Genomic DNA, 55,909 nt, shown 5'->3' on the forward strand with positions numbered 1-55,909 from the left:
GGTGATCTCGCCGAAGCCGGCCGCGGCGTTCGCCTCCAGCGTCCGGCGCAGCTCCGGCTCCAGGAAGCGGCTCTTCAGCGAGCCGCGCCACTCGGTCGGCGGGCCGGCCGCAAGGGGCCTGGTCAGCCGCTCGCCGTTGCACCAGGCGCCGGAGCCGAGCTCGGCGGTGTAACAGGTGGCGGTGGCCGGCTGCCAGATCCAGGAGGCGACGGTCTGCCCGGACCGGACCAGCGAGGCCATCACGGCGTAGTCGGGGCGGCCGGCGATGAAGTTCGAGGTGCCGTCGACCGGGTCGACCAGCCAGGCGGCGGGCTCCGTGTGGAGGGCCAGCGCGAGCGACGGATCGGCGGACACGGCCTCCTCGCCGACCACCGGGACGGGCAGCAGCTCGCGCAGTCGCCGTTCGATGATCACCTCGGCCTCGCGGTCGGCGATCGTCACGACCTCGCCGGGGGCCTTCTCCATGACCTCGCCGGCTGCCAGCGCGCGGAACCGCGGCTCCACCACCTCGGCGCACGCCTCGGCGAGAATCTCCGCCACCCTGTCCATCAGCACGTTGCGCGCTCCCTTCGCTGGCTACCACTTTCGCACGTCAGTGCGGTGTTGACCTTCGCCAGCCCCCGGAGCGCCCGTCGCGGGCGCCGGGCGGCGGGCCGGGGGACGCGCTCCCGGTCCGCCGCCCGGCCGCCGTCAGCCGTCCTCGCCCAGGTAGTGGAAGCCCGGGCGGGGGTGCATCAGGAACTCGTGGTGCGAGATGTTCCACGCGTAGGCGCCGGCCATCGCGAAGAGCACCCGGTCCGCGGTCCGCAGGCCCCGCGCCGCCGGGGCGGCGTGCGCGAGGACGTCCTTCGGGGTGCAGAGCTGCCCGGCCAGGGTGGCCCGGCCGGTGGTGACGGCCGGGCGCGGCCACGGGTGCGGCCAGGCGTCGACCGGCAGCACGGCGAACGGCTGGTCGTGCCCCCGGGTGGCCGGGGTGCGCAGGTGGTGGGTGCCGCCGCGGACCACCGCGAAGTCCTCGCCGTGGCTCTGCTTCACGTCCAGCACCTCGGTGGCGTACCAGCCGCAGTACGCGGTCAGCGCGCGGCCCGGCTCGATCCGCAGGGTCGGCCCCGGGTGGCGCTCCAGCAGCTTCGCCAGGCCCTCGCCGAAGGCCGTCCAGTCGAAGCGGGCCCGGGGGTCCGCGTAGTCGACGGCCATGCCGCCGCCCACGTTGACCTCCGCCAGCGCGAAGCCGTGCCGCCGGGCCGTGCGGGCCGACCACTCGACGATCTGCCCGGCGACGGCGAGCTGCTCCGCCGCCGCCAGCCCGCTCGCCAGGTGGGCGTGCACGCCGCGCAGCCTCAGCCGGGGGAGCAGCGGGCCGAAGGGCCCGAGCGGGTCGGTCAGCAGCCGGGCGCAGGCCTCGGCGCGGTCCGGGTCCAGCCCGAACGGGGTCGGGCGGCCGCCCATCGCGAGCGCCACCGTGTCCAGCGCGCCCGCGCCCACCGGCAGGTTGACCCGCAGCAGGACGTCCACCGCGGCGTCCGGCCGGTCGGTCAGGGCGGCGGCGAGCCGGTACAGCTCCTGCTCGCTCTCGACGTGCCAGCGGTGCACCCCGGCGTCCAGGGCGGCCACGATCTCGGCGGGCGTCTTGCCCGGTCCGCCGAAGGCCAGCGGCGCGTCCGGGACGGCCTGCCGCACGTGGGCCAGCTCGCCGCCGCTGGAGACCTCGTAGCCGTCGACGGCGGCCCGCAGCGCGGCCAGCACGGGCGCCTCCGGGTTGGCCTTGGCGGCGTAGTACAGCTCGACGCGGGCGGGCAGCGCGGCCCGGACGGCGGCGGCGTGCGCACGCAGCGCCGCCAGGTCGTAGACGTAGGCGGGCAGCGCCTCCGGGGCGAGCGCGGCGACGTGCCGGCGGACGGCGTCGGTCATCGGTGACTCCAGGTGGGGACGGCGGCGGCGGGCGGGCCTGCGCCGCACCCGGTCGGCGGTCGGGCGGCGGGCGGGGCTCACCGGCTGCTCCAGGCCGGCGTGCGGGCGGCCGGCAGGCGCAGCCGCGCGGCCTCCGCCAGGACGGAGCCGGCCAGCGGCGAGGGCAGCCGGACGTAGCCCGCCTCGCGGTCGGGCCGGCGCTCCCAGCGGGTGAGCAGATTCGCCTTGGCGGGCAGCGGCACCCCGGCCAGCAGGGCACGCAGCCGGGGCGGGCGGCCGTGCGCGTCGGCGTACTCCTGCAGGGTGTCCCGGACGGCCTCCCACAGGGCGCCCTCCGCCTCCGGGTGGCGGTCGGCGAGCGCGGCCAGCAGCTCGGCGACGTGGTTGACCAGCAGGCAGTAGACCACCCGGTCCCAGCCGCGCTCGGCGTCGTAGGCCATCGGGCCGGCCACCTCCGGCGGCAGCGCGGCGAGCAGCGCGGCGTTGCGGTCGGGGACGAGCTTGGTGCCCTCCAGGTCGCGGAAGAGCACCTGGGCGGGCCGCCCGGCGGCGTCGACGCCGATCAGCACGTTCTGCAGGTGCGGTTCCAGCACCACGCCGTGGTCGAAGTAGGCGGCGAGCACCGGCGGGACGAGCAGCCGCAGGTAGTCCGTCCACCAGGCGAGCGCCTCGCCGGCCTCGGCGTCCTCGCCGAGCAGCCGCGAGATGTGCGCGGAGCTGGTCGGGTGCTCGTCGGCGACGGCGGCGGCCAGCAGCGGGGTGACGCCGGGCCGCAGCACCCCGGCGAAGCCCTCGCGGACGATCAGGCCGAAGCCCTCGTACAGGGTGCGGTCGGGGAGGCCGTCCGCGCCCGGCAGGGCCAGCGTGCGGAAGGCCGGTTCGCGCAGCATCGCGGCATTCGGGTACCGCTCGGCGAGGTCGCCCAGCGCGGGGGCCAACAGCCGGGTCAGCGCGACGGCGCCGGTCAGCTCGTACGCCGCGTTCTTGCGCAGGCAGTTGGTGATCCGCACGTTGAGGCTGAACTTCAGGAACGCGCCCGCGCCGTGCAGCGTGCGCACCGAGGCGGTCGCGGCGAAGGGCTCACCGCCGGGCCCGAGGTCCACGACGTCCCCGCGCTCCAGGGCGCCGCGCAGCAGCGGGTGGTCGGCGAGGAGTTCGTACTGCCAGGGGTGGACGGGCAGCAGCCGGTAGCCGACCGGGGCCCGGCCCAGGCCGTCCAGCAGCGCCGTCGCCGAGGCGTCCAGCGAGGACTCCGCGATCAGCTCCCGCCGCACGGCGAGGTGCCGCAGCCGGAACGCGGCGCGCGACTCGGGGGCGTAGGCGCGCCAGTCGCCGCGCTCGGCCGAGCGGGACTTGGGCGCGGGGTGGAAGCGGTGGCCGAACAGCAGGGCCTGCTCGGACTCCAGGTAGCGGTCCGGGCCCGGGGCCGGCCGGTTCTCCAGCCCGGCACGTACGCCCGCGTGACTGGACGTCAGCTGGTCGAGGAACTCCTCGTTCACCGTGCCGGTGCGCAGCTCCAGCTCGTCCTGGACGTGTCCGGCGAGCTCCCGCCAGGCCAACGGGACCCAGCCCGCGGCCCGTTCCTCCTCGACCGGGCCGGTGAAGCGGTGCGCGCCGAGCAGCGAGGTGCGGCGCAGCGCGACCCGGAGCAGGACGCCCCGGCGGGGCAGGCGCAGCAGCAGCCGACCGTCGGTGACCGCGGTCTGGTGTTCCGGTCCCGAGACTTCCCGCAGCAGGCAGTTGAGCAGGGTGTGGGCGACCGCGTCGTCGGGGGTGGGCAGTTCGTGGTCGGTCAGGTCGTGTGTCATCGGCGACTACTCCAGCGGATGCGGGTCGGGAAGACGAGTGTGGCGGCCGCGGTGGCGGCCAGCAGTGCGGCGGCGGTGCCGACCAGCACGGGGGCGGCGGCGCCGAAGCGGCCGTTGGCCAGCGCGGCGACGGCGCCGGCGGCCACCGCGCCGCCCTTGGAGACGAATTCGAGGGTGCCGAACATCCGCCCCGGTGCCCGGCCGCGGGCGGCCTCGGCGGCCAGCACGGAGAGGCAGACCAGGCCGAGGGTGAGCCCGGCCCCGAGCAGCAGCCGGACGGCGACGAACGCCACCAGCGAGTGCGCGGCGGCGTGCCCGGCGAGGCCGAGCGCGACGAAGCCGAAGCCCAGCGCGATGCCGGCGTGCGGGCGGGCGAGGAAGGCGGTGTGCGTACGGGCGGCGAACGCCAGGTAGCACAGGTGCGGCAGGGCGAACAGGATGCCGGTCGTCGTGCCCGAGACCCCGGGCAGCCGCTCCTGCGCCAGGGATATCAGATAGGGGAACGAGATGATGGTGGCGAAGACGAACACGAACTCGAAGGTGTAGAGCAGGCCGATCGGGGCGGGTCGGGCGGTCGCGGCGCTGGGGGCCCGGTCGCTGCCGGGGCCGCTGCCGGTGTCAGTGGCCGGGCCGCCGCCCCGGGCGGCCGGGTCGGGCTCCGGCAGGAGCGACAGGAACAGGGCCGCGGTCAGCGGCAGGACGGCCATCAGCAGGTACTGCCGGTGCGGGTCGATCCACGGGGAGAGCGCGCCGACCAGGATCGGCGCGGCGACCAGCGCGGCCCGGGCGCTGCCCTGCATCAGGGTCAGCGCGAGGGAGAGCTTCGAGCCGTCCAGGGCGGCCGCCAGGTAGCCGTTGGTGGCGGCGAAGGTGCCGCCGAGGAAGCCCTGGAGGACGAGCGCGAGCGTGAACGCGGGCAGGCTGTCGGCGGCTCCGGCCAGCAGGAACGAGACGGTGAGGCCGAGTTGGGCGCGCAGCAGCAGCCGTTTGCGGCCGAACCGGTCGGCGAGCCGGCCCCAGAGCGGGGCACCGAGGGCGCTGAACACGGTCGGGACGATGTAGAGCACGCCCGCCCAGCGTCCCTGCGGGTCGCCGAGGGCCGGGAGGATGGCCGTCAGGTAGGGCGGCAGGCCGAGGGCGGCGAAGGAGGCGACGAAGTAGCAGGCGGCCACCGCGTGCACCTGGCGCCGGCCGAGCCCCTCGGGGCGGGCGGTGCTGCCGGGGTGCTGTGGCAGGGTGTCGACGCTCATCGGGTGGCCCCGGCGCCGCCCGCCGGTGCTGCCGCGACGGCGTCCGGACGGAGGTAGTTGGGCCCGTCGGTGTAGTGCTTGTTGATGTCGGCGGCGCCCGAGCGCTGCTTGGTGAGCAGGGTCCCGGCGGTCACCATCGCCTTGACCGGCAGTCGCTCGGCGTCCAGCAGGGCGGCGCGCAGCGGTGCGCCGGCCGGCCCGATCCGTTCGGTGGCCTCCGCCAGCCGTCTGCGCAACAGGTCGAGCAGGTCGCCCAGTTCGGCGCGGCCGTGGGCGGCGAGGCCGAACGCCAGGGAGCCGGCGCAGAGGTGGCCGGTGATGGTGGCGAAGAGGTCGGTCAGCGGTCGGTCGCCGTCGCCGAAGATCCGGGCGTCGTCGAACTCCGCCCGGCCGGGGCCGTGTTCGCCCAGCGTGGCGGCGAGCCGGCCGGTGTGGATCCGCGGCCCGTCGTCGTCCTTGTAGAGCAGCCGCAGGCCGCCGTCCTCGTCGAACACCACCGAGGTGTTCTGCTGGTGGGACTCCAGCGCGATGCCGTAGCCGAAGAGCGTGGCCTGCCAGTCGAGCAGCAGGTCCAGCAGGGTGTCGTAGAGGGCGACCGGGTCGCCGCCGTGGAAGCGGTCGGCCAGGTGGTCGATCACCAGGCGTCCGCCGGGGGCGGGGGCCAGCAGGGCGGCCAGCGGGACGGTCACGGCGCGGTCCAGGCCGGCGTCGGCGGGGTAGCGGCGGAGCAGGACGGCGAGCAGTTCGTGGCCGGCGTGGGCCCAGCTCTGCTCGTCGGCGTGCAGGATCCGGTCGGCGAAGCGGGGTTCGCGGGCCAGCACGGCCTCGATCAGCCGCTGCCCGGCGGCGCCGTCGACCAGCGTCCCCGGCTTGATGGTGCGGCGGTTGAGCCGGCCCAGGGTGGCGGTGGCGAGAGGGAGTTTGAGGTGGTGGCCGGGGTCGTCGGCGACGGCCACGGTACGCATGGAGAGGGTGGGCACGACGGTCAGGTAGGGCCGGTCGGCGAGGACCGCGCGGCCGTCGAGGCCGGCCGCCCGCAGTGCCCCGGCGAGCGGCTCGCCCACCGTGAGCGGGTGCACGGGCAGGGTGGTCCAGGCGTCGTCACCGCCCGCCAGGTCGAGGCCGAGCCAGCTCGGGGTGGGCCACCAGCTGGGCAGCGGCCGGTCGCCGTGCACGGTGAGGGCACCGGCCGGGACGGCGAGCCAGCGCAGTTCGAAGGCCGGGTGGAACTCCGGTGCGTAGGCGCGCAGCTCGGGCTCGGTGAGACCGGAGCGGCCGCGGGCGGTGGGGTAGACCGGGTGGTCGAGGTGGGCGGCCAGGGCGTCGTGCCCCAGGGCGGCGGCGGGGCCGCTCCAGCGGGCCGGGTCCGCGCCGTAGAGGTCGGTGAGGGTGCTGTGCACCTCGGCCCGGGTGCGCTCGTGCAGCTCCATGGTGGCGAGGGTCTGCCGGCACTCCTCGGTGAACGCCGCCCAGCCGGGCCGGTCCGCCGCCTCGGCGAGGCCGGTCAGGGCCGCCAGGACGGCTTCCAGCCCGGTCAGCGGGGTGCCGTCCAGCTCCAGTAGCGGGAGCCGGGCCGCGTACTCGCTCTGGAAGCCCTCGGCGACCACCGGCAGGGCGAGGCCGGCCGGGGCCAGCAGCAGCCAGCGGCCGTCCGCGCGGTCCTGCGGAGTGCTGCGGGTCCGCAGCCCGAGCACGTCCTCGCGCAGCAGCGCGGAGAGTACCCGCAGCGCCAACTGCTCGGCGGCGGTGGGGGCGCCGGGCCCGGCGTCGCGCGGCGGGGCGGGGCGGGTGGCGGCGCTCACGGGGTGATCTCCCAGCGGTTGGCCGCGACGAAGCGGGCGACGGCGGCGTCCACGGCCTGCTGGTCGGTGCCGACGGCCCAGATCACGCCGAGGTAGTCCCGGTTGGTGTGGTGGAGCTCGTGGCGCTCACCGAGCGGGCGGACCGGCTGGTAGCTGAGCCGGACGCCGTCGCGCTCCTCGTGGTGCGGGCCGGGCGCGGCGGTGAGGGTGCCGGCCCGGTCCGCGCAGACCGCCTCGTTGCGGGCCCGCTTCGCGGTGGCCGCGCAGTGCTCCGTGAGGCCTTCGGGCAGCTCACGGCCGAGGTGCGCGGCGAGGATGTGCTCGAACAGCGGGATGTCGAGGATCTCGGCGAGCATCAGGTCGCACTGGTCGCCGATGGCACGGTAGTTGACCTCGATGATGCGCGCCCGGCCGTCCGGCTGCACGACGAACTCGGTGTGGCAGGCGCCGAGTCCGACGCCGACGGCGTCCAGCTGCGCGAGGATCTGCTCGACCACCGGCCGCGGGTGGTCGGGGACGAACTCCAGCATCTCCTCGATGAAGTGCGGGGGAGCGGAGAGTCTGGTCCGCAGCCCGCCGAGGACGTGCCGCCGCTTCCCGTCGCCGAGCGTCTCCAGGGTGCACAACTGCCCGTCCAGGAACTCCTCGACGACCAGCGCCGCGCCGGGCCGCCGCCGCTGGATCTCGGCGCAGCGCAGCTCCAGCTCCGCGCGGTCGCCGACCAGCGAGACGTCCTCGCTGGCGACGCCCTCGCGCGGTTTCACCACGACCGGGAAGGGGACGTCGAACTCCCGCAGCGCGGAGGGGTCCTGGCCGGGGTCGAGCTCGAAGGAGCGGACGGCGTCCAGGCCGGCGGCGGTCAGGTGGCGGCGCAGCTCGCCCTTGTTCTTGGCCCGCAGGGCCGCCTTCCAGTCCTTGGCCGGCAGCCCGAAGTACTCGGCGGCCAGGGCGGTCTGGGTCTGCAGGTGGTCGCTGTTGCTGAACACCGCGTCGGGGGCCTCCCGCCGGGAGATCAGCCCGATCACCTCGCGGAAGTCCCGGACGTCGCACTCCACCACCTCCGGCGCGGACGCCAGCGCGGCGTAGGCGTCCCGGTGCGGCTCGGCGTGGTCGGTGAGCACCGTGACGTCGAGCCCCAGCCGTGCGGCGGCCGGGAGGAAGCCCTGGGTGACCGAGTCGGTGGGGTTGAGGGCGAGCAGGTAGAGCCGCATGTCGGGTCTCTCCGTGACGGGGGCGAGGGGCGAGGGGCGAGGGCTGGGGCCGGCCGGGCGGGTGGCCACGCGGGGCGGGGCGGTGGGCCCCCGCCCCGCGCACCCGGGGCGGGCGGCTACTTGGGCGCGTCGACGCCGGCGGCCTTGGCGATGTCACCGAGCATGGCCTCGGCGGCCTGGACGCCGATGCCGGACATCCAGGTCTCGTCCGGCACGTTGAACACCTTGGCGTTCTTGACGGCGTTCAGGCCCTGCCAGACCGGCGTGCCCTGGACCTCGCTCTGCTTGGTCTTGGTCGGGTCGTCGGCGACGGTGACGAAGACCAGGTCGGCGTCGGCCTGGTTGATCTGCTCGGCGCTCACCTCGATGATGTTCTGGTCCACGTCCTGGGCGGCCGGGCGGCTCAGGCCGACGTCCTTGAGCACCACGCCGCTGTAGGAGGCCTTGGCGTAGAGGCGGGTCGGGCCGGCCACGAAGCGGACCACCGAGGCGGTCGGCTCGGTGCCGCCGTTCTTGGCCTTGATCGCCTCGCCGAGCCTGGCCGCGCGGGCCTCGTAGTCGGTCAGCGCCTTCTTGGCCTCGGCCTCCTTGCCGAGGGCCTGGGCGTAGAGGGCGAGGTTCTCCTTCCAGGGGAAGCCGGTGGTCTCGGCGAGCACGGTCGGCGCGATGGCGTTGAGCTTGTCGTAGACCTTGGCGTGCCGGACCTTCGAGGAGAGGATCAGGTCGGGCTTGAGGGAGGCGATCAGCTCCAGGTTCGGCTCGGCCATCGGGCCGACGTCCTTGGTGTCCTTGATCTTGTCCTTGAGGTAGTTCGGGAAGCCGCCCTCGGTCTTCATGTGCGGGGACACCGCGCCGACCGGGGTGATGCCGAGCAGGGTGACGTCGTCCAGCTCGCCGCTGTCCAGCACCACGACGCGCTTGGGCCGGGCCTTGATCTCGGCCGTCCCGGCGGCGTGCGTGACGCTGCGCGGGAAGCCCACCGCGGCGGGGGCGGAGGCGGCGTCCCCGGCGGGCTCGGCGCTGTCGCCGCCGGTGCTGCCGCAGGCGGCGAGCAGCGTGGTGGAGAGCGCGGCGGCGAGGAGCGCGGCGGGGACTCTGCGGGCGCGGGCGGAGCGGGTCATGACGGGTCCTTGTCTCTGGTGCGGGGGCGGGGGTGCCGGAAGGCTGCGGGCAGCGGACGGCTGGGCGGGTCGGGGGCGGCGGGGCCCACGGGTGAGCGGGGCCGGCCGCGGGGTGGTCGGGCGGGTCAGCGGGCGGCGGCCCGCCCGGTCCGGGCCCGCGGGACGACCAGCGGGGTGCCGGTCTCCGGGTCGGGCACGACCTGGCACGGCACCTGGAAGACGGCCTCCACCAGGTCGGCGGTCAGCACCTCGGCGGGCGGTCCGGCGGCGGCCAGCCGGCCGTCCTTGAGGACGACCAGGTGGTCCGCGTAGCGGGCGGCCTGCCCGAGGTCGTGCAGCACCATGACGACGGTGCGGCCGGCCTCGGCGTGCAGGTCGGCGACCAGGTCGAGGACGTCCAGCTGGTGCCGGAGGTCCAGGAAGGTGGTGGGCTCGTCGAGCAGCAGCAGGTCGGTGTCCTGGGCGAGCGCGAGCGCGATCCAGGCGCGCTGGCGCTGGCCGCCGGAGAGCCGGTCCACCTGCTGGTCGCGCAGGTCGGTGGTGCCGGTGCGGGCCAGCGCGTCCTCGACGGCGGCCTGGTCGGCCTTGGACCAGGGGGTGAGCAGCCGCTGGTGCGGGAAGCGGCCGAGCCGGACCAGCGCCTCGACGGTGATCGCCTCGGGGGTGACGGGCTGCTGCGGGAGCAGGCCCATCCGCTTGGCGAGCGCCCGGGCGGACATCCGGTGGATGTCCGAGCCGTCCAGGGTGACGGTGCCGGCGGCCGGGCCGAGCAGCCGGACCAGGCCGCGCAGCAGGGTCGACTTGCCGCAGGCGTTCGGGCCCACGATCGCGGTGACGGCGCCGCCGGGCAGCTCCAGGTCGAGGCCGTCGACGATCACCCGGTTGCCGTAGCGCAGGTGCAGGCCGTGGGCGGCGAGGCGGTTGCCCGCCGGGTCGGGGGCCGTGAAGGGGGTCGCCACGTCGGGGGTCATCGGTCGCTCCTCTGGGGAAGCCGGCCCTGGCGGATCATCAGCGCCAGGAGCCAGGGCGCGCCGAGGGTGGCGGTGACGGCACCGACCGGCAGGCCGTGGACGGGGATCACATGGAGCACCAGGAGGTCGGCGGAGAGCAGCAGCACGGCGCCGGCGAGCGCGGTGAGGCCGAGCGTGCCGAGGGTGGGCGGTCCGGCCAGCAGGCGGACCAGGTGCGGGACGGCGAGCGCCACGAAGGCGACCGGTCCGGTGAGCGCGGCGGCCAGCGAGGCCAGCGCGATGGAGAGCAGCAGCAGGACGAGCCGGTCGCGGTTCGGGTTCAGGCCGAGGCCGCCGGCCGAGTCGTCGCCGAGGTCGAGCACGGCGACCCGTCGCTGGCTGAGCACCACGGCGACGACGGTGAGCGCGATGGCGGTGCCGCCGATCCAGACCTCGGTCCAGTCCCGTCCGTAGAGCGAGCCGGTGGTCCACTGCATCGCCGAGGAGGCCAGCTCGGCGGGGAACCGGACGATCATCAGGTTCACCGCCGCGGCCAGGCCCTGCTGGACCGCCAGGCCGACCAGCACCAGCCGGGTGACGGCCATCCGCGACCGCCAGGCGAAGCCGCCGAGCAGCAGGGCGGCGAGCAGCCCGCCGCCGAGCGCGGCGAGCGGGATCAGCTCCTGCGAGGCGCCGGTGGCGAGCATCAGCACCGCGCCGAACGACGCGCCGCCGGTGACGCCGATGGTGTCGGGAGAGGCCAGGGGGTTGCGGAAGAGCCGTTGCAGCATCGAGCCGGCCACCGCGAGCGCGGCTCCCGCGATCAGGGCGGAGACCACCCGGGGTGCCCGGAACTCCTGCACCACCAGCACGTTCCCGGCGTCGCCGAGCCCGACCAGGGCGCGCAGCGCCTCCCAGACCGACATCTCGACCTGGCCGGTGCCGAGCGCGATCCCGGTCAGCAGGACCAGCAGGGCGGCGGCGAGCAGCGACCAGGCGGCGGTGTGGGCCCGGCGACGGGCCGCCGTGCCGACAGCGGTGGCGGGCACCGCCGGGGTCAGGACGCTCATCGGGCCACCTTCCGGGCCAGCACCGCGAGCAGCGGCGCGCCGAGGAAGGCCGTCACGATGCCGACCTCGATCTCGGACGGCCGGGCTACCAGCCGGCCCAGCACGTCGGCCGCGAGCAGCAGCAGCGGACCGGTGATCAGGCAGCCCGGCAGCAGCCAGCGGTGGTCGTTTCCGAGCAGCGGCCGGACCAGGTGCGGCGCCGCCAGCCCGACGAAGGCGATCGGTCCGGCGACGGCGACGGCGCTGCCGGCCAGCAGGACGACGGTCAGACCGCCGAGCACCCGGATCCTGGCCACCGGCACGCCGAGCGCCTGGGCGCTCTCGTCGCCGAGGGCGAGCGCGTTGAGCGAGGGCGCCACGGCGAACGCGCCGACCAGCCCGAGCGCCAGGAACGGCAGCAGGGGCGTCAGGGTGTCCAGGTGGCGCCCGGCGATGGAGCCGGCCAGCCAGAACCGCGCCTCGTCCAGCGTGCGGTGACTGGCCAGCATCAGTGCCGAGGTCCAGGAGGTGAGCACCACGGTGAGCACGGTGCCGCCGAGGGCCAGCCGGACGGGGTCGAGGTCGCCGCCCCGGCGGGACATCGCGTAGGCGGCCACCGCGGCGACGGCCGCGCCGGCGAAGGCGAACCAGAGGTACTCGACCGGCCGGGTGAGGCCGAGGGCGTAGATCGCGGCGACCACGGCGAAGCCCGCGCCCGCGTTGATCCCCAGCGTGACGGGTGAGGCGAGCGGGTTGCGGGTGACGCCCTGGGCGACCGCGCCGGCGGCGCCGAGCGCCGCCCCGATCGTCAGCCCGATCACCGTCCGGGGGACCCGAAGGCCCGTCACCACGTCGGCGTCGCCGCCGTGCCCGGCGCCGGTCAGAGCGTCGATCACGGTGGAGAGCGGGATGGAGCGGGAGCCGAGAGCGAGGCTCAGCGCGGCGCACAGCACGAGCGCGCAGACGCCGGCGGCCAGCAGGAGCGGCCGCCGTAGCGTCGGGTGTCGGGGGACCGCCGAGGCCGTGGCGGCCGGCGGGTCGGTTCTCAGCACAGGGCGAGATCTTAGGTTAGGCAATCCTTATCTCGTCAAGTCCTGGCGACTTGGTACGGACCAGGCCGAGTTCGACCCCCATGGCGTGCGTACCGCGTATAAGGTGAGGCTCACCTTAGCCGATCTCGGGGAGTGCCGATGATCTTGGGGGCCACACCCGTGCCCGCCACCCCATGCGTCCCTTGTCCTCTCTACGCGGACTACCGGCGGCTGCTGGACCTCGCCCCGGCCCTGCGGGTCGACGTGCTCGGCGCGGGCGAGGCCGCGCCCACACGTGCTCAGGGCTGGTACTCCGCCGTCGAACTGGCGGCGGATCCGACCGCGCTGGCCGACGCGCTGGCCGGCGAGGAGTCCCGGATCGCCGCCGAGCACGGCAAGGCCCCGCGCCCCCACGTCACCGCCTCCCGGCTGCTGCACCACTACCTCTGGTCGGTCTGCGTCCTGATCGCCGGCCCCTGGCACCTCGCCCGCCGGGTCCCCGTCATCGACGGCGCGGACCTCTGGATGCACGCCCCCACGGGTGACTTCGCACTCCGTCCACGCGCCCACAGCACGCTCGCGGGCGACGACGAACTGCGCGCCGAACTGCGCGCCTCCGTCGTCACCCACGTCGAGCCGCTGCTCACCGCCTTCTCGGGCGCCACCCGGCGCGGCACCCGCGCCCTGTGGGGCATGGTGACGGACGATCTGGCCTCCGCCGTCTGGTACCTCGGCCGGATGCTCGGCGAGGAGTCCGCCGCCGTCGCGGCCGCCGGAGCGGTGCTGCCCGGCGGCACCCAGCCGCTGCTCGGCGCCGCCGACTTCCGCCTCCTGCGCGGCGAGGACGGGCGCGGCCACCCGACCCGCACCCGGCTCGGCTGCTGCCTCTACTACGCGATCCGGCCGGACTCCGCCTGTATCACCTGCCCACGGACGCCGGACGAGGAGCGGCTGCGGCGGCTCTGAGGCGGGCGCCCCCGGCCCCCGGGCTGAGGGGATGTCAGGTGCCCGGATAGGCTCGCCCGATGATCGATTCGACGATGCGGGTGCGGGTCGCCCGCCCCTCCCGGGACCTCGCCGCCGCCGAGCGGTTCTACGTCGACGGCCTGGGGCTCGACGTCCTCTGGCGCACCACCGAGCGGGTGTCCGGCGAGCACGACCTGATCATGGTCGGCCCGGCCGGCGGCAGCTGGCACTTCGAGCTCACCCGCGACCCGGAGCACCCGCTGGAGCCGACGCCGACCGTGGACGACCTCTTCGTCGTCTACCTGGGCGCGCCGGTCGACGAGGCCGCCGTGGCCAGGCTGGAGGCCGCCGGCGGCACCCGGGTAGCCGCGCACAACCCGTACTGGGACGAGTACGGCGTGACCGTCGCGGACCCGGACGGGTACCGGCTGGTGCTCTGCAGCCGGACCTGGGGTGCCTGACCCCGCCTGCCGGGTCCGGGCGTCGCCGCCGGGGTGGGAAGTCGGCCCGGCCGACTTCCCACCCCATGAGCGCCGTTGCTCCCGACTCGCCCCGGCCTCGGCGGCCCGGCCGGTCTCCCCGGGCCCCGGCGGCGGTCAGCCGACGGTGACCCGGACGTCCTTGACCGCCAGCACCTTGCAGGAGGCGGCGTCGCCCGGCTCGCGGCAGGTGGCGCGGTCGACGTAGTGCCAGGTGAGCGTGGTGCTGCCGGCGGCGGTCGCGGTCCAGGTCTGGCGGACGGTGTGGCCGCAGCCCGCGGAGTCGGGCGGGCAGCTGCTCAACTTGGCGTCCGCGTCCCGGTGCAGGACGGCCCGGTCGCCCTCGCCGGTCAGCTGCCAGCCGTGCGGCAGCGGGGCGGAGGTCAGGCTGACGCCGACCGAGCGGCCGACGGCCAGGTGGACGTCGGCCGGTTCGAAGGCCGGCTTGCCGCCGGCCACGGCCTCGGCCTCCAGGTCGGCGGGCAGGGCGAGGACGGTGTCCGGCCGCTCGTCCGACGACGGCCCGCCGGAGGACGAACAGCCGGCCACCGGCGCCAGGGCCAGCAGGGCGGCGGCCGCGAGGGCGAGCGGGCGGCGCGGGGATCGGGCGGTCACCGGGCGTCCGCCTCCCGGGCGTTGCGCCGCAGCTCGATCAGCGCCGCGACCTCCGCCAGCCAGCGCGCGAACAGGTGCTCGCGCCCGAGGTCGGCGCCGCTCGCGGCGGCGGCCTGCAGCCACTCGCGGACGACGGTCCGGCCCGGCTCGCCGATGACCGGCTCGGGCAGCGCGAGGGCCGCCGCGAAGCCGCCGGCGCGGACGTGCTGGGCCAGGAAGCCCAGCGGGTACGCGCCGATGCCCGCCGCCTCGGCGCGGTGGGCGGCCGCGATGGCGGCCTCGGTGAACAGGGCCTGGCGCGGGCCACCGGTGAGCAGCAGGCCCCGGGTGATGGCGGCGGCGACGTCGAGGTCCGCCAGTTCGGCGTCGGGGCGGACGTTCGTCATTTCGGCAGCTCCAGCGCGGTCGACTTGTTGAGGGGGTGTTCACCGGGGGTCAGTCCGCCGAGCTGGCTGTTGACGAACTGCTCCTCGGTCACCCAGGAGGTGAAGCCCCAGGGGTTGTAGACCTGCAGCTTGTCACCGTCCCGCCCGATGATCATCATCTGGTGACCCGAGTCGTCGTTCCGCACGGTGATCGGGACGGGCAGGCCCTCGTCGACGGACTTCTCGATCCGCGCCAGCGCCGCCCGCCGGTCCTCGTCGCTCTCCAGCTCGACGTGCTCGTAGTCGGCGCCGGTGGCCTTGCCGAGGTCCTTGTCGGCCAGGTAGGTCTGGGCCTTCGGCCCGAGCCCGCTGTCCACCTGCGGGTAGACCTTCTTGTTCCCGTCGACCCGCTGGCCGTCCTTGTACTCGTTGAGGTACGTGTCCTGCAGCCGCTTCTCGAAGTTCTCCGGGGAGTCGGCGCCGGGAGCGTCCGGGGTGCCGCCGGTGGTCAGCTGGAACATCATCAGCGGGTCCAGCTTGGCCTGGGCGATCACGGTGGAGGCCGCCACGCAGTCGCTGACGTTGCGCTGCGAATAGAGGCCGTAGCCGTCGATGTTGACGTTCTGGCCGCCGTAGGTGACGTCGAGGTTGTCCGAGGACTCCCGGCCGGTGTCGCCGGTGCTGGTGGCCGGCACGAGGTGCTTGGCGAGCCAGGCCGGGTCGTCGCCGTGCGGGTGGATCTGGGCGTCGAACCGCTGGATGTCGGACACCGAGTGCCCGGCCGCCAGCGCCTTCCAGAGGTAGGCCGCCTCCTCGGGGGACTTCGCGCCGGACAGCAGCGCGCGGAACGCCGCCTGGTCGGCGCCGGTCATCACACCGAGGGTCTGGTTGGCCCGGTCGAGCTGGTTGGGCGTGAGGATGTAGCCGCCGTCCTCGCCCGCGCCGGGGTTCTTCTCGGTGGCCAGGACCACCGCGGCCAGCGGGTCGATCGAGCCCATCCCGGCGCGCGAGGCGCGCGCCGCGGAGGCCAGCTGGTTCAGCTTGCTGGCGGTGCTGGTGCCGGTGCTCTCCACCCGCCGGGCCGCCGCGAGCCGGGCGTCGACGCCGGCCAGCGCGGTCGCCATCGCGTCCTGGTCGAAGCCGCCCGGGTCCTGGCGGGCCCGCTCCCCGGCGGACCGCAGCTGTTCGCGGCCCTGGGTGTCGGTCTTCTTCGCCCAGTCCAGCTCGCTCGCCCAGGTGTCCAGCAGGACGGCGGCCTGGGCGAGGGTCTGCTGGGAGGTGGTGGTCTCCTCCGACATCGCGTGGATCGCCTGCGTCGCGTGCTCGGCCACCGAGCCGCTCCAGACCGCGGGCAGCTGGTTGGTGGCGATCCCGGAGAGGTCCTGCGAGGCCTGGCCGAAGGAGGCCGCCGCCTGTCCGTAGTCCTTGGCGCGGGCCTGCACGGCGCTCACGTCGCCGACCGGCTCCGGCACGGCCAGCGCCTGGTCGATCCCCTCCAGCAGGTGGAGGTTGGCGAACATGAAGTTCACCTTCTCGATGGTGTGCCGCGCCTTCTCCAGATCCTTGACCTTGCTCACCGGCCGCCGCCCGCCGGCACCAGCGAGGCCGTGATGGCCTTCTCCGCGTTGCGGTAGTTGGCCGTGGTGGTCGACATCTTCTGGGACAGCTCGTCCAGCGCGCGCTGGGTGACGGTGATCTCCTTCGACCAGGCGCTGTCGAAGGAGGACCACGCGCTGTCCATGCCGAACTCGCCGAAGGCGGTGGCCGCGTAGCAGACCGAGCCCGCGTAGGCGGTCTTGGCCGCGGCGATGTCCGTCGCCGTCTTGTTCAGTTGGTCCGTGACGCCGCTCAGACCGGCCACGCTGACGCCGTATCCGTCCCCGCCGCCGCCCGGCGCTGCTCCGTCGCTCATGCTTCCCCGTTCCCCCGTCTTCCGGTCCGTCGGTCCACCTGCCACCGGTGCCCGCGCGACGGTACGGCGCGGACACCGGGGAGAGAGCCTAACCTGTGGTGGGGGATAGGGTATTACGCCCGGGAGGGCCGGATCGGCTCCTCGCTTCCTTCACGGCCGGCCCGCAACGGCCGCACATTCGGGGCGTTCTGTGCGGTCTTCACCCCACGGACCGGGACCGGCTCGACCGCCGGGTCCAGGGTGTCCGTCTTCACCGGTACCGGTGCCGGCAGTGGTACCGGCAGCGCCGAACGGCGCGGGTAGCGGCGGTCGGTGGCCGTCGCGGCGGCGAGCAGCAGGGCGGCCGCCGCGGCGACGACGGTGATCCGGAAGGGCGCTTCGGGCGCGAGGTGGTCGGCCGCCCAGCCGCCGAGGAACGTCCCCGCCGACTGGGCCAGGATGATCGCGCTGACCAGCGCCGCCATCGCCTCGCCGAGCCGCGCCGTCGGCACGGTCCGCTCCACCAGGCCGAACATGGTGATCATCTGAGGTGCGACGGCCATGCCCAGGCACCCGACGGCTCCGGCCAGGGCGAGTACGCCGCCACCGGAGAAGAGCAGCAGGACGGAGGTGGCGAACAGCAGGACCGTCCCGGCCCGCAACCGGGCCGCCAGCTCCCAACGGGCCGGCAGCGCGGCGGTGGCGATGCCCGCGAAGGCACTGGTGAATCCCATGAAGCCGTAGATCAACCCAGCCGCACCGGGCCGGCCCAGCGCGTCCGTGGTGGCGGTGACCCCGACCTGCACCGAGCCGAAGCAGGCGCCCAGCAGCGCCATCCCGGCGAGCAGCAGCACGTACGGAGGGCTCATCAGGGGCTCGGCGGAGCGCCGCCGGGCGTCCGGCCCGGTACCGGGCGGCGCGGTCGGGTGCAGCGCGAACAGGGTGGCGCCGACGCCGACCAGCGCCGCCGCGGTGAGCAGCCCGGCGGCCGGGGAGACCAGGGTGGCGAGCAGACCGACCAGGGCCGGCCCGGTGGTGAAGCTGACCTCGTCCACGATGCCGTCCAGCGAGAGCATCGAGGACGTCAACTCCGCGTCCCCGCCCGCCAGCCGGACCCAGCGGCTGCGTGACAGCGGCCCGACCAGCGGGACCGAGAGGCCGATCAGCGCGGCCGGCGCGATCTGTGCGGCGAGCGGCAGACCGCCCTCGGACGCGGCCACCAGGGCGAGCACCGCGACCGTGTTGACGAGCGCGGTGACCAGGCCGACGGTGCGCTGCCCGCGCCGGTCCGCGAGCCGGCCGACCAGCGGCCCGCCGACCGCCTGACCGAGGGCCAGCGCCCCGGCCACCACCGAGCCGCGCCAGACGCTGCCGGTGTTCCGGGTGACCAGCAGCAGGGTGCCGATCGGGCACATCGCGTTCGGCAACCGGCCGAGCAGCGACCAGAGCAGCACCCCACCACCCGTCAGCTGCGCCGCCGAACGGAACCTCGTGACCACGGACATCGTGCTGCACCCCCACGCGGAGCCGGGGTGGGCGCCCGCCTCCCACCACCGGCCCGAGCCGGTACCGGCGGCCCGCGGGTGAGCTCCGACCGTACGACCTGGATGATCACCCGGGTAACCGTACGATCACCCAGTGCAGTCGATTCGGAGCGTTCGGTCACCTTGGAGGACCGCCCAAGGGCGGCCGGAGGTCGCCCGGAGCGGCGCGACCCGCCCGGTTCGGTGCGCCGGGTCCGAGGGCGGTCCGGGGGTGGCCGGACCGTGGTGCGGCCGGACCGGCTCAGCCGACCAGCGCGGCGCGGATCCGGTCCAGGATCTGCCCCGCGCCCGTGTAGCCGATGCCGAGCATCCAGAGGCCGTCGTCCACCTGGTAGACCCGCCCGGCGCGTACCGCGTCCAGGTTCTTCCAGAGCGAGCCGTCGACGATCCTCGCCCGGTCCGACTTGGCCGCGTCGCCGTACACCGAGTAGAAGATGACGTCGGCGGCCGCCTGGTCGACCTGCTCGGGGCTGATCTCGATCGAGAAGCCGGGCTTGTCCTGGTTGGCCGGGCGGCCCAGGCCGAGGTCCTTGAAGAGCGAGCCGACGAAGGTGTCGTTGAGGTAGAGCCGGGTGGGCGCGCCGGCCAGGAAGCGGGCCATCTCCACCCGGGTGGCCGCGACGCTCGCCGGGCCGCCGAGGGCGGTGACCAGCTCGGTCACCTTGGCCCGGTACGCCGCCTCGGCCGCCTCGGCCTCGGCCCGGCGGCCGAGCGCCTCGGCGTGCAGCCGGGCGTTCTCCTTCCAGGCGGGCCCGGTGGTCTCGGTCAGGACGGTCGGCGCGATCCTCGACAGTTCGTCGTACCGCTTGTCGTCGCGGACCTGGTTGCTCAGGATGAGGTCCGGTCTGAGCGCCGCGATGCTCTCCAGGCTGGGCTGGCCGATGGTGCCGACGGCCTTCGTCCCGGCCAGCCGGTCCGCCGGCAGGTAGCCGGAGAACGGCGTGCCCTCGGCGGTGGTGGTGGCGCCGACCGGGGTGAGGCCGAGGGTGACGACGGAGTCCAGGGCGTCGGTGTCCAGGACGACCACCCGGGCGGCGCGCTGCGGCACGGTGCTCTCGCCGCGCGCGTGCCGCACGACCCGGGTGGCGGCCGCCGTGGCCCCGGAGCCGCCGCCGGTCGAGCCGCCGCCGCCCGAGCCGCAGGCGGCGAGTGCGAGCCCGGAGGCGAGGGTGAGCACGGTGCGGCGGGTGAGCGCGGGGAGCATCGAGCGACTCCGATCCGGAAGGCGGCGCGGCGCCCGGATCCCTGCCCGCGGGAGGGTGCGGCTACGCCTGCGCGCAGGGCGTGCCGGGGTCGCCCCGGCCGTCCGCGTCCCGCCGCTCGTCCGCTCCGCCGTCCCGCCGGTCGTCCGTACCGCCGTCCTCCCGCTGCTCCCGGCGCTGGCGCAGCAGCCCGTCGTACTCGGCGTGCACCCGCCGGTCCATGGCCAGGGCGAACTGGGCGTCCGTGACCGTCCGGGCCAGTGGCCGCACCCGGAGGATCTGCTCGGTGAGGCGGGCCGCCTCACCGGGGGGCAGCGGGGTGTCGGCGGCGAGCGGGCCCAGGAGCTGGTCGCGGGCCAGCGCGGTGAAGATCTCGGCGATCGCGTCCACGTGCTCCTGGGCGCGGCGGCTGGCCTCCAGCACGACCGCGAGCGGCACGCCTTCGGCGACCAGGGCCGTGGTGGCGTCCATCAGCCGCCGGCTGACGTGGGTGATCCCGTCCTCCTCGACCGAGATGTAGCCCTGGGCGACGGACTCGGCGGTGTTCTCCTCGGTGAGCTGGTCACCGAAGGCGGTCTTCAGCTCGTCCCAGTCGAGGTGGACGGGCGTCTCGTCCGACCAGGGCGCGATGATCGCGGCCTCCAGGCCGATCAGCTCGGCGACGTCCCGGCCGCTCTCCCCGGCGCCGATCAGCTCGGCGATGCCGCCCAGGGTGTGGCCGCGCTCCAGCAGTTCGGCGATCACCCCCAGCCGGTGCAGATGGGCCTCGCCGTACCAGGCGATCCGGCCCTCCTTGCGCGGCGGCTGGAGCAGCTTGCGCTCGCGGTAGAAACGCAGCGTCCGGGTGGTGATGCCGGCCGCCTCGGCCAGCTCCTCCACCCGGTACTCGCGTCGTCCGTCGCCCGCACCCGCTCTGACCTTGTCCACGGCGCTCAGCATAGGACCGGCGATCGCCGAAGTGACGTGGCCGGGCTTCTTCCCCCCGTCGGCGACAGGGGCTACTCTGCCAATCGTGCCAGTGATTGCTGGCATGGTTATCGCGACGGCATGACGGCACGATGGCAGGACGCACGACGGCACGTCGCGGCAGTGCGCACCTCACGGCCCCCACCCTCAGGAGGACGCCGCATGGCATCCAGCACGAAGCGCCCCCGCCCCGACGCGTCCGACCGGGCCCCGCTCGACGCCTCGTCCGGCCCGGCCGACACCGCCCCGGACACCACCCCGGCCCCGGAAGCCACCCCGGCCGCACCCGACGCCCCGCACGTCCGGGTGGCCGTCATCGGCTCCGGCTTCGGCGGCATCGGCGCCGGCGTCCGGCTGCGCCGCGCCGGGATCACCGACTTCGTCATCCTGGAGCGCGCCGACTCGGTCGGCGGCACCTGGCGGGACAACAGCTACCCCGGTTGCGCCTGCGACGTCCCCTCCCACCTGTACTCCTTCTCCTTCGCACCCAACCCCGACTGGCCGCGCAGCTTCTCCGGCCAGCCCGACATCCGCGCCTACCTGGAGAAGGTCACCGACGTCTTCGGCATCCGCCCGCACCTGCGGTTCAACGCCGAGGTCACCGAGGCCCGCTGGGAGGCCGACCGGACCCGCTGGCGGATCACCACCACGGCCGGCCAGTGGACGGCCGACGCCGTGGTCTCCGCCGCCGGGCCGCTCGCCGACCCGCAGATCCCCGACCTGCCGGGCCTGGACTCCTTCACCGGCAAGGTGTTCCACTCCTCCCGCTGGGACCACGACTTCGACCTCGCCGGCAAGCGGGTCGCGATGGTCGGCACCGGAGCCTCCGCCGCCCAGATCATTCCCAACATCCAGCCCGAGGTGGGCCGGCTGACGGTCTTCCAGCGCACCCCGGCCTGGGTCCTGCCGCGCCGCGACCGCGCGATCACCGACGCCGAGAAGTGGCTGCACACCCGGCTGCCCCTCACCGCCAAGCTCCGCCGGGGCACCCTCTTCGCGCTCCGCGAGCTCCAGGTGGACGCGTTCGTCCGCCGGCCCGGCCTGCTGAAGCTCGTCCAGCAGCTCGCCGAGCGGCACATCGCCCAGAGCGTCACCGATCCGGCGCTGCGCGCCAAGCTCACGCCGGACTACCGGATCGGCTGCAAGCGCATCCTGCTCAGCAACACCTACTACCCGGCGCTGGCCGCCGCCAACACCGAGGTGGTCGCCGCCGGCCTGCGCGAGGTGCGCGGCTCGACCCTGGTCGCCTCCGACGGCAGCGAGCACGAGGTGGACGCGATCGTCTTCGGCACCGGCTTCCACGTCACCGACATGCCCATCGGCGCCCGGGTGTTCGGGGCCAACGGCACCAGCCTGGCGGAGGAGTGGAAGGACGGCATGGAGGCGCTGCGCGGCTCCACCGTGCACGGCTTCCCGAACCTGTTCTTCGTGATCGGCCCCAACACCGGCCTCGGCAACAGTTCGATGATCCTGATGATCGAGTCCCAGCTCAACTACCTGGTCGACGCCCTCACCACGCTCGGCTCGGTCGGCGCCACCGCGATGCAGCCGACCGCCCGCGCCCAGCGGCACTGGAACCTCGAACTCCAGCACCGGATGGACCGGACGGTCTGGACCACCGGCGGCTGCCGCAGCTGGTACCTGGACAGCAGCGGCAAGAACACCGTGCTCTGGCCCGGCTCCACCACCTCCTTCCGCCGGGCCACCCGCAAGGTCGACCTCGCCGAGTACGAGCTGATCATGCGGACCGTGCCGGCCGACCGGAGCGCCGGGACGCCCGAGGAGGCGCTGGCATGAGCCCCGCGATCCCCGCCGACTGCGTCCCGCCCGCCCCCGCCGAGGAGTTGGTGATCCGCTCGGCCGACGGGAGCCGGCTGCACGCCGAGATCCACGGGCAGCCCGGCGCCCCGACCGTGGTGCTCGCCCACGGCTGGACCTGCTCGACCGTCTTCTGGGCGCCGGTGATCCACCGGCTCGCCGACCGCTACCGGGTGGTGGCCTACGACCAGCGCGGCCACGGCCGCAGCGAGGTCCCGCCCAGCCGGCTCCGCTACTCCACCCGGGCGCTCGCCGAGGACCTCTCCGCCGTGCTCACCCGGACCGTCCCGGCGGGGGAGCGGGCCGTCCTGGTCGGCCACAGCATGGGCGGTATGACCGTGATGGCCGCCGCCGGCCGCCCCGAGGTCGCCGAGCGGACCGCCGCCGCGGTGCTGGTCTCCACCGGCCCGGCCGACCTGGTGACCGAGCTGCTCGTACTGCCGGAGGCGGTGCGCCCGGCACGGCTGCGGCGCTTCCTGCACCGGCAGGGCCTGCGCTCCCGGCTGCCGCTCGGTCCGGTCGGCCCGGTCAGCCGTGCGGCGCTCAAGTACGTCACCATGGGGGCGGGTTCGCCCGCCGACCGGGTCGAGGCGACGGCCCGGGTGGTGCACGCCTGTCCGACCGCCGTCCGGGCCCGCTGGGCCGGCGTCCTGGACTCGCTCGACGTCCGCGCCGGGCTGGCCCGGCTCACCGTGCCGACCGCCGTCGTGGTCGGCACCGACGACCGGCTGACCCCGCCGGCGCACGCGCACCGCATCGTCGCCGCGCTGCCCGACCCGCAGGGGCTGCTCCTGCTGCCCGGGGCCGGCCACATGGTGCCGATCGAGCGGCCCGCCGAGGTCGCCGCCGAGATCGAGCGGCTCGCGACCGCCCACCTGCCCGCCGTCCACCGTCCTTCCCCCCAGAGGAGCCTGACCGCATGAGTGCCACGTTGCCGCTGTCCGCACAGGTCGTCGTCGTCACGGGTGCCGCGCGCGGGGTCGGCGCCGCCCTGGCCCGCAAGCTCACCCTGCAGGGCGCCAAGGTGGCGCTGCTCGGGCTGGAACCGGCCGAGCTCAAGGAGGTCGCCGCACTCTGCGGCCCGGGCGCCACCGCCTGGGAGGCCGACGTCACCGACATCGACGCGCTCACCGAGACCGCCCGCCGGATCAAGGAGCACTACGGCCGGATCGACGTGGTGGTCGCCAACGCTGGCATCGCCATCGGCGGCCCGCTGCTGGACAGCGACCACCGGGCGTTCAGCCGGGTGATCGAGGTGAACCTGCTCGGCAGCGTGGCCACCGCGCGGGCCTTCCTGCCGGCCCTCGCCGAGAGCCGCGGCTACCTGCTCCAGATCGCCTCGCTCGCCGCGCTCACGCCCGCCCCGCTGATGAGCGCGTACTGCGCCAGCAAGTCCGGCGTCGAGGCCTTCGCCCACTCGATCCGCGCCGAGGTCGCCCATCAGGGCGTCAAGGTCGGTGTCGGCTACCTGAGTTGGACCGACACCGACATGGTCCGCGGCGCCGACCAGGACGCCGTCCTCAAGCAGATGCGCGACCGCCTGCCCTGGCCGGCCAACAAGACGTACCCGCTCGGCCCGGCCGTGGACCGCCTGGTCGCCGGCATCGCCCGCCGCTCCGCCCACGTCTACGCCCAGCCCTGGCTGCGCGGCATGCAGCCGGTCCGCTGGATCCTGCCCTCGCTGATCGCCGCCGTCGGCTCCCGCGACATCGCCCGGCTCGCCCCGCAGCTGGCCGCCACCGCGGCCTCCCGACTCCGCCCGGTCGGCGCCGGCGGCGCCGCGGACAGCGCCGCGCACCCCGAGAAGCCCTGACCGCCGGGCCCGGCCGGCCCCGTCCCGCCGGGCCGGCCGGGCCGGGGCGCCGCTCAGTTCGCCGGCTTCGCGAGCTGTTTCAGAGTGTCGTACGCCGACTGCACGAAGCGCCCGTCGAGCGCCGGACCGGTGTTGGTGAGGGCGGCGACCGCCGTCGCGGTCTGCGGGCAGAAGCCGACGACGACGGTGAACCCGCGGGTGGCGCCGGAGTGGAAGTAGAGATCGCGGCCGTCCGGCGTCCTGCGCAGGTTCCAGACCAGGCCGATCCGGTCGCCCGATCGGGACAGCCGAAGCCGTGGGCGCTGGACGTCGCGCAGCGCGTGCCCCAACTCGCCTTCGTCCGGCGACAGGTGGGCGCGGAGGAAGCGCAGCACATCGGCGCCGCCGGCCCGGACGGCGCCGGCGCCCGGCAGCCCGGGGATGAGCCACGGCGGGATCGGGCGACCGCGCCGGTGACCGGTGGCGCGGTGCGGGGCGTCGGGGGAGCAGGTGGCGGTGCGCAGGCCGAGGGGGCGGCAGAGGCGGTCGGCGAGCAGCTCGGCGTAGCCGGTGCCGCCCGCCTCGGCGAGCAGCCGGCCGAGCAGGCCGACCCCGTAGTTGGAGTACCCGTAGCGCGTACCGGGCGCGTGGCGCACGCTGGTTCGGGCCACGCCGGCGCGCAGCCGTCGGTCGTCGAAGCCCGCGTACGGATTGCGGGCCCAGCTGGGGAGGGCGGTCGCGAGCAGTCCGGGCGGGAGCTTGGGCAGGCCCGAGGTGTGGGTGGCCAGGTGGAGCAGCCGGATCGGGCCGCCGTGCCGGACGTCCGGCGGGCACCAGTCCGCTGGGAGGTGCCGCTGCAGCGGGTCGTCCAGGGCGACTTCGCCCCGTGCGGTCATGACGGCGAGCAGCAGGGCGGTGAACGTCTTGGTGACGGAGCCGAGTTCGTAGACGGTCTCGGGCGTGCAGGGCTCCCCGTCGAGGTCGGTCCGGCCGTGGCAGTGGACGGCGGTCCGGTCCCCGCGGGCCACGGCCAGCGTCACGGCGGTGGCGTACGGCGCGGCGGCCCGGACGAGGGCGGGGACCTGGTCCGCACCCGGGCCGCTGAAGCCGTGCAGGCCGCCCTCCCCCGCCCGGCGGGCGGCGGAGGGCGGGCCGGTCATCGTGTCCGGGTCGGTCATCGCGTTCAGGCCGCGACCGCGGCGCCGCCGAGTGCCCGCGACAGGGTGACGGTGCCAGCCACCACGGCGACGACGGCGGTGTGCTCGTGGTCGCGGAAGGCCTGCTCGGGGTCGTCCGAGACCGGCTCGGCGCTCTCGCGCGGGATCAGCCCGTCCTCGCGCTGGATCGCGGCCAGCGCCTCCCAGCCCTGCGTGCCGGTGACGGGCTCCCCGATGCACGAGTCGACCACCAGGAGTTCGCCGACGAGGTCCCACTGGCCGACCTCCAGCCAGGTGTCGACCCAGACCGGCAGCCAGTTGCGGACGTAGTCGCGCATCGGTTCGGGCATGCCCTCGGGCCGGGCACCCCAGTCGGTGAGGTGGAAGACGGCGTGGGTGATGTGGTAACCGGTCAGCCAGTCGATGGCCCAGGGTTCCGGTGTCGCGCCGAGCCAGGTCCGGGAGGTGAGGGCGTCCCAGTCGTCGGGCTGATTGCGCAGTCCGATCACCCGGCGCGCGTTGGCGAGGGCGAGCCGCCGGTTGGGCATCATCTCGATGGCCTGGATCCCGCGGACCTTCGTCAGGGACTCCAGGAGCTCCTCCAGCGGGGCGTGCCGGTAGCCGGACCGGGCGAAGTGGACGTACGTCTCCAGCGGGTCGGTCATCACGGGGTAGCGCAGCAGCCGCTCGTACAGGAGGTTCCCCTCCCGCAGTTGGGACCAGCCGAAGTCCAGGAGTTCGCGGGCGATGCGGGCGTCGTGGGGGCCGGTGACGCCGTCCCGCAGGACGAGTGACGCGGCGAGGGCGGACTCGGCGAGCGGCTTGTAGGCGTTGTTCGGATCGGCCAGGTCGATGGTGACGTCGTCGGGGAGCCGGCCGAAGCCGCGCTCGTGGCAGTCGTGCAGCCAGGCCATCGCACGCGATCCCAACTGCTGTGCGGAGGACAGGAGCTGGTTATCGGTCATGAAGCCGCTCCGCTCAGCAGGTGTTCGGCCACAGCGAGTTCGAGGGCGGTGCGCGCACTGCCGTCACCCACGGCCCGGATCCGGTCCAGCATGGGTTCGACCTCCAGGGGCAGCGGCCGTCCGTCGGCGGCGAGCCAGGCGAGCCATCTGGTCAGCCGGGCGGCGACCCGGTAGTCGCAGCGCAGCAGCGAACGGACGGCGCCGCGGGCCAGGGCGAGACCGTGCTCGCGGGCCGCGTCGTGCACGGGGCCGTCGAGGCCGGGGAGGGCGAGGGCGGACAGCTGGGCCATCCGGACCGACCAGGCCTGCCAGGCGTGGGGCTCCGGCCGCGGGGCGTGACCGGGGTGGGGCACGCCGCGGTCGTGCGCCGTGTCGCCGACCGGTTCGGGGAACAGGAGGTCGGCGGCGGGTCCGGGCGCCCGGGCGAGCAGCACGGTGGTGGCCCAGTCCCGCCACGCGGCGACGAGGACGGCACCGGCCGCCCGGTCGTCGTCGGCGGACCGGGCGGGGACGGGGAACCCCGGTTCGGTGGGCGCCGGAAAGCCGGCGAGGGGGAAGGCCCGGTGGGCTTCGGTCAGCAGCAGGACGGCCTGTTCGTCGGCCCCGGCCACGCCCAGCACCTGCGGTGCGAGCACGTCCGGCCCGAGCACCCGGGCGGCGGCGAGGACCGGACGCGGCGCGGGGCCGGTGTCGGGCGCGGCGGGCGCGACCGCGCCCTCGACGCCACGGAGGGCGTCGAGGGTGCGGCCTGCCAGCCGCTCCACCGCTGCGGCGTATTCGTCGCGGAGCGAGAGATCGACGGTTGGCATGGTGCGTACTTCTCCTTGAAGAGGGCTTCGCGGTGTCACGGGCCCGCTGTGCGCCCGCGGACTCCGCGCGGTGCCGGGTGCCGTCGGTCCCGAATTACCGGGTCTTCTCCTTCGGCGGCTTCGGCGACAGCAGCAGCGCTCCTGCCAGGAGCAGCAGGGCGGCGGCTTCGGGGCGGTACGTGGGCGCGTCGCTGACGGTCGCCTCGTCCTCCGTGATCAACATGCCTAGTGCGTCGAGCTCGGCCTGGGTGGCGAGCGTCGTCCGCGTGGTCTGAGTAAGCATCTGAGTGCCTCCTCATCGAAGTTCCATCGCCTGGTCCGGCGATGCCCCCTTCATCGACGATAGGAGCACGAACCATCCGGCGCCACCGCAGTACGCTCCGTGACCACCGTCACCGAGAGGTACCTCACCGGCGCGCAGTGAGAGCGCCCGGGGTGTCGCGGATACCCGCGAGTAGATACGGTCGCTGCATGACCACTGCCTTGATCACCGGCGCGACCGCCGGCATCGGAGCCGCGTTCGCCCGCCGGCTCGCCCGGAGCGGCTACCGGCTCGTCCTGGTGGCCCGGGACACCGAGCGGCTGGAGCGTGCGGCCGCCGACCTGCGGGCGAAGTTCGGCATCGACACCGAGGTGCTCACCGCGGACCTGGCCACCGAGGCCGGTATCGCGGCCGTCGAGACCCGGCTGGCCGACCCGGCCCACCCGGTGGACCTGCTCGTGAACAACGCCGGTTTCGGCAACAAGGGCGCCTTCCTGACCGTCCCGCTCCAGGACGAGCTGGACATGCTGAAGGTGCACGTCGAGGCGATCCTGCGGCTCACCACGGCGGCGCTGCCCGGCATGCGCGAGCGCGGCCGCGGCGCGATCGTCAACGTCGCCTCGGTGGCGGCGTTCCTGCCGCGCGGCACGTACGGGGCCAGCAAGGCGTGGGTGGTGAGCTTCACCCAGGGCGTGATGCGCGACCTCGGCGGCACCGGCGTGCGGCTGATGGCGCTCTGCCCGGGCTTCACCCACACCGAGTTCCACGAGCGGGCCGGCATGGGCACCGGCAACATCCCCTCCTGGGGCTGGCTGTCCGCCGAGCGGGTGGTCGCCGAGGCCATGCGGGACCTGGCGCGCGGCCGCTCGCTGTCCGTGCCGAGCAAGCGCTACAAGCTCGCGGTCGCGATCGCCCGGGTGCTGCCGTCGGGCAAGCTCGGCGGGGTCTCCTCGAAGGCGGCGCGGACGTACCGGACCGACTGACGTACCGGTTCGGCGGGCGGGGTCGGGCGGCGCCGGTCCCCCAGGGGCGGCCATGGAATAGGAACAGTCTCACTATTAGCTTAGCTAACTATGAGCTATCCTCGCTATGCCGGTGGCCGCCCGACCGCCGTGTCCACCACGCCCGCCACGCCCGCCGCAGCCCCCTGCGGCGCCGTGCCCGCCGCGCGCCCGCGCGTCCGACCCCAGGAGGCCCGCCCTTGAGGCCCGACGGCATCAGCTGGACCCCGCCCGCCCAGGCCGAGGGAGAGCCCCGCCCGCCGGCCCAGTGGCGCCGCATCCTCGCGCTGTTCCGCCCGTACTCCGGCCGGCTCACCGTGGTCGGTGTGCTGGTGGCGGCCTCCGCGGTCGTCTCGGTGGTCACGCCGTTCCTGCTGAAGGCCGTGCTGGACACCGCCATCCCGCAGGGCCGGACCGGCCTGCTCAGCCTGCTCGCGCTTGGCATGATCGCCGCCGCCGTGGTCAACAGCATCTTCAACGTGCTGCAGACGCTGATCTCCACCACCGTCGGCCAGCGCGTGATGCACGACCTGCGCACCGCCGTCTACGGCCACCTCCAGCGGATGTCGCTGGCGTTCTTCACCCGCACCCGCACCGGCGAGGTGCAGTCCAGGATCGCCAACGACATCGGCGGCATGCAGTCCACCGTGACCTCCACCGCCACCTCGCTGGTCTCCAACTTCACCAGCGTGATCGCCTCGGTGGTCGCGATGGTCGCGCTGGACTGGCGGCTCACCGTCGTCTCGCTGCTGCTCCTGCCGGTCTTCGTCTGGATCAGCCGCCGGGTCGGCAACGAGCGCAAGAAGATCACCGGTGAGCGGCAGAAGCAGCTCGCCGCGATGAGCTCGGCCGTGCAGGAGTCCCTCTCGGTCAGCGGCATCCTGCTCGGCCGCACCATGGGCCGCTCCGACTCGCTCGCCGCGGACTTCACCGGGCAGTCCGACCGGCTGGCCGAGCTGGAGGTGCGCTCCAGCATGGCCGGGCGCTGGCGGATGAACACCATCCAGATCGTGATGGCCGCGATGCCCGCGGTGATCTACTGGGCGGCCGGACTGGCCTCGGCCGGCGGTTCGCCGATCGTCTCGGTCGGCACCCTGGTCGCCTTCGTCTCGCTCCAGCAGGGCCTGTTCCGCCCGACCATCAGCCTGCTCTCCACCGGTGTCCAGGTGCAGACCTCGCTGGCGCTGTTCCAGCGGATCTTCGAGTACCTCGACCTCCCGGTGGAGATCGCCGAGCCCGAGCGGCCGACCGTCCTGGAGAAGATCCGCGGCGAGGTCCGCTTCGAGGGCGTCGAGTTCCGCTACGACCCCGAGCAGGAGCGGCCCACGCTCGCCGGGGTGGAGCTCAAGGTCCCGGCCGGCAGCTCGCTCGCCGTGGTCGGCGAGACCGGCTCCGGCAAGACCACGCTCAGCTACCTCGTCCCCCGCCTCTACGACGTCACCGGCGGCCGGGTGACGATCGACGGGGTGGACGTCCGCGAGCTCTCCTTCGACTCGCTGTCACGGGCGGTCGGCGTGGTCTCCCAGGAGACGTACCTCTTCCACGCCTCGGTCGCCGACAACCTGCGCTTCGCCAAGCCGGACGCCACCGACGAGGAACTCGTCGCCGCCGCCCGGGCCGCGCAGATCCACGACACCATCGCCGGACTCCCGGACGGCTACGCGACCCTGGTCGGGGAGCGCGGCTACCGCTTCTCGGGAGGGGAGAAGCAGCGTCTCGCGCTGGCCCGGACCGTTCTGCGCAACCCGCCCGTGCTGATCCTGGACGAGGCCACCAGCGCGCTGGACAACCGCACCGAGCAGGCCGTCCAGCAGGCCATCGACACCCTAGCGGCCGACCGCACCACCATCACCATCGCCCACCGGCTCTCCACCGTCCGGGCCGCCGACCGGATCGTCGTGCTGGACCGGGGCGAGGTCGTCGAACAGGGCACCCACGACGAACTGGTCGAGGCCGACGGCCGGTACGCGGCCCTGCTGCGCCGTGAGGCGCCGGTCCCGGTGCTCGAAAAGCGGTAGCCGTCGGGGCGGCCGGTCCGCGGCGCGGGCTCGGGTGACGGTCAGGCGGCCTTGGGGATCTCGTTGTAGGTCTCCGCGATCTCCTGGCCGGAGAGCTGCTGGATCGCCCGCATCACCTCGTCGGTGACCTGCCGGCGGGCCTTGAGCGACCGGGCCTGCCCGTGCAGTTCGTCGAAGTGCAGCGGCTCGCCGAAGCGGACCGTCACCTTGCGCAGGCGCGGGACGCGCTTGCCGATCGGCAGGATCTGGTCGGGCCCTTCCAGCGCCACCGGTACCACCGGGACGCCGGCGGTGAGGGCCAGCCAGGCCACGCCGGTCTTGCCGCGGTAGAGGCGACCGTCGAGCGAGCGGGTGCCCTCGGGGTAGATGCCGAAGGCCTTGCCGTCCTCCAGGATCTCCAGGGCCGACTCCAGCGAGGCCTGCGCGGAGCGGTAGGTGCCGCGCTCGACGGGCACCGCGCCGATCGCCTCGAAGAAGCCCTTGGAGAGCGCGCCCTTTATCCCGGTACCGGTGAAGTACTCGGCCTTGGCCAGGAAGTGCACCCGGCGCGGCGCGGTCAGCGGGATCACCACGCTGTCGATGAAGGAGAGGTGATTGCTGGCCAGGATCACGCCGCCCTTGCGCGGCACGTTCTCCAGGCCCTCGATGGTCGGCCGCCAGATCCCCCGCGCGAGCGGTTTCAGCACCAGCTTGGTGACGAGATCGAGCATGGTCCCTCCCAGGACGAGCACGCCCGAGACGAGCCCGGGCCTGAACAGACGACGATCGGCGTTCGTTCCCCGGCCGGGCCGGGATCAGACCCGCAGACTACGACACCCACCCCCGAGCCCGTCCACTCCCGGCAACCGTGGCGCTCACCACGGCCGGGTAGGGTACGGCCGTCGGAAACGCACATCAGCAGTCATGCGGATCATCGCAGGCATGCAGTTCCTCAGGAGGGGCCACCCATGGCAGACGTCGACACCATCCGCGCGGCGTTCGACAAGTACGACGTGAACGGCAACGGCCGGATCACCGCCGTCGAGTACGCGAAGGTCGCCCGCGAGCTCGGCGACCTGACCACGTCGATCTCGATGGCCGAGGCCATCATCAAGCAGATGGACACCAACCACGACGGCGAGCTGACCTTCGACGAGTTCCTCGCCGCGCGTCAGGGCTGAGCCGGCTTCGGGCCGAAGCCGGTACCGGACCGAAGCCCGTTCAGGGCCGAGTCCGTACCGGGCCGAGCCCGCATCGGGCGGGGCTCCGGTATTCCCGGGGTCCCGCCCGCCGCGTTCCCGGGCCGGTCGGTCCGGCCCGCCGCGTTCCCGGGCCGGTCGGTCCGGCCCGCCGCGTTCCCGGGCCGGTCGGTCCGGCCCGCCGCGTTCCCGGGCCGGTCGGTCCGGCCCGCCGCGTTCCCGGGCCGGTCGGTCCGGCCCTCCGGGCGGCCCGGCCGGCGCCTGCTCAGGCCCGGGTCGGGAACACCCGGCGGACCACCCGCTCACTCGCCCCGCCGTCGTCCCACGGGCAGAACCGTTCGCGGAACTTCGCCCGCGCCGCCGGCTCCGGGTCGCCGGCCAGCAGCGCCGAGGCCAGCCCGTCGGCATCCACCGTCACCGCGCCCGGCGGCTCCGCGAAGAGGTCGAAGTAGACGCCGCGCACCCGCCGGTACTCCTCCCAGTCCGGCGCGAAGACCACGATCGGCCGGTCCAGCACGGCGTAGTCGAACATCATCGAGGAGTAGTCGGTGACGAGGACGTCCGCCGCCAGGTAGAGGTCCTCCACGGTCGGGTGCGCCGAGACGTCCACGATCGCGGCCGCGTCCTCACCCGCCGCCAAGTCGCCCGGGCCCCCGGTGTGGAAGTAGTGCGTGCGCACCAGCAGCGTGAAGCCGGGGCCCAGCCGCCGGGCCAGCTCGCGGACGTCCAGCAGCGGGACGTACCCGCCCCGACCCTCGCGGTGCGTCGGCGCGTACAGCACCGCCGTGGTGTCCGGTGCCAGCCCGAACCGTTCGCGCATCGCCGCGACTTCGGCCGGCGTGCTGACGGCCAGCCGGTCGTTGCGCGGGTAGCCGGTGTCCAGCATCTCGTAGCGGCCGGGGAAGGCCCGGGCGAAGTGCTCGCTGGTGTGCGGGTTGGAGGAGACCAGGAAGTCCCAGCGGTCGACGGCCTCCAGCAGCCGGTCGAAGTCCATCCCGTCGGCGGCCACCGGGTGGTCCCGGAGGTCCATCCCCATCGCCTTCAGCGGCGTGCCGTGCTGCGTCTGGACGTGCACCGTCCCCGGCCGCTTCACCATCGTGCGCGGGAAGTTGACGTTGTTCACGAAGTACTTGGCGGTCGCCATCGCCTTCAGGTAGGCCGGTGTGTTGACGATCACGTAGGGCACCCCGGTCGGCAGCGTGGCCGCCTGCTTCCGGTTCTCCACCACCCACACGCCCCGTACGTCCGGGGCGAGTTCCCTGGCCTTCTCGTAGATCGCCGCCGGGCTGCACGCGTAACCCCGGTGCCAGTACGCCGCGTAGACCGCCAGGTGCTCGTCCAGCGGGAGCCGGCGGAACGCGTTGTACGCGGTGAAGCGGGCGCCGCTGCGCACCCCCTTCTTCACCGCCGGGGCGACGGCCCGCGCCCCCCGCTTGAGTTCGCGCGGCAGCCGGCCGGTGCGGCGCAGTTCCGCGTAGGCGACCCGGGCACCGCGCGCCGCCAGGCGGTACTGCACGCCGCGCAGGCCGCCGGGGAACTGGTAGCCGGCCGGGCGGTGGCGGGCGAAGTGCTCGGCGATCCGCCGGAAGAAGTCCTTGCGCAGCCCGGCCGGGACCAGCCCGGGGGTGTCGTGGACGGTCAGCGCCTGCTGGACGGTCCGCTCGAAGACGAGGGTGCGCAGGGTGTCCGGCACCGGGCGGCCGGGCCGGTCCGGGCGGTCCAGGAACGCGAAGATCGCGTCGTACTGGGCGAAGGCGTCGGCGTGCTTGGGGGAGGCGGTGCTGGTGATCGCGCCGGGGCGGCCGCGCCGGTAGAAGTAGCAGACCCGGTCGAGGTAGCGCAGCCGTCCGGCGGCCAGCAGGGCCGGGTAGGTGACCGAGATGTCCTCGTAGAAGCCGCGCCCGAAGGAGACGTCGAGGCCGAGCAGGAAGTCGCGGCGGAAGACCTTGTTCCACACCGACATCACGGTCCGGAACAGCGCGGGGTGGTCGGCGAGGGCGCAGCCGTCGGCCAGCGGCGAGCCGACCAGGACGTGGCGCCAGGGGTTCGGCTCGGTCCCGCCGTCGGGGTAGACGTGGGTGAAGTCGGTGACCAGGACGTCGGCCGGGGTCTCGCGGGCGCGTTCCTGCGCGAGCTCGTCGAGGAGCGCGGAGACGGTGCCGTCCGGCAGCCAGTCGTCGCTGTCGACGAACCAGACGTACTCGCCGCGCACCTCGGGGAGGGCGGCGGTCCGGGCGCCACCGAGACCCTGGTTCTCGGTGAGGTGCAGCACGCGCAACCGCGGGTCGTGGGCGGCGTACTCGTCCAGGATCGCGCCGCAGCGATCGGGGGAGAGGTCGTCGACCGCGATCACCTCGAAGCGCGACTCCCCGAGGGGAGTGGCTTCCAGGATCGAGTCGAGGCAGCGGGGCAGGTAGCGCTCGACTCCGTGGACCGGGAGCACGATGCTGAGGAGGACTGGCACGCTGGCCGAGTCTACCGAGCGCCGCCGGGGAGCGGATTCGCGCGGGGTCGGGGCACGGGGTGGGGGTGCGGTGCGCGGTGCCGGGCGGGGGCGCGGTGCGGGGGTGTGAGATGCGTCGCGGGAGCGTGGGGGCGGGCTTCGGTCCGGTGCCTCGCTACCGGGCCGTACCGGAGACCGTCCGCGGGCCCGGAACCGCCGGTGCCGGGCCCCGTACGGGGCGGCACCGGCAGCCTGGTGGCGGCCCGGCCGACCCTCACGGCCGGCCGCCCGTCCCAGCGCCTCCCGGGCCTGGCCACCGCAGCGTCGAGGTGGCCGGGCAGTGGCTCGGGGGAGCCGGAATTCTTCATCAGTCGAACGCACGATTGAGCGGTTCTTGAGCGGGATCCGTGTTCGCGCGGTCGATGAAGATATTGCTTGGAGGTTTCCCCCACGTCAATCCCTCGATTGTGTTCACTTTCTGAACTGTCTCTTCCGAGTGGTCGGTGGCGCTCCGGTGGCGTGCGGGGCGACCGCCGGTCGCGTCCGGGCCCCGCCGGTCGTGATCGACGGTGATCCCGCACGCCCGGCGCGTACCTCCCCGGCAAGCGCCGGGCGCGTACCCCCGAGGCACCCGTGACGCGCGGCCGGTCGTGCACCATCATTGATGCTCAGTCGTAACCGCTCCGGGCGGCCCCTGGTGCGGCGTCAGTTGACGCCGCACGATACGGTGGCAGCACACCAGGACGGTTGCGCGAAGGCCGTCTGTCACGGATAGTCTTCGCCTCACGGCCCTGGCGCCTCGTAGGGGTGGGAAAAACTGATGGAACACATGCAAGTGCGGTCCCGGCCCCGCGTGCCGGCGATCCAGTGCGGCGTCGGCGCGACCGGCCGTCGGATCGAGCGTCACCTGGCAGTGCTCGGCGCGCCCGCACTCCCGGCGGTGGACACCGCCGAGGCACTCGGGTTGATAAGGGAACTGACGCCGCGCGGCTCCAGTGCCCCGACCGAGCCGCGTCGCCATGCGCGGGTGTCGCTGCTGGCGCCGCTGCGCCGGCTGCGGCGGAGCCTGTTCGGCGGTCGCGGCTAGGGCCTCAAGCCCTCGCGCCCACCGGCATCCGACCCGGCGGACCTCAGGGACCGTCGGGTCTTCGGCGTACCCGGGGTCCTTCGGCCGACCTCGGGCTCCTTGGGTCCAAGCCCTTGGGCCCAAACCGGGCCCGTGGCCGGCCGCCCGGTCGGGAGCAGCCCGAAGTCCACCCTGCGGCCCCCTGCCCCCACCAGCACGGCGAGTCGGCGAGGCGGGCCCCGGTGCCCCCGGCGGTACGTGAGGATGGCGTTCATGGCGGACAACATCCACTCCACGCCCTTCCACACCACCACCTTCGAGATCACCACGGGCAGCCACGAGGTCGCCCTCGACATCACCGACCGCTGCGCCGAGTTCCTGAACGACCGGGCAGCCGGCCGTGACGGCCTGCTCAACGTCTTCGTGCCGCACGCCACGGCCGGAATCGCCGTGCTGGAGACCGGCTCGGGCAGCGACGACGACCTCCTCACGACGCTGCGCGAACTGCTTCCCGCCGACGACCGCTGGCGTCACCGGCACGGCAGCCCGGGTCACGGCCGCGACCACGTCGTCCCGGGCCTGGTCGCCCCGCACGCCACCCTGCCCGTGATCGGCGGCCAACTGGCGCTCGGCGTCTGGCAGTCCGTCGTCCTGATCGACACCAACCGAGACAACCCGCGCCGGACGGTCCGGCTCTCCTTCCTGGGCTGACCGGCCCGCACCCCGGCCCGGCCGTCCCGCCGGGGGCCTGTGGCGTGGCCTCCGGTGGGGTGGCCGGCTGCGGTCGTGGTCGGCGGGTCGGCGGGTCGGCTATCGGGTGGCTGCGCGGCCGTCGGTCCGGCCGGGGGCGGGGAGGATCGGTGCGGCCGTCGGCCCGGCCGTCCTGCCGGGGGCCTGTGGCGTGGCTTCCGGTGGGGTGGCCGCCCCGGTGGGGGAGGCCGCCGTGGCGACGGCGGCGAGGTAGCGCTCGATGGCCAGGTACTGGCAGAGCACCGCCACCGGGCGGCCGAGCCGCGCGTACCAGGAGGCGAGCCGGGCGAACGCGGTCACCTCGAACCAGACCTCGCCCGCGGTGTCCATGGTCACCAGGAACGCCTCCTCGCCGCACTCCGGGTGCCCGGGGAGGGTGCCGTAGGCGAAGCCGATCCGGTCCGGCTCGTCCACCGTCCACACCACCCGGCAGGGGATCACCAGCCGGGGCCGCCGCAGCCCGGGCAGGCTCAGCCGCAGCAGGATGGTCGCGCCCTCCTCGGCCGGCGCGTACGGATGGACGGCGAAGCCGCTGCCCAGCTGGCTGCCCCAGCCGAGTACGTACCGCCCGGCCCGCTCCAGGACGTCGGGACCGTGCCCGAGGTGGATCCGCCGCCGGAGCTGGGCGTAGCCCTCGGGGAGCCGGGCCTCGCGGGTGGCGCCCACCTCCGGGTAGGTCGGGGCGGCAGCGCGAGCGGCGAGCAACCGCCGGTGGAGCGAGGCGGGGGAGGCGGAGGAGGCGGGCATGCGCCTCACGGTAACCGGACCCGGCCGTCGGGACGGGGGGTGGGGGTGGCGGACGGGTCGCCCGTCCTGGCACTCGCGGCGCCTCGGGTCCGTCCGGCCGGGCCCGGGCGTCGCGGGTACCGGTTCGGTAGCTCCGCCCGCCCGGCCGCCGGTGCCTCGGCCTCGCCGGCGGGGCCGTCCGCCCAGCGCTCCGGGCCCGTCCGGCCGGGGCCGGCCTTGCCGAGGGGTGGGGGCGCGGAGTATCAAGGCCGCATGAGCGAAGCGGTGAAGAACGAAACGGACCCGGTCTGCGCACTCGCCCCCGGTGGCACCGGGCCGGAGGCCGCCCTGGCGCACGACCCGGAGCTGACCGGGCCGCGCGCGGACTGCGTGCTGTGCGGGGAGCCGACCGAACTGCCCGCCGACCACCCCGGTGTCACGCTCTGCCCGGTCTGCACCTGGCAGCAGGCGCAGCGGATCGCCTGCTCCGGCTGACGGAGCGCACCCGACCGGGCCCGGAGCGGCCGTGGCGCCCGGGCCCCGCGGTCCCCGGGCCTCCCCTCAGGCGTCCTCCCGCCCGGCGAGGGCGAGGGTGGAGCCCCGGCGGCCCTTGCGGACCATCAGCTGCGCCGGGATCCGGCTCCTCAGATCGGCGACGTGACTGACGATGCCGACCGCGCGGTCCCGCTCGCGCAGGCCGTCGAGGACGTCCATCACCTCTTCCAGTGCCTGCTCGTCCAGCGTGCCGAAACCCTCGTCGATGAAGAGCGTGTCCAGCGGCATGCCACCGGCCTCGTCGGTGACCACGTCGGCGAGACCGAGCGCCAGGGCGAGCGAGGCGAAGAAGCTCTCGCCGCCGGAGAGCGTCGAGGTGTCCCGCTCGGTGCCGGTCCAGGCGTCCACCACCCGCAGCGCGAGGCCCGAGCGCTTGTTGCCGGTGCCCCGGCCGTCGCTGTGGACCAGGGTGTACCGGCCGCCCGACATCCGTACCAGGCGGGCGCTCGCCGCCGCCGCCACCTGCTCCAGCCGGGCCGCCAGGACGTACGACTCCAGCCGCATCCGCAGCCGGTTCTCGGTGGAGGTGCCGGCGGCGACGGAGGCCAGCCGGTTGATCCGGGCGTACCGGTCCAGGGCCGGGGCCAGTGACGCGGCCAGCTCCGCCAGCTGCCGACCGATCCCGGCCAGTGCCGTGCAGCGCGCCTGCGCCGCCTCGTGGCCGGCGTGCGCCCGGCGGAGCCGGTCGGTGGCCGCCAGGAGGTCGGCCTGGGTGCCGGGCAGATCGGCCGGCGGGCGGCCGGCGGCCTCGGCCAGCTCGGGCCGGGCCAGCTCCCGCTCCGCCGCGGCCAGTGCCGAGCGGTGCCGGGTCAGCCGGGCCTCCAGCCGCTCGCGTTCCTCCCGGGGTAGCAGGACGGCCGTCGCCTCCTCCGGGCTCGGGAACCCGGCCGCGACGGCTGCCCCGGCCAGCTCGTCCTCGGCCTTCTTCCGTTGCAGCGCCGCGTCCGTGCAGGCCCGGGCCGCTCCGGCGAGTGCCGCCACGCTCCCGGCGAGGCCGGCCAGCGCCGAGGCCCGGGCGGACACCGACGCCGCGTCGCCCCGGGCCGCGGTCACCCGGCGGGTCAGCTCCTCCTGCTCGCTGCCGAGGGTCTGGATCCGGGCGGTCAGGGCGGCGGTGCGCTCACCGGCGTCGCGCAGTGCGGCGAGCTGGCGGGCCTGGTCCTGGGCCAGGCGTTCCAGCTCCCGGGTGACCGGGTCGAGGCCCTCCGCGGCCCGCAGCGCCTCGCGGTGCTCGCGCTCCAGCGCGCCCAGCGCCTCGGCCAGGGCCGCGACGCTCTCCGGCCCGGCCGCCCCGGCGGCGGTCGCCTCGCTCACCCGCAGGCCCGCCAGCTCCCGCTCGGCGGTGTCGGCCGCCTGCTCGGCCCGCGCCTGGGCGGTCCGGGCGGCGTCCTCCTCCTCCGCGCCGACCTGGCCGCTCGCCGGGAGGGCCGGCTCCGGGTGCTCGGGCGATCCGCAGACCCGGCAGGCCTCGCCCGACCGCAGCTGCGCCGCCAGCTCGGCGGCCATGCCGGTCAGTCGGCGCTCGCGGACGTTCTGGCTGTGCTCGCGGGCGTCGAGCGCCTCGGTGCGCAGGGTGAGCGCCCGGGGCTCGGCCACGGCGATCGATGCCCGCAGCTCGTCCCGGCGGCGGGCGGCGGCCAGCCGCCCGGCCAGCTCGGCCTGCCGGACGTCCAGCTGCTCGACCCGGGCACCCGCGGCCCGGGCGGCGGACTGCTCCTCCTGGAGCGTGGCGAGCCGGCCGTCGAAGTCGGCCAGCCAGTCGGCGGCCTCCTCGGCCAGCTCCTCGGCGCGCCGCCGGTCGGCCTCCAGCGACGCCTGCTCGCGGCGGAACTCCGCACAGCGCCGCTCCTCGGCCCGGGCCGTCTCCAGCCGGACCACCTCGGCCCGCAGCCGGTGCTCGGCCGCCGCCAGCTCCTCGGCCTCCGCGCGGGCCAGCGCCGGGCCCTCGCCGTCCGGGGCGCCGGCCAGCGCGGCGCGCTGGCGGCGCTCCTCCTCGTGGGCCGCCCGGTGGGCGGCCTCGGCGGCTTCGCGCAGGTGCAGCAGCGACTCCACCCCGACGGCCGCCCGGGCGGCCGTCAGCCTGGCGGAGTCACGCTCCATCGCCGGTGCGCCCTCGGCGAGGCGGGCCGCCTCCAGGGCGGCCTCGCGGTGGCGGCGCTGCCGACCGGCCAGCTCCTCCGCGTTCCCCCGGTCCGCCTGGGCCCGGCGATGGCCGGCCTCGGCGCCGGCCAGCGCGGCCTCGGCGACGGCGAGCTGCTCGGCGGCGCCGCCGCGCAGGATCGCGGCCCAGCCGAGCACCCCGGCGGTGAGGTCCGCGGCGGCGTGCGCCGACTCCTCCTCGGCGGGCACCCAGCCGGCGGCGGGCTCGGCCTGCGGACCGGCCGCCTGCTCGGCCTTGCTGGCCAAGTCCCGCAGGCGCCGGCGGCCGGACTGGACGGCGGCCTCCTGGGAACGCCGCTGCTCGGCCAGCCAGGCCTCGACGTGCTGGAACCGCTCGGTGTCGAACAGTCGCCTGAGCAGCTTGCCGCGCTCCTCGGAGTCGCCGCGCAGGAAGCGGGCGAAGTCCCCCTGCGGGAGCAGCACCACCTGGCAGAACTGCTCCCGGCTCATCCCGATCTGCCGGTGGATCTCCTCCCCGGCCTCCTGGTGCGACTTGCTGACCGCCCGCCAGCCCGGCGTGCCGTCGCCGCTGTCGGCGGCCCACTCGCGCAGCAGCGTCTGGGCGCGTTCGACGGTCGTCCCCCGGCCGACCTTCTTGGGGCGCAGTTGCTCGGGCAGCCGGGTGATCTCCAACCGCCGCCCGCCGAGCGTCAGCTCCAGCCGGACCTGGGTGAGCCGCAGCGGTTCGGCGTGGTCGCTGCGCAGCCGGCTGGCCCGCCTGGCGCCGGGCACCTCGCCGTAGAGGGCGAAGCAGACGGCGTCCAGCACACTGCTCTTGCCCGCGCCGGTGGCCCCGCGCAGCAGGAAGAGACCGCCGGAGGCGAGCGCGTCGAAGTCCACCGTCTCGGTGCCGGCGAACGGTCCGAAGGCGGTGACGGTGAGGCTGTGGAGTCTCATCGGGGCAGCTCCGCCTTGCGGTCGTCGCTCTCCCGGACGGTCTCGAAGCCCTCGCGCAGCCAGCCGAGCTCGTCCGCGTCCGGCTCGGCGCCGGGGCGCACGTGCCGCAGGAAGCCCTCGGCGATCTCCAGGTCCGCCCGGCCGCTGACCCGGGCCGCGTACGAGGGGGAGGCGGTGGCCTCGCTCTCCTCGGGATCGAAGAGCAGCTGCAGGGTGTGCGGGAAGCGCCGGCGCAGCTGCTCCATCGGCTCGGCCGGTCGGCCGGGGTCGGTCAGGGTGGCCTGGACCCAGGACCGCTCGTGCTCGGCGTGCTCCGGGGCGGTCAGCAGCTGGTCGAGGCGGCCGCGCAGGCGGGCCAGCGGTCGCGGCCGCGGGCAGTCGATCCGCTCGGCGGCGACCGAGCCGTCCGCCGCGAGGTCGACCAGCCACATGGTCTTGCGGTGGGTGGCCTCGGAGAAGGAGTAGGCGAGCGGCGAGCCGCTGTAGCGAAGGTGCGGGGCGAGCGTCTGGCAGCCGTGCAGGTGGCCCAGCGCGGCGTAGTCCACCCCGTCGAAGACGGACGCTGGGACGGAGGCGACTCCGCCGACCGCGATGTCCCGCTCGCTGTCGCTGGGTGCGCCGCCGGTGACGAAGGCGTGTGCCAGCACCACCGACCTGGTGCCCGCGGGGCGGCTCGCGAGGTCGGCCCGGACGGCGTCCATCGCCGCGCCGAGCACCGCCGCGTGGCCGCCGCGCGCCAGCCCGAAGCGCTCCCGGACCAGCGTCGGCTCCAGGTAGGGCAGTCCGTAGACGGCGACCGGCCCGTGCTCGTCGGCCAGCAGGACCGGCACCGCGCACTCGCCCGGGTCGGTCCGCAGGTGGACGCCGGCCCGGCCGATCAGGCCCGCGCCCACCCCGAGCCGGCGGGCCGAGTCGTGGTTGCCGCTGATGAACACCGTCGGCACGCCCAGGTCGGCCAGCCGGTGCAGCACGTCGTCGAACAGGGCGACCGCCTCCAGACCGGGCAGCGCGCGGTCGTACACGTCGCCGGCGACGAGCACGGCGTCGACGCGCTCGGCCCGGACCACCGCCACGAGGTGGTCCAGGAAGGCGCGCTGGGCGTCGTGCAGGCTCTCCCGGTGGAAGGAGCGCCCGAGATGCCAGTCGGAGGTATGCAGCAGTCGCATGGTCCCCGACCATAACGTCCGGCACTGACAACGCGGGCCGGATCGGCCGTCACACCCGTCCTCGGGGGCTCCGGCCGATCGCTCAGGGTGCGTTGTCAGTGACGGTGTGTATGTTCTCGATCGCCGGCCGCTCCGAGCCCGGGGCGGCGGCACGAGCCCCTGGGAGGACCCATGTCCGTGCTGTCCCCGTATGACGACGGCCGCCGCGCGGTCGGGTCCATCCTGCCCGGATCCGTGCCCGTGCCTGTCCTGTCGGCGTCCGCCGTGCCTGAGCCGGTCGGGCGGGACCGGCCCGGGCGCCCGGCGGCCGGTGGGCGCGCCCGGCGCGCGATGCGGCGCGTGGCAGCTGCGGGAGCGCCGCCGCCGGCGCGTGTTCGGTCCGGGCCGGGGCCGGGCGGCCCGTTCGCTGCGGCGGCCCGCCCGGTGGTCCCTCCGGCGGTCCGCCGGGTGGCCCCTCGTCGGGCGGCCGGGGCGGTGGCCGCGGCCCGGGGGGTCGGGCGGCCGGTGGGGGAGGCGGGGTCGGGCCGGGCGGCCCCGGCGTCCGGGCGCGGCAGCGGGGCGGCTCGCGCGGTGTGCCGCCGCAGCCGGTGGCGCTGGCGCTGGCCGTCCACGCCGCCGACTTCGCCGAGCTGGCCCGGCTCGGGCTGTTCGGCCCGCTCGGCTTCCGGGACTACCTGTGGCGGACGCAGGCCCGGCTCCGGGCCCTGCGCGGGCAGGGCATCGAGGTGCACCTGAGGGTGTTCGAGCCGGCCGACTACCGGGACTACTGCGAGGCCTTCGGCCTCGACCCCGGATCGGCGGCGGCACGCGTCGCCTACGCGGCCGACCCCGAGCTGGCCGGCGAGCCCTTCGTCTACGGCGGGGAGCAGCTGACCGAGCTGCTCCCGGTCCTGGTCGACGACCACCTGGCCCGGGTGCGGATCTCGATCGCCTGCGCCGCGCTGCTGGACGCGGTCGGCGACGGCCCGTCCGGGCAGTCGCGGCTGGTGGCGGTGATGCACCACGTCACCGGGGTGTACCTGGCGCTGGCCGAGGGCGCCGGGGAGGGCGGCCACCTGCTGACCCTGCGCTGCCACGGCCCGGAGGACGGCGAGCACCTCACCGCCGCGGCGGACGTGCGCGGCGACGGCGGGCGGGTCCTCCTCGGCGGCCGGGACGCCGAGGCGTTCTGCGCCACCCTGGCGGCGGGGGTGGCACTCGGCGGCGCGGGCGCCCTCCTGCTGCACGGGGACCCTGCGGCGCCCGGTGGTCCGGTGGTGCGCGGCTGGGCCCTGGCGGCCGGCCGGCTGAGGCCGATGACCGCCCGGGAGGTGGTCGACGCGCTCGCCGACGATGCCGCGCTGGGGGTGCCGTTCCCGCCCGGAGCCGTACCGCTGCCCGGCTTCCCGCTGCCCGCCGCGCCGCCGCCGGGGGCCGCGCCGCCCTCCGGCGCGCCGCCGTGGCCCGGCGGGGCGTCGGACCCCGGCGACCGGGGTCCGGAGGGGGGTGGGCCGCTGGGCTGACCACCCGGGTGAGGCCTCCGTGTCCACCAAGCGGCGCTGGGGACTGTTCATCGACCGCCTGTTCGGGGAAGATTTCGGGGAAGATCAACAGGAGAAGCGCGCGGTGCCCCACACCGCCGCCTCCGCCGCTCCGCCCTGTACCGCGCACGCAGGTCCTCCCCGCGCACCGTCGGTCCGGCGAGCCCGACACCGAAAGGGGGACGCATGAGCCGGATCGAGTACAGCGCGGAGATCGCCGAGCTGCTGGGCAAGGTGCGGCGGCGTCCCACGGCGGGCTGGCCGTGGCGGCCGGGCGAGCGGGTGCCGGCCGGGCTCTCGGTGAAGCAGTCGTGGGGCTGGCTCTTCGCGCCCGACGGCCGGGTGCTGACCCTGGTCAACCCCAAGGACGGCATCGTCTCGCTCCCCGGCGGTTCGCTGGAGCCCGAGGACGACGGCGACCCGGGCTCCGCCCTGGCCCGCGAGGCGGCCGAGGAGGCCCAGGCGGTGATCGGCACGCCCCACTACCTCGGCTACCTGTACGACCGGGTCGGCTCGGCGAACGGTGGCCACGAGTGCGCCCGGGTCCGGATGGCGGCCGCTTTGCGGGCCGTCGGTCCCAGCGCGGCGGACCCGGCGTCGGGGCGGCACTACCGGCGGCTGCTCGTGGCGCCCGGTCTCGCGGTCGAGCTGCTCGGCTGGGGTGAACCGGGGCTGCGCCAGGCGCGGGCGGCGGTCGCGGCGGGCGTCCGGTGGCTCGGGGTTCCCTCGGCCGCCAACGAGGCGATCGAGGAGCTGCCGGCCGAGGGCTGCGAGGTCTTCCCCGGCGCCGCCCACCCGGGCCCGGCGCCCCTCCGGCTGAGCGCCGCCACGGGTGACCCGGGCCCGGGCTCGGGGTTCGGCGCGGGCCCCGGCGCGGGCCCACGCCCCGGTCCGGGTGCCGGAGCCGCCCCCGCCGACGCCCCCGGCCCCGACGCCCCCCGCCCCGCCTCTCCCGCCCCCGGCCGTCGTGCGAGCGGGGGGTGACCGAGTGACGGTGCCGCATCCGGCAGGGCTCTTCCACCACGTCGAGCTCTGGGTGGACGACCTCGCCGCCGCCGAGGCGCAATGGTCCCCGGTGCTGCTCGCCCTCGGCTGCGAGCCGTTCCAGCAGTGGCCCCGGGGCCGCAGCTGGCGTCTGGGAACCGCCTACCTGGTGATCGAGCAGTCGACCGCGCTGCTCCCCGGCGGTCATCAGCGCCTGCGCGCCGGGCTCAACCACCTCGCCGTGCACGGCTCGCGCGCGGCGGCGGCCGCCGCCCTCGCGGCCGGGTGGACGGTCCGGGTGGACACCGGCGAGGCGGTGCACCTGATCAATGGTCAGGGCTTCGAGCTGGAGATCGTCTGCGCCTAGCGGCAGGCCTCGGTGTCCGCTCCCGCGCGGCGTCCGGCGGCCGTCCGCCCCGGATTCCCGGCCCCGGCACCGGCGGGTGAGTGCGCGACGGCCTCGTGACCGTCCCTCGATCGGGGCACCCCGACACCGGCGCCGCCGACGGCGCCGCCGGGGCCTGACCAGCGCACTTGCCGTATCCCGCCGCCGAGTTCACTCCACCGTCGTCAGACTGCCCGTCAATTGTCTTGGCATGACCACTTACCGAGCACCCTACTGCCTGGTATCACAGATGTGACTCACGTCACTCCCTGGAGGTGTCATGCTACGCCCCACCCGTGCCATGTCCATGGCCGCCCTCGCGGCTCTCCTCACGATGACCACCCTCTTCACCGCCTCGTCCGCCCACGCGGCCGGCGTGAACTACGCCGCCCTCGGCGACTCCTACGCCTCCGGCCTCGGCTCCGGCAGCTACACGAGCGAGAGCGGCAGCTGCAAGCGCAGCACCAACGCCTACGCCTACCTCTGGAAGAACGCGCACGCGCCGTCGTCCTTCTCCTTCGTCGCCTGCTCCGGTGCCAGAACCGGTGACGTCCTCAACAACCAGCTCTCGGTCCTGAACTCCGGCACGACGCTCGTCAGCATCAGCGTCGGCGGCAACGACGCGGGCTTCGCCAGCACCATGCAGACCTGCGTGCTGGACTCGGAGAGCGCCTGCCTCAACGCCGTCGCCGCCGCGAAGACCTACGCCAACAACACCCTGCCCGGCCAGCTCGACCAGGTCTACGCGGCCATCCACGCCAAGGCGCCCAACGCCCGCGTGGTGGTGCTGGGCTACCCGCACCTCTACAAGGTCGGCGGCAGCTGCATCTTCGGCATCGGCGACACCAAGCGGGCCGCCATCAACAGCGCGGCGGACGTCCTCGACGGTGTCATCGCCAAGCGGGCGGCCGACGCCGGCTTCGCTTTCGGTGACGTCCGGAGCGCCTTCACCGGGCACGAGATCTGCGCTTCCGGCACCACCTGGCTGAACAGCACGACCCTGCCCATCGAGGAGAGCTACCACCCGAAGGCCGCCGGGCAGTCGGGCGGCTACCTCCCGGTGTTCTCCGCGCAGGTCTAGCCGGCGCGGCAGCCGGTGTGCCGGCCGGTCCCGCCCACCTCCGGGGCGGGACCGGCCGGCGCCTCGCTCACGCCCCGGCTCACCGCCCCGGCTCACCGCCCCGGCTCAGCGCACCTGCTCACCGCCCCGGTGGGAAAGGGATGCCGGCGAGCACCGGCAGCAGCTCCCGCTCCTCGTGGTCCAGGTGCGCCTCCAGCTCGGCCGACATCCGGGCCAGCTCCGCCCGGAACCGCTCGGGTTCGGCCACCCCGATCCCGGCGAGCAGCTTCACCAGCCCGTCCTTGATCCGGCCGACCGAACGGTGCTCCTCGCCCAGCCGGGCGAGCGTCTCCCGCAGGTGCGGGTGGCTCCGCGCCAGCGCGGGGAAGATCGCGGCGTCCTCCCCGGTGTGGTGGTGGGTCAGCCCCGCGCAGAGCGCGAGGCAGTGCTGCCGGATCTGCAGCCCGAGGCCCGGCGGCCGGCCGTCACCGGCGGGCCCGGCCGCGAAGTGGGCCTCCGTCTCGGCCCGGACGTGCCGCAGCTGGGCACGCAGCCAGGTGTGCACCTCCAGCAGTTTTCCCGCCAGGTCGGCCACCTCGCGCGGCTCGGCCCCGGACCGTTCCAGTGCCACCACCGGCAGCACCCGTGCGGTGTGCGCCTGGTAGTCGCCGTACCCGGGGGCCGCCCGGACCACCGCCTCGAACAGTCGGTCCCGCCGGGCGCCCTCGGCCGGCACCGCGACGGCCTCGAACACCTCGGTGCCGAGCTCCACCCGGACCACGGGGTGGGCGAGCAGATTGCGGTACCACTGGGGGTGGTCCGGCGCCCCGGCCGCCGAGGCGACGACCAGCAGCAGACCGTCCGCGCGGACGTACCCGAGCGGCACGGTGTGGTCCTGTCCGGTCCGTGCGCCGGTGGTGGTGAGCAGCAGCAGGTCGCCGCCCTCGAAGGGGCCGCCGACCTCGCCGCCGTTGGTTCGGAATTCCTCGATGATCGCTTGGTTGAAAGACATGGGCATACGCCTGTGGAGTCTCCGGTGCATGGGGAGTGGAGGCCACGGCGCCGCATCGCACGAGCGCAACGGACCGAAGCGGGCGTACGGGCAGCGCCGCAGCCGCTTGGGTCAGATCAGGGAAGCGGAGTGAGAACTCATCGCGCATCGTCCCTCGGTCGAAGGTGCCCGCCCGGTCGCCGGCCGGCCCAGTTCTCTTTGGCCGACACCGCGCTGCACGCCCCCCATTACAGTCACCCGCCCACCCCGTGTCAACGAGCTCGATCAGGATCGAGGGCGGCGCGCGCCGCCGCTCTTCCCCCGGGGGAGCGGCGACGCGGGCTCGGGCTACCGCAGGTAGGAGGCCAGGCCGGCCGGCTTCAGCCCGGCGGTGTCGGCGGCGGCGAGGGCGCGCTGGAGGTCTCCGGCGAGGGTGTCGGTCCAGTGCATCAGGACGACGTCGCCGGGGGACAGGGTGCCCTCGTGCCAGATGTTGGAGGCACCCCAGCTGAAGTCGGCGTCGGCGGTCAGCACGTGCTGGATGCCGCAGTTGGCGGCTGCCTGCAGGGTGTCGGCGTTCCAGGCGAAGAACGGCGGGCGGAAGACGGTCGGGGCGGTGCCGAAGGTGCGGACCTGGGCGTCGCGGGCGTCGCAGATCTCGACCTGCTGCTCGGCCGGGCTGAGCGTGGTCAGATCCGGGTGGGAGACGCTGTGGTCCTGGATGGAGGAGCCGGGCACGGCGGTGACGCGGCGGAAGAAGTCGGGGTCGGTGGCGGCCGGCATGGGCAGCGGGAACGCGGTGATCGGCAGCTGGTGGTCGGCGATGAACCGCTCCGCCTCGGGGGTGCGCTGCCAGCCGTCGTCCACGGTGAAGAAGACGACCCGGTCGCTGGTCGGCACCGAGCCGGCGGCGGTGGCCGGAGCGGGCGCCGGACCGTCCACCCGGACGTCGTCGACGGCGAACGGACCCTGCTGGTACCAGCCGTGGACGTACAGCCGGACGGTGCGCGCGTCGGGACCGGTGGTGAACCGGGTGGTCAGCTTCTGCCAGCCGCCGTTGGTGGTCGCCGTCCAGGCCGGGGCGACATCGCGCCCGGTGCCGGTCACGCCGAGGTGGACGAAGGCGCCGCGGACCCAGGCCGAGGCGGTGTACGTGGTGCCGGGCCGGACGGAGACGGTCTGCGCGCACTCGCCGTTGGAGTCGTCGTTCGCCGGGGTGACGGCGAGGGCGGAGCCGCCGGAGTGCGGGGCGGTGGTGGTGACGGACGCCTCGGCGGGGCCGCCGGCGCAGCGCCAGCCGGGGACGCTGCCCCAGTCGGCGAGCGAGGAGGCGGGGATCTCGAAGCCCGGGTTGGTGGCCAGGTTGACGGCGGGCGCCGCGGCCCCGGCGGGTCCGGCGGAATCGGCCGAGGTAGAGGTAGAGGCCGACGCCGGGGCCGCGAGAGCGCAGACGGCGAGCAGCGTGCAGGCGGCGAGCGCCGACAGGCGTGAGGACATGGACACGTGAGGACTCCTGCGTGGGGGCAGTGGAGGACACGCCCGTGGGGAGGGCGTGTGGAACGGGGTGGAGCGCTCCCCGAGGGGCGGGAGCCGTGGGCGTGCCGCACTCAGACCGAGGCAAAACAATGGACTGGACCACTCGGATCGTCAAGGGAGTGACGTACCGTGAGCACGCCGCCCGCCCTGCCGCGAAAGTGACGAGACGGACCGTCAGGAGCTGTACAGTTCCTCGATGTCCGGCCGGTAGTACTCCGTGATCGCCGCCCGGCGCAGCTTCAGCGAGGGCGTCATCAGGCCCTGGTCGATCCCGAACTCGCGCGGCAGCAGCCGGAACGCGCGGATCGACTCGGCGCGGGAGACGGCGGTGTTCGCCGCGGCCACCGCCCGCTGGATCTCCGCGTGCAACTGCTCGTCGGAGAGCACCGCCCACGGGTCCAACTGCTCCCGGCCGTGCGACTTCAGCCAGTGCGCCAGGGCGGCCGGGTCGAGCGTGATCAGCGCGGCCACGTATGGGCGGTCGTCGCCGACCACCAGGCACTGCGAGACCAGCGGATGCGCCTGCACCCGCTCCTCCAGCGTGGCCGGGGCGAGGTTCTTGCCACTGCTGGTGACGATCAGGTCCTTCTTGCGCCCGGTGAGGGTGAGGTAGCCGTCCTCGTCCAGCCGGCCGAGGTCGCCGGTGCCGAACCAGCCGTCGTACAGCGACTCCTCGGTGCAGCTCGGGTGGTTGAGGTAGCCGCCGAAGACGCCGGAGCCGCGCACCCACACCTCGCCGTCGTCGGCGATGGCCACCGAGGCCCCCGGGACGGGGCGGCCGACCGTGCCGAGCTTCTGCCGGCCGGCCGGGTTGGCGGTGATCGCGGCGGAGGTCTCGGTGAGGCCGTAACCCTCGTACAGGCTGAGGCCGATGCCGGTGAAGAAGAGGGCGAGCTCCCGGTTGAGGGCCGAGCCGCCGCACATCACGCCGCGCACCCGGCCGCCGAGCACGGCCCGCAGTCGCGGGTAGACGGTCCGCTCGTACGCCAGGTGGCGCAGCCGCAGCCGGGGGCCCGGTCCGGGGCCGTGGCCCAGCGCGCGCTGCTCGCGGGCGGTGGCCCACTCGACGGCCACCTGCCGGGCCTGCTCGAAGAGTTCGCCCCGCCCGGCCTCCTCGGCCGCCCGCCGGGCCTGCTGGAACACCTTCTCGAAGACGTAGGGGACGAGGTGCAGGAAGGTCGGCCGGTACGCGGCGAGCGCGGGCAGCAGGGCCTCGGTGGAGACCTCGGGGATGTGCCCGATCCGGAAGCCGCCGCGGATCGCCGCGATCTGCACCATCCGGCCGTAGACGTGCGCCAGCGGGAGGAAGAGCAGGGTGGACGGCTGGCCGCCGCCGGTGTCCGCGAAGACCTCGGCCCAGCCGTCCAGCAGGGCGTCGGCCGCCGAGGCCAGGTTGGCGTGGGTGAGCATGCAGCCCTTGGGGCGGCCGGTCGTCCCGGAGGTGTAGACGATGGTGGCGACGTTCTCGGCCGCGACGCCGAGCCGCTGGCGGTGGACGAGCGAGTCGGGCACCCCGCGGCCGTCCTCGGTGATCGAGTCGACGCAGCCCCGGTCCAACTGCCAGATGCCGGTGAGGTCGGGGAGCGCGTCGCAGACCGCGCCGACCGTCATGGCGTGGTCCTCGTCCTCGACCAGGCAGGCCACCGCCTGGGTCTCGGCGAGGATCCAGCGGACCTGCTCGGGCGCCGCGGTCGGGTAGATCGGGACGGTGATCGCGCCGATCGACCAGAGCGCGTAGTCGAACAGCGTCCACTCGTAGCGGGTGCGGGACATCAGCGCGACCCGGTCGCCGTACCGGACGCCCCGGGTCAGCAGGCCCTTGGCGAGCGCCAGCACCTCGTCCCGGAAGGCGGCCGCGGTGACCTCGTGCCACTGCGGGTCGCCGTCCGTCCGGCGGGCCAGCTGGACCAGGCCGGACATGCGTTCGGCGGTGTCGTAGAGCGAGTCGGCCAGCCCGCCGGTGGCCGGTGGTCCGGTCGGTGCGGGGGAGCTGAACTCGCGCACATTGCCCCCGATCCCGTTGTGGCCCCTGCCTGCCGGGCCCGTACGGGCGTCCGGATCGGCGGCGCGCTGAACGGTCGGGCAGGTGGAGCGAAACTATCGGATTGCTCTGTCACTGCCCAGGGGTGTGACCGTGACGCGACGAGATCGGCACCGGCCCGTAGGGAAAGTGCCGTGGCGGGGGATGGTCGGGGGTGGGCGGCCGAGGGGTGAATCCGGGATGACCGGGATCATTCGGACATCATCGGGCCGGGGGTCGGGAGAGGGCGGGTTCGACCCTCGAACGAGTGGTCAGGGCGTAGTAGGCTCTCGCAGACCTGCGGCCGAGGCCTCGCCGACCGGCCTGGTCCGACCGCCGGAAACCAGGACGAAAGCCCTGGTTGACAGCCGTGAGCCACCCTGGTCCACAGCCCCGGACAACGACCCCGAACGACAGCCCCACCCGAAGGGCTCGCCCGAGGTCGCGCACCACCCCGCATCACCGCCGCCGTACCGTCACCGCCACCGCCAGCCCGCCTCTGCCGACCGCCCCTTCGAACCGCTCCCCGTCCGCGCCTGGCACTTCCCGACCGAGGACTCCATGCGTCTGCGCAGCAGCTCGATCCGCGCGAAGATCATCGCGCTGCTCCTGGTGCCCATCGTCGCGCTCACCGCCCTGTGGGTGTACGCGACGCTCGCCACCACCGGTGACGTCTGGAGCCAGTTGGCGGTCAGCAGTACGTACAAGGAGTTCGGCAAGCCGGTCGACCAGTACGCGTACGACCTGCAGAACGAGCGCCGCGCCGCCGTCCAGCGGCTGGCCGACCCGAGCTCGCGGGCTGCCCGGGACGCCTTCGAGCAGGCCCAGGCCGTCACCGACCGGGACCTCGTGACGCTGCGGCTGAAGAAGACCGACGACGGGGGCAAGCTCGACGCGGCGCAGCGCGGCCGTTACCTGCAGATCCTCGCGGCCGCCGACCAGCTGACCCCGCTCCGCAGCCAGATCAACCGCTCCTCGCTCAACTGGGAGTTCGCGCTCGGGCAGTACAGCGACCTCGTCAAGCCCACCTTCGGCTTCCGGTCCGCCTTCGTCGCCCGCCAGAGCGGCCAGCTGCCGCGCCAGGGGACGATCCTGATCGAGCTGGCCCGGGCCCGCGAGTACCTCTCCCAGGAGGACGCGGCGATGGAGGGCCTGAGCACCGCCTCCGGTCGGCCCACCGCCGAGCAGTACCAGGTCGCGATCGACGCCCTGCACAACCAGCAGGCGCTGTTCACCGTCTACATCGCCGAGCTCGACCCGGCCGACCAGAGCGACTACATCGCGCTGCGCGGCGGCGAGGCCTGGGCGGCGCTGTCCCGCGCCGAGGCCGACTTCGTGGGCGCGGGCGGGCCGGAGCGGGTGGTCCAGGCGATCAACGGCGACTCCTGGCGGGAGACCGCCGACCGCGCGCTGGGGGACCTCGCCGCCATCAACACCCGGCTGGCCGGGGCGATCGGCGACCGGGAGCGCTCGTACGCGATCGGGCTGCTCTGGCGCGGCGGCATCGCCGGTGCGATCGGCCTGGTCGCGGTGGTGCTGTCGGTGATGATCTCCTACCGAATAGGCCGGGGCCTGGCCCGCGAGCTGATCGGCCTGCGCAACGCGGCCAACGAGCTGGCCGGCACCCGGCTGCCCTCGGTGATGCTGCGGCTGCGCAAGGGCGAGGCGGTGGACGTCGCGACCGAGGCGCCGGAGCTGCAGTTCGGCTCGGCCGAGATCGGCCAGGTCGGGCGGGCGATCAACGCCGTCCAGCGGGCCGCCGTCGAGGCCGCCGTCGAACAGGCGGACCTGCGGCGCGGCGTCTCCGCGGTCTTCGTCAACCTGGCCCGCCGCAGCCAGGTGCTGCTGCACCGCCAGCTGACGCTGCTGGACACCATGGAGCGCCGCACCGAGGACCCGGCGGAGCTGGAGGACCTCTTCAAGGTCGACCACCTCACCACCCGCATGCGCCGCCACGCCGAGGGCCTGATCATCCTGGCGGGCGGCTCCCCGGGCCGGGCCTGGCGCAAGCCGGTGCGGATGGTGGACGTCGTCCGTGCCGCCGTCGGCGAGGTCGAGGACTACGCGCGGGTGATCGTCCGGCCGTTCCCCGGCACCGGGCTGCTCGGCAGCGCGGTCGCGGACGTCACCCACCTGATCGCCGAGCTGGTCGAGAACGCCGCGGTGTACTCCCCGCCGAGCACCCAGGTGACCGTCCAGGGCGAGGTGGTGGCCCACGGCTTCGCGCTGGAGATCGACGACCGGGGGCTCGGGCTGAGCGAACTCGCGCTCGCCGAGATCAACGAGCGCCTCGCGGTGGAGCAGGAGTTCGACCTCGCGGACACCGACCGCCTGGGCCTCTTCGTGGTCAGCCGGCTGGCCCGCCGGCACGGCATCCGGGTCCACCTGCGGCCGTCGCCGTACGGCGGGACGACCGCGGTGGTGCTGATCCCGCGCGAGCTGCTGGCGGAGGCGTCGGACGGGCCGCCGGCCGGGGCGGCTCCCGGCCGGCGTGCGGTGCCGGCCGGGCAGGGCGAGCGCGACCTGGTCGTGGTGCCGCCGCCGGGCGGCGCGGGTACGGCGGGCGGTGCGAGCGGCGCGGCCGACGGCGGGCCGGGGCCGGAGGCCCGCCGGGCCGCCGGGACCGCGTCCGACCAGGGAGGACGCCACCGGGGGAGCGGCGGCCCGCGGCCGTCGGCACCCGAAACCACCCGTACCCCGGGCGGTCTGCCGCGGCGGGCGCGGAACAGGACCGGGCCGACGCTGGTCACGGCCTCGCCGGACGAGGCGGTCCGGGGCCCGGGCCGTCACCGCCGGGAGGGCCTGGCCGCGCCGGAGGGCGCCGAGGCCGGACCGCAGGACGCCCGTGCCGCCGGCGGGCCGGACCGCACGCCGGCCGGGCAGCAGCCGCCGGCCGCCTTCCCCTCCGCCAGGCTGTCCTCGGTCGGTCGGCCCCCGGTCGGGCGGCCGGAAGCCGGGCTGCCCGAGGCCGGGCGATCCATGGCAGCGCAGCCCCCGGCAGAGCAGCCCTCCGCCGGGCAGGCGGCCGACGGTCCTCGCGCCGGCGGGCCCGGTCCACTGCCGCGCCGCGTCCGGCAGGCCAGCCTCGCGCCCCAGCTCCGGGAGCGCGCCGTCCAGGAGCCCGAGCGGTCGGCCGCCGAGACCGCCCGCGAGCGCTCGCCGGAGGAGGCGCGGGCGACGTTCGCCTCCTTCCAGCGCGGCTTCACCCGGGGCCGCGGTTCGGCCGCCCCCGTCCCGCCCGCCCGGCCGGCCGCCGTGCCCGCGTGGCAGCCGCCGGACCCGAACCGGCGCGCGATCGCACCGGCCCCGGCCCCGGCGGCCCTGCCCGCCCCGCCGCCCGGCGACCGGGCCCCGCTCGCCCGCTGGGTACCGGGCGCGTCGCCCGCCCCGGGCCCCGCACAGACAGCACCCTCGACACCCGCGGTACCGGCACCACCTGCAGCATCCGCAGTGAAGGCACCACCCGCAGTGAAGGCACCACCCGCACCACCCGCTCCAGCGGAAGGAAGAGATTCATGACCACTTCGACGCAGTCGTCCGGGGACCTCAACTGGCTTCTCGACGATCTCGTGGGGCGCGTCGCGGCCCTGCGGCACGCGGTGATCCTGTCCAGTGACGGGCTGGCCACCGGGGCCTCCCGCGACCTCGACCGCGAGGACGCCGAGCACCTGGCCGCCGTCGCGGCCGGCTTCCACAGCCTGGCCAAGGGCGCCGGCGGGCACTTCAAGGTCGGCGGTGTCCGCCAGACCATGGTCGAGCTGGACGAGGCCTTCCTCTTCATCACCGCGGCCGGCGACGGCAGTTGCCTGGCGGTGCTGAGCGAGGCCGAGGCCGACATCGGCCAGATCGCCTACGAGATGGCCCTGCTGGTCAAGCGGGTCGGCGAGCACATGGCCGCCGAGCCGCGCACCGAAGCCGCCCCGCCGGGGAGATGAGCGGCCCGATGGCGGAGGAGGAGCCCGAGCTGGAACAGGACGCCCCGGCCGGGGACGAGTCCGGGGTCGACCTGTTCCAGCCGCGCACCCCGGTCGACGACCGGTGGTTCGACGACGAGGCCGGTCCGGTGGTGCGGCTGTACTCGATGACCCGGGGCCGTACCCGCCCGGTCGAGGATGGCCTGTTCGACCTGATCTCGCTGATCACCGTCGCCGAACCCGGGCCCCGGGCCGGGGCGGTGCCCGCGCTGGTGCTCGACCCGGAGCACCAGACCATCCTGACCTGGTGCCGCCGCGAGCCGCTGTCCGTCGCCGAGCTCGGCTCCTACACCGACCTGCCGGTCAGTGTGGTCCGTGTGCTGCTCGGCGACCTCTACGACGCCGAGCTGATCAGCGTCACCCGACCCGTTCCGCTCGCCGAGCTGCCGGACGAGCGCCTGCTGCGAGACGTGATCAATGGACTCCGTGCGCTCTGACCACCACGAGAACGCCGCCGCCGGTGCCACGGCCAACGACCCGCCCTGGCGGGGCGGTCCGGCGGTCGCGGTGAAGATCCTGGTCGCGGGCGGCTTCGGCGCGGGCAAGACCACGCTGGTCGGCTCGGTGAGTGAGATCCGCCCGCTGCGCACCGAGGAGGAGCTGAGCGAACTCGGCCGCCCGGTGGACGACACCGCGGGGGTGGAGGCCAAGCGGACCACCACCGTGGCGATGGACTTCGGCCGGATCGACCTGCGCGCCGGGCTGGCGCTCTACCTGTTCGGCACCCCGGGGCAGGACCGGTTCTGGTTCGTCTGGGACGAGCTGGCGCGCGGTGCGCTCGGTGCGGTGGTGCTCGCCGACACCCGCCGACTGGCGGACTGCTTCCCCTCGGTGGACTTCTTCGAGCAGCGCGGCATCCCCTTCGTGGTGGCCGTCAACTGCTTCGACGGCACCGAGCTGTTCGCCGCCGAGGAGGTCCGGGACGCGCTCGACCTGGACCCGGGGATCCCGGTGCTGCTCTGCGACGCCCGCCGGCGCGAGGACGGCAAGGACGTGCTGGTCGCCCTGGTCGAGCACGTCGGCGCACAGCGAAGGGGCGGCGCGGGCCGGTCCTGACCGGTGCTCTGCCGATCAGGCCCGGCGCAGAAGCCGGGGAGCCCGGGTGGTCGCAGGCGGCCGCCAGGAGCCGTCGTCTCATTCGGGCGTCCGTATGCCGGACGTCCGCCGGTCGGAAGGTTGCCTAGACCGGGTCCGGCGTGGAAGGCTCTGGACGAAGGCCGCCCGGCCCTGCGGTTCGGGATGCCTCGGAGCACACCGGAACGCCGCGGGAAGCCCGGCGGCGCACCACGACGCACCGCTCACGCGACCGCGTCCAGGACCATGGGGAGGGCAGTACCGTGACCGTCGACCACCGCCGCGCCGCGGCCGCGCCGGCCCCGGTCACGCCGGCCCTGACGATCCGCCGGTACATCGACCACGCGCTGATCTGCAGCGCCTGCTGTCGGTGACGGACCGGCCGACCTCCCGGTAGCCCGACGGACTTCGCGGCCCACCCGGTCGTGGAGCATGTCTCTGACGCTTCGTCAATCCGTAGGCCCAGCCGCACCGGACGCCGGTGTCCGGCCGTGCCGCCGTTTCCCATGCCCGCTCTCGCGGAGACCATCAGTGAACCTCGCCCGCCCCATCACCACCCCTGCTGCTGCCATGCCTGCCGGCGTGCCGGGAGCGTCGCACCGCGTGCGGTGCAACGGTCCGTTCACATGGTTGAATGGGCGCATGAGCAACGTCGTGGACAGCAGCCGAGGTCACCTCGACCTTGAGCCGTTCTGGCCGTCCCGGCAGCCGCACCTGTTCGACCAGACGTGTCCGGGCTCGCCCAGCGCGTCCCGGCCCGCCGTCCGCTGACCTCGGTTCAGCCCCCGGCAGTACACCCGGTCGACGCGCAGACGACTCCACCCCGTCCGTCACGCGCGAAATGAGCGGCACCATGTCTTCCTCCTCCACGGCCACCCTTCCCCTTCCCGCCGCGACCCCGCACCTGCGCGCGGTCCGCTCCGTCCCGTCGAGCGCCGAACGATGGCACGGCGCCACGATCCCGCCGCACCCCGCCGCCCCCCAGCACCAGTCGGGGCCGCACCACCAGGTCGGCCAGGCGCCGTCGCACTTCGTGGCGCCCGCCCCGGTCGCGGCCCCGGCGCCGCAGGGCGGCCAGGTCGCGCAGGCCCTGCTCGCCGCGCTGCCGGAGGGGGCCACCGTCGTCGCCGCGCTCCCGCAGGGGGCGCTGCCGCAGTCCCTGCTCGCCCAGTACGGCGCGCAGTTCGGCGCCTCGGCCGGCCATCCGATGGTCGGCTACCTGGTGCTGGTGCCCGCCGAGGGCGGCGCGCCGCTCGGCGGCGCCGCCGCGGTCGGCCCCGGCCAGCACGTTCAGGGCGCCCCGCTCCTCGCCGCGCAGGCGCCGGACCCGACCCAGCCCCGCGCTCAGGTCCAGCCGCAGGCCGCCCGCCCGGTCCGGCCCGCCGGTCACGGCATCTCGGTCGACACCGAGCGGCGCAACGCCTACGTCGACGGGCGGTTG

General features: G+C 75.0%; 50 protein-coding genes (2 of these 50 running past the window's edge). 21 read left to right on the forward strand and 29 right to left on the reverse strand.

The window, feature by feature from the left end:
* From OG618_RS29065 to OG618_RS29110, 10 genes are all read right to left on the reverse strand, one after another.
* On the reverse strand, positions 1-549 hold the 5' portion of the coding sequence (locus OG618_RS29065) for an inositol monophosphatase family protein (RefSeq protein WP_329492330.1). Its footprint begins 252 nt before the window's first position; the window shows 549 of its 801 coding nt (coding positions 1-549); its start codon is at positions 547-549; its stop codon lies off the left edge, out of view.
* A 141-nt stretch (positions 550-690) separates the two neighbouring features.
* Positions 691-1,911 (reverse strand): type III PLP-dependent enzyme, encoded by a 1,221-nt coding sequence (locus OG618_RS29070; protein ID WP_329490522.1) that lies wholly within the window; start codon positions 1,909-1,911, stop codon positions 691-693.
* A gap of 77 nt (positions 1,912-1,988) precedes the next feature.
* Entirely contained in the window at positions 1,989-3,719 is a 1,731-nt protein-coding gene (locus OG618_RS29075; protein WP_329490523.1) for an IucA/IucC family protein, read from the reverse strand.
* The gene (locus OG618_RS29080; protein WP_329490524.1) at positions 3,716-4,969 is read right to left on the reverse strand and encodes an MFS transporter; all 1,254 of its coding nucleotides are present in this window, start codon (positions 4,967-4,969) and stop codon (positions 3,716-3,718) included. Before OG618_RS29080 ends, OG618_RS29075 begins: the two co-directional genes overlap by 4 nt.
* Entirely contained in the window at positions 4,966-6,771 is a 1,806-nt protein-coding gene (locus OG618_RS29085; protein ID WP_442906878.1) for an IucA/IucC family protein, read from the reverse strand. The genes OG618_RS29080 and OG618_RS29085 overlap by 4 nt, the downstream gene beginning before the upstream one ends.
* Positions 6,768-7,982 carry an ATP-grasp domain-containing protein gene (locus OG618_RS29090; RefSeq protein ID WP_329490525.1) on the reverse strand — a complete coding sequence of 405 codons (1,215 nt, stop codon included), beginning with the start codon at positions 7,980-7,982 and terminating at the stop codon, positions 6,768-6,770. Before OG618_RS29090 ends, OG618_RS29085 begins: the two co-directional genes overlap by 4 nt.
* Before the next feature lie 116 nt (positions 7,983-8,098).
* Positions 8,099-9,103, reverse strand: a complete 1,005-nt coding sequence (locus OG618_RS29095; RefSeq protein ID WP_329490526.1) for an ABC transporter substrate-binding protein — start codon at positions 9,101-9,103, stop codon at positions 8,099-8,101.
* A 125-nt stretch (positions 9,104-9,228) separates the two neighbouring features.
* Positions 9,229-10,074, reverse strand: a complete 846-nt coding sequence (locus OG618_RS29100; RefSeq protein ID WP_329490527.1) for an ABC transporter ATP-binding protein — start codon at positions 10,072-10,074, stop codon at positions 9,229-9,231.
* Positions 10,071-11,123 carry a FecCD family ABC transporter permease gene (locus OG618_RS29105; protein ID WP_329490529.1) on the reverse strand — a complete coding sequence of 351 codons (1,053 nt, stop codon included), beginning with the start codon at positions 11,121-11,123 and terminating at the stop codon, positions 10,071-10,073. Before OG618_RS29105 ends, OG618_RS29100 begins: the two co-directional genes overlap by 4 nt.
* The gene (locus OG618_RS29110) at positions 11,120-12,082 is read right to left on the reverse strand and encodes a FecCD family ABC transporter permease (RefSeq protein WP_329492333.1); all 963 of its coding nucleotides are present in this window, start codon (positions 12,080-12,082) and stop codon (positions 11,120-11,122) included. Before OG618_RS29110 ends, OG618_RS29105 begins: the two co-directional genes overlap by 4 nt.
* Positions 12,083-12,313: 231 nt before the next feature.
* On the opposite strand from OG618_RS29110, the gene OG618_RS29115 reads away from it, so the two are divergent.
* Together OG618_RS29115 and OG618_RS29120 are read left to right on the forward strand one after the other, a co-directional pair.
* Positions 12,314-13,099: a (2Fe-2S)-binding protein gene (locus OG618_RS29115; protein ID WP_329490530.1), complete on the forward strand. Its 786-nt coding sequence runs from the start codon at positions 12,314-12,316 to the stop codon at positions 13,097-13,099.
* A gap of 59 nt (positions 13,100-13,158) precedes the next feature.
* Complete coding sequence (locus tag OG618_RS29120) at positions 13,159-13,560, forward strand: VOC family protein (protein WP_329490531.1); 402 nt, start codon at positions 13,159-13,161, stop codon at positions 13,558-13,560.
* A gap of 135 nt (positions 13,561-13,695) precedes the next feature.
* On the opposite strand, the gene OG618_RS29125 is transcribed toward OG618_RS29120, so the two are convergent.
* The 7 genes from OG618_RS29125 to OG618_RS29155 all read right to left on the reverse strand — a co-directional run bounded on the left by OG618_RS29125 (position 13,696) and on the right by OG618_RS29155 (position 20,134).
* Complete coding sequence (locus OG618_RS29125; RefSeq protein WP_329490532.1) at positions 13,696-14,193, reverse strand: hypothetical protein; 498 nt, start codon at positions 14,191-14,193, stop codon at positions 13,696-13,698.
* Positions 14,190-14,579: a hypothetical protein gene (locus OG618_RS29130; protein ID WP_329490533.1), complete on the reverse strand. Its 390-nt coding sequence runs from the start codon at positions 14,577-14,579 to the stop codon at positions 14,190-14,192. The genes OG618_RS29125 and OG618_RS29130 overlap by 4 nt, the downstream gene beginning before the upstream one ends.
* Entirely contained in the window at positions 14,576-16,135 is a 1,560-nt protein-coding gene (locus tag OG618_RS29135) for a hypothetical protein (RefSeq protein ID WP_329490534.1), read from the reverse strand. The genes OG618_RS29130 and OG618_RS29135 overlap by 4 nt, the downstream gene beginning before the upstream one ends.
* Complete coding sequence (locus OG618_RS29140; RefSeq protein WP_329490535.1) at positions 16,132-16,470, reverse strand: type VII secretion target; 339 nt, start codon at positions 16,468-16,470, stop codon at positions 16,132-16,134. Before OG618_RS29140 ends, OG618_RS29135 begins: the two co-directional genes overlap by 4 nt.
* 113 nt (positions 16,471-16,583) lie before the next feature.
* Positions 16,584-17,954: an MFS transporter gene (locus tag OG618_RS29145; protein ID WP_329490536.1), complete on the reverse strand. Its 1,371-nt coding sequence runs from the start codon at positions 17,952-17,954 to the stop codon at positions 16,584-16,586.
* 280 nt (positions 17,955-18,234) lie between these two features.
* Positions 18,235-19,197, reverse strand: a complete 963-nt coding sequence (locus OG618_RS29150) for an ABC transporter substrate-binding protein (RefSeq protein WP_329490537.1) — start codon at positions 19,195-19,197, stop codon at positions 18,235-18,237.
* 61 nt (positions 19,198-19,258) lie between these two features.
* Positions 19,259-20,134 carry a MerR family transcriptional regulator gene (locus OG618_RS29155; RefSeq protein ID WP_442906879.1) on the reverse strand — a complete coding sequence of 292 codons (876 nt, stop codon included), beginning with the start codon at positions 20,132-20,134 and terminating at the stop codon, positions 19,259-19,261.
* A 189-nt stretch (positions 20,135-20,323) separates the two neighbouring features.
* Between OG618_RS29155 and OG618_RS29160 the strand changes: the two genes are divergently transcribed.
* The 3 genes from OG618_RS29160 to OG618_RS29170 are packed head-to-tail and all read left to right on the forward strand — an operon-like array spanning position 20,324 to position 23,792.
* Entirely contained in the window at positions 20,324-21,958 is a 1,635-nt protein-coding gene (locus OG618_RS29160; protein ID WP_329490539.1) for a flavin-containing monooxygenase, read from the forward strand.
* The gene (locus OG618_RS29165; protein WP_329490540.1) at positions 21,955-22,902 is read left to right on the forward strand and encodes an alpha/beta fold hydrolase; all 948 of its coding nucleotides are present in this window, start codon (positions 21,955-21,957) and stop codon (positions 22,900-22,902) included. Before OG618_RS29160 ends, OG618_RS29165 begins: the two co-directional genes overlap by 4 nt.
* Positions 22,899-23,792: an SDR family oxidoreductase gene (locus tag OG618_RS29170; protein WP_329490541.1), complete on the forward strand. Its 894-nt coding sequence runs from the start codon at positions 22,899-22,901 to the stop codon at positions 23,790-23,792. The genes OG618_RS29165 and OG618_RS29170 overlap by 4 nt, the downstream gene beginning before the upstream one ends.
* Before the next feature lie 53 nt (positions 23,793-23,845).
* Here OG618_RS29170 and OG618_RS29175 read toward each other — a convergent pair whose 3' ends face one another.
* From OG618_RS29175 to OG618_RS29190, 4 genes are all read right to left on the reverse strand, one after another.
* Positions 23,846-24,949, reverse strand: coding sequence for a serine hydrolase domain-containing protein (locus OG618_RS29175; RefSeq protein ID WP_329490542.1), 1,104 nt, complete (start codon positions 24,947-24,949; stop codon positions 23,846-23,848).
* Positions 24,950-24,954: 5 nt separating this feature from the next.
* A complete protein-coding gene (locus OG618_RS29180) occupies positions 24,955-25,893 on the reverse strand; it encodes a DUF6895 family protein (RefSeq protein ID WP_329490543.1) in 939 nt (312 codons plus the stop codon).
* Positions 25,890-26,702 carry a hypothetical protein gene (locus OG618_RS29185; RefSeq protein ID WP_329490544.1) on the reverse strand — a complete coding sequence of 271 codons (813 nt, stop codon included), beginning with the start codon at positions 26,700-26,702 and terminating at the stop codon, positions 25,890-25,892. The genes OG618_RS29180 and OG618_RS29185 overlap by 4 nt, the downstream gene beginning before the upstream one ends.
* A gap of 94 nt (positions 26,703-26,796) precedes the next feature.
* A complete protein-coding gene (locus OG618_RS29190) occupies positions 26,797-26,985 on the reverse strand; it encodes a hypothetical protein (RefSeq protein ID WP_329490545.1) in 189 nt (62 codons plus the stop codon).
* 188 nt (positions 26,986-27,173) lie between these two features.
* Between OG618_RS29190 and OG618_RS29195 the strand changes: the two genes are divergently transcribed.
* Together OG618_RS29195 and OG618_RS29200 are read left to right on the forward strand one after the other, a co-directional pair.
* Positions 27,174-27,947: an SDR family NAD(P)-dependent oxidoreductase gene (locus OG618_RS29195; protein WP_329490546.1), complete on the forward strand. Its 774-nt coding sequence runs from the start codon at positions 27,174-27,176 to the stop codon at positions 27,945-27,947.
* Positions 27,948-28,165: 218 nt separating this feature from the next.
* Positions 28,166-29,983, forward strand: coding sequence for an ABC transporter ATP-binding protein (locus OG618_RS29200; RefSeq protein WP_329490547.1), 1,818 nt, complete (start codon positions 28,166-28,168; stop codon positions 29,981-29,983).
* A gap of 41 nt (positions 29,984-30,024) precedes the next feature.
* Here OG618_RS29200 and OG618_RS29205 read toward each other — a convergent pair whose 3' ends face one another.
* The gene (locus OG618_RS29205) at positions 30,025-30,693 is read right to left on the reverse strand and encodes a lysophospholipid acyltransferase family protein (protein ID WP_329490548.1); all 669 of its coding nucleotides are present in this window, start codon (positions 30,691-30,693) and stop codon (positions 30,025-30,027) included.
* A 237-nt stretch (positions 30,694-30,930) separates the two neighbouring features.
* On the opposite strand from OG618_RS29205, the gene OG618_RS29210 reads away from it, so the two are divergent.
* Positions 30,931-31,143: an EF-hand domain-containing protein gene (locus OG618_RS29210; RefSeq protein WP_329490549.1), complete on the forward strand. Its 213-nt coding sequence runs from the start codon at positions 30,931-30,933 to the stop codon at positions 31,141-31,143.
* A 283-nt stretch (positions 31,144-31,426) separates the two neighbouring features.
* Here the strand turns inward: OG618_RS29210 and OG618_RS29215 are convergent, their stop codons facing one another.
* Complete coding sequence (locus tag OG618_RS29215) at positions 31,427-33,625, reverse strand: bifunctional glycosyltransferase/CDP-glycerol:glycerophosphate glycerophosphotransferase (RefSeq protein ID WP_329490550.1); 2,199 nt, start codon at positions 33,623-33,625, stop codon at positions 31,427-31,429.
* Positions 33,626-34,424: 799 nt separating this feature from the next.
* Here OG618_RS29215 and OG618_RS29220 point away from each other — a divergent pair.
* Positions 34,425-34,691 carry a hypothetical protein gene (locus OG618_RS29220; RefSeq protein WP_329490551.1) on the forward strand — a complete coding sequence of 89 codons (267 nt, stop codon included), beginning with the start codon at positions 34,425-34,427 and terminating at the stop codon, positions 34,689-34,691.
* Positions 34,692-34,943: 252 nt separating this feature from the next.
* On the forward strand, positions 34,944-35,381 hold the full coding sequence (locus OG618_RS29225; protein WP_329490552.1) for a YjbQ family protein: 438 nt from the start codon (positions 34,944-34,946) through the stop codon (positions 35,379-35,381).
* 99 nt (positions 35,382-35,480) lie between these two features.
* Here the strand turns inward: OG618_RS29225 and OG618_RS29230 are convergent, their stop codons facing one another.
* A complete protein-coding gene (locus OG618_RS29230; protein WP_329490553.1) occupies positions 35,481-36,167 on the reverse strand; it encodes a DUF1990 family protein in 687 nt (228 codons plus the stop codon).
* 252 nt (positions 36,168-36,419) lie between these two features.
* Between OG618_RS29230 and OG618_RS29235 the strand changes: the two genes are divergently transcribed.
* Positions 36,420-36,641 carry a hypothetical protein gene (locus tag OG618_RS29235; protein WP_329490554.1) on the forward strand — a complete coding sequence of 74 codons (222 nt, stop codon included), beginning with the start codon at positions 36,420-36,422 and terminating at the stop codon, positions 36,639-36,641.
* A gap of 66 nt (positions 36,642-36,707) precedes the next feature.
* Here OG618_RS29235 and OG618_RS29240 read toward each other — a convergent pair whose 3' ends face one another.
* Positions 36,708-39,758 carry an SMC family ATPase gene (locus tag OG618_RS29240; RefSeq protein WP_329490555.1) on the reverse strand — a complete coding sequence of 1,017 codons (3,051 nt, stop codon included), beginning with the start codon at positions 39,756-39,758 and terminating at the stop codon, positions 36,708-36,710.
* On the reverse strand, positions 39,755-40,924 hold the full coding sequence (locus tag OG618_RS29245) for an exonuclease SbcCD subunit D (RefSeq protein WP_329490556.1): 1,170 nt from the start codon (positions 40,922-40,924) through the stop codon (positions 39,755-39,757). Before OG618_RS29245 ends, OG618_RS29240 begins: the two co-directional genes overlap by 4 nt.
* 572 nt (positions 40,925-41,496) lie before the next feature.
* Here OG618_RS29245 and OG618_RS29250 point away from each other — a divergent pair.
* The 4 genes from OG618_RS29250 to OG618_RS29265 all read left to right on the forward strand — a co-directional run bounded on the left by OG618_RS29250 (position 41,497) and on the right by OG618_RS29265 (position 44,894).
* A complete protein-coding gene (locus OG618_RS29250) occupies positions 41,497-42,426 on the forward strand; it encodes a hypothetical protein (protein ID WP_329490557.1) in 930 nt (309 codons plus the stop codon).
* A gap of 204 nt (positions 42,427-42,630) precedes the next feature.
* Positions 42,631-43,428 (forward strand): hypothetical protein, encoded by a 798-nt coding sequence (locus tag OG618_RS29255; protein WP_329490558.1) that lies wholly within the window; start codon positions 42,631-42,633, stop codon positions 43,426-43,428.
* A gap of 4 nt (positions 43,429-43,432) precedes the next feature.
* The gene (locus OG618_RS29260) at positions 43,433-43,795 is read left to right on the forward strand and encodes a glyoxalase (RefSeq protein WP_329490559.1); all 363 of its coding nucleotides are present in this window, start codon (positions 43,433-43,435) and stop codon (positions 43,793-43,795) included.
* A 298-nt stretch (positions 43,796-44,093) separates the two neighbouring features.
* Positions 44,094-44,894, forward strand: a complete 801-nt coding sequence (locus OG618_RS29265) for an SGNH/GDSL hydrolase family protein (protein WP_380384441.1) — start codon at positions 44,094-44,096, stop codon at positions 44,892-44,894.
* A 118-nt stretch (positions 44,895-45,012) separates the two neighbouring features.
* On the opposite strand, the gene OG618_RS29270 is transcribed toward OG618_RS29265, so the two are convergent.
* From OG618_RS29270 to OG618_RS29280, 3 genes are all read right to left on the reverse strand, one after another.
* Positions 45,013-45,891 (reverse strand): nitroreductase/quinone reductase family protein, encoded by an 879-nt coding sequence (locus OG618_RS29270; protein ID WP_329490560.1) that lies wholly within the window; start codon positions 45,889-45,891, stop codon positions 45,013-45,015.
* A gap of 321 nt (positions 45,892-46,212) precedes the next feature.
* Positions 46,213-47,361: a polysaccharide deacetylase family protein gene (locus OG618_RS29275; RefSeq protein ID WP_329490562.1), complete on the reverse strand. Its 1,149-nt coding sequence runs from the start codon at positions 47,359-47,361 to the stop codon at positions 46,213-46,215.
* Positions 47,362-47,574: 213 nt separating this feature from the next.
* The gene (locus OG618_RS29280) at positions 47,575-49,404 is read right to left on the reverse strand and encodes an AMP-dependent synthetase/ligase (protein ID WP_329490563.1); all 1,830 of its coding nucleotides are present in this window, start codon (positions 49,402-49,404) and stop codon (positions 47,575-47,577) included.
* Positions 49,405-49,981: 577 nt separating this feature from the next.
* Between OG618_RS29280 and OG618_RS29285 the strand changes: the two genes are divergently transcribed.
* From OG618_RS29285 to OG618_RS29310, 6 genes are all read left to right on the forward strand, one after another.
* The gene (locus OG618_RS29285; RefSeq protein ID WP_329490564.1) at positions 49,982-52,939 is read left to right on the forward strand and encodes a sensor histidine kinase; all 2,958 of its coding nucleotides are present in this window, start codon (positions 49,982-49,984) and stop codon (positions 52,937-52,939) included.
* On the forward strand, positions 52,936-53,355 hold the full coding sequence (locus OG618_RS29290; RefSeq protein ID WP_329490565.1) for a roadblock/LC7 domain-containing protein: 420 nt from the start codon (positions 52,936-52,938) through the stop codon (positions 53,353-53,355). The genes OG618_RS29285 and OG618_RS29290 overlap by 4 nt, the downstream gene beginning before the upstream one ends.
* Before the next feature lie 8 nt (positions 53,356-53,363).
* Entirely contained in the window at positions 53,364-53,831 is a 468-nt protein-coding gene (locus OG618_RS29295) for a DUF742 domain-containing protein (RefSeq protein WP_380384452.1), read from the forward strand.
* A 70-nt stretch (positions 53,832-53,901) separates the two neighbouring features.
* Positions 53,902-54,450, forward strand: a complete 549-nt coding sequence (locus OG618_RS29300; protein ID WP_329492336.1) for a GTP-binding protein — start codon at positions 53,902-53,904, stop codon at positions 54,448-54,450.
* 660 nt (positions 54,451-55,110) lie between these two features.
* The gene (locus OG618_RS29305) at positions 55,111-55,239 is read left to right on the forward strand and encodes a hypothetical protein (protein WP_329490566.1); all 129 of its coding nucleotides are present in this window, start codon (positions 55,111-55,113) and stop codon (positions 55,237-55,239) included.
* An 82-nt stretch (positions 55,240-55,321) separates the two neighbouring features.
* On the forward strand, positions 55,322-55,909 hold the 5' portion of the coding sequence (locus tag OG618_RS29310; RefSeq protein WP_329490567.1) for a winged helix-turn-helix domain-containing protein. 231 nt of this gene lie beyond the right edge of the window; 588 of the gene's 819 nt are visible here — the first part of the coding sequence; the start codon lies at positions 55,322-55,324; its stop codon lies beyond the right edge, outside the window.

The organism is Kitasatospora sp. NBC_01246 (genome assembly GCF_036226505.1).
Taxonomy (GTDB): Bacteria; Actinomycetota; Actinomycetes; order Streptomycetales; family Streptomycetaceae; genus Kitasatospora.

Excerpts from the sequence above, each read along its gene's own strand:
- OG618_RS29140 (WP_329490535.1), bottom strand. The coding sequence starts at position 16,470 with ATGAGCGACGGAGCAGCGCCGGGCGGCGGCGGGGACGGATACGGCGTC.
- OG618_RS29155 (WP_442906879.1), bottom strand. The coding sequence starts at position 20,134 with ATGCTGAGCGCCGTGGACAAGGTCAGAGCGGGTGCGGGCGACGGACGA.
- OG618_RS29255 (WP_329490558.1), top strand. The coding sequence starts at position 42,631 with ATGAGCCGGATCGAGTACAGCGCGGAGATCGCCGAGCTGCTGGGCAAG.
- OG618_RS29290 (WP_329490565.1), top strand. The coding sequence starts at position 52,936 with ATGACCACTTCGACGCAGTCGTCCGGGGACCTCAACTGGCTTCTCGAC.
- OG618_RS29190 (WP_329490545.1), bottom strand. The coding sequence starts at position 26,985 with ATGCTTACTCAGACCACGCGGACGACGCTCGCCACCCAGGCCGAGCTC.
- OG618_RS29180 (WP_329490543.1), bottom strand. The coding sequence starts at position 25,893 with ATGACCGATAACCAGCTCCTGTCCTCCGCACAGCAGTTGGGATCGCGT.
- OG618_RS29205 (WP_329490548.1), bottom strand. The coding sequence starts at position 30,693 with ATGCTCGATCTCGTCACCAAGCTGGTGCTGAAACCGCTCGCGCGGGGG.
- OG618_RS29225 (WP_329490552.1), top strand. The coding sequence starts at position 34,944 with ATGGCGGACAACATCCACTCCACGCCCTTCCACACCACCACCTTCGAG.
- OG618_RS29130 (WP_329490533.1), bottom strand. The coding sequence starts at position 14,579 with ATGACGAACGTCCGCCCCGACGCCGAACTGGCGGACCTCGACGTCGCC.
- OG618_RS29245 (WP_329490556.1), bottom strand. The coding sequence starts at position 40,924 with ATGCGACTGCTGCATACCTCCGACTGGCATCTCGGGCGCTCCTTCCAC.
- OG618_RS29295 (WP_380384452.1), top strand. The coding sequence starts at position 53,364 with ATGGCGGAGGAGGAGCCCGAGCTGGAACAGGACGCCCCGGCCGGGGAC.
- OG618_RS29240 (WP_329490555.1), bottom strand. The coding sequence starts at position 39,758 with ATGAGACTCCACAGCCTCACCGTCACCGCCTTCGGACCGTTCGCCGGC.
- OG618_RS29210 (WP_329490549.1), top strand. The coding sequence starts at position 30,931 with ATGGCAGACGTCGACACCATCCGCGCGGCGTTCGACAAGTACGACGTG.
- OG618_RS29175 (WP_329490542.1), bottom strand. The coding sequence starts at position 24,949 with ATGACCGACCCGGACACGATGACCGGCCCGCCCTCCGCCGCCCGCCGG.
- OG618_RS29285 (WP_329490564.1), top strand. The coding sequence starts at position 49,982 with ATGCGTCTGCGCAGCAGCTCGATCCGCGCGAAGATCATCGCGCTGCTC.
- OG618_RS29090 (WP_329490525.1), bottom strand. The coding sequence starts at position 7,982 with ATGCGGCTCTACCTGCTCGCCCTCAACCCCACCGACTCGGTCACCCAG.
- OG618_RS29120 (WP_329490531.1), top strand. The coding sequence starts at position 13,159 with ATGATCGATTCGACGATGCGGGTGCGGGTCGCCCGCCCCTCCCGGGAC.
- OG618_RS29235 (WP_329490554.1), top strand. The coding sequence starts at position 36,420 with ATGAGCGAAGCGGTGAAGAACGAAACGGACCCGGTCTGCGCACTCGCC.
- OG618_RS29145 (WP_329490536.1), bottom strand. The coding sequence starts at position 17,954 with ATGTCCGTGGTCACGAGGTTCCGTTCGGCGGCGCAGCTGACGGGTGGT.
- OG618_RS29100 (WP_329490527.1), bottom strand. The coding sequence starts at position 10,074 with ATGACCCCCGACGTGGCGACCCCCTTCACGGCCCCCGACCCGGCGGGC.
- OG618_RS29165 (WP_329490540.1), top strand. The coding sequence starts at position 21,955 with ATGAGCCCCGCGATCCCCGCCGACTGCGTCCCGCCCGCCCCCGCCGAG.
- OG618_RS29185 (WP_329490544.1), bottom strand. The coding sequence starts at position 26,702 with ATGCCAACCGTCGATCTCTCGCTCCGCGACGAATACGCCGCAGCGGTG.
- OG618_RS29105 (WP_329490529.1), bottom strand. The coding sequence starts at position 11,123 with ATGAGCGTCCTGACCCCGGCGGTGCCCGCCACCGCTGTCGGCACGGCG.
- OG618_RS29070 (WP_329490522.1), bottom strand. The coding sequence starts at position 1,911 with ATGACCGACGCCGTCCGCCGGCACGTCGCCGCGCTCGCCCCGGAGGCG.
- OG618_RS29265 (WP_380384441.1), top strand. The coding sequence starts at position 44,094 with ATGCTACGCCCCACCCGTGCCATGTCCATGGCCGCCCTCGCGGCTCTC.
- OG618_RS29220 (WP_329490551.1), top strand. The coding sequence starts at position 34,425 with ATGGAACACATGCAAGTGCGGTCCCGGCCCCGCGTGCCGGCGATCCAG.
- OG618_RS29305 (WP_329490566.1), top strand. The coding sequence starts at position 55,111 with ATGAGCAACGTCGTGGACAGCAGCCGAGGTCACCTCGACCTTGAGCCG.
- OG618_RS29195 (WP_329490546.1), top strand. The coding sequence starts at position 27,174 with ATGACCACTGCCTTGATCACCGGCGCGACCGCCGGCATCGGAGCCGCG.
- OG618_RS29075 (WP_329490523.1), bottom strand. The coding sequence starts at position 3,719 with ATGACACACGACCTGACCGACCACGAACTGCCCACCCCCGACGACGCG.
- OG618_RS29270 (WP_329490560.1), bottom strand. The coding sequence starts at position 45,891 with ATGCCCATGTCTTTCAACCAAGCGATCATCGAGGAATTCCGAACCAAC.
- OG618_RS29160 (WP_329490539.1), top strand. The coding sequence starts at position 20,324 with ATGGCATCCAGCACGAAGCGCCCCCGCCCCGACGCGTCCGACCGGGCC.
- OG618_RS29230 (WP_329490553.1), bottom strand. The coding sequence starts at position 36,167 with ATGCCCGCCTCCTCCGCCTCCCCCGCCTCGCTCCACCGGCGGTTGCTC.
- OG618_RS29095 (WP_329490526.1), bottom strand. The coding sequence starts at position 9,103 with ATGACCCGCTCCGCCCGCGCCCGCAGAGTCCCCGCCGCGCTCCTCGCC.
- OG618_RS29275 (WP_329490562.1), bottom strand. The coding sequence starts at position 47,361 with ATGTCCTCACGCCTGTCGGCGCTCGCCGCCTGCACGCTGCTCGCCGTC.
- OG618_RS29080 (WP_329490524.1), bottom strand. The coding sequence starts at position 4,969 with ATGAGCGTCGACACCCTGCCACAGCACCCCGGCAGCACCGCCCGCCCC.
- OG618_RS29170 (WP_329490541.1), top strand. The coding sequence starts at position 22,899 with ATGAGTGCCACGTTGCCGCTGTCCGCACAGGTCGTCGTCGTCACGGGT.
- OG618_RS29150 (WP_329490537.1), bottom strand. The coding sequence starts at position 19,197 with ATGCTCCCCGCGCTCACCCGCCGCACCGTGCTCACCCTCGCCTCCGGG.